This is a genomic window from Moritella sp., from assembly GCF_013215705.1.
Classification (GTDB): domain Bacteria; phylum Pseudomonadota; class Gammaproteobacteria; order Enterobacterales; family Moritellaceae; genus Moritella.
On the sequence record NZ_JABSQR010000015.1, the window covers coordinates 80,926 to 129,539 of the forward strand.

At 41.6% G+C, this 48,614-nt stretch carries 40 protein-coding genes and 1 tRNA gene; 36 read left to right on the forward strand and 5 right to left on the reverse strand.

Translation table 11 applies throughout. From position 1 onward, the window contains the following. The 3 genes from HRT96_RS11675 to HRT96_RS11685 all read left to right on the forward strand — a co-directional run bounded on the left by HRT96_RS11675 (window position 1) and on the right by HRT96_RS11685 (window position 2,375). Window positions 1–76, forward strand: a tRNA-Gly gene (locus tag HRT96_RS11675). Between the two features lie 244 nt (window positions 77–320). Beyond that, entirely contained in the window at window positions 321–812 is a 492-nt protein-coding gene (locus HRT96_RS11680; protein WP_293156591.1) for a DUF4442 domain-containing protein, read from the forward strand. A 231-nt stretch (window positions 813–1,043) separates the two neighbouring features. Next, the gene (locus HRT96_RS11685) at window positions 1,044–2,375 is read left to right on the forward strand and encodes a sodium:proton antiporter (protein WP_293156594.1); all 1,332 of its coding nucleotides are present in this window, start codon (window positions 1,044–1,046) and stop codon (window positions 2,373–2,375) included. A 113-nt stretch (window positions 2,376–2,488) separates the two neighbouring features. On the opposite strand, the gene queG is transcribed toward HRT96_RS11685, so the two are convergent. Then, a complete protein-coding gene (queG, locus tag HRT96_RS11690) occupies window positions 2,489–3,631 on the reverse strand; it encodes a tRNA epoxyqueuosine(34) reductase QueG (protein WP_293156597.1) in 1,143 nt (380 codons plus the stop codon). Window positions 3,632–3,796: 165 nt separating this feature from the next. Here queG and tsaE point away from each other — a divergent pair, with 165 nt between their 5' ends. From tsaE to hflC, 8 genes are all read left to right on the forward strand, one after another. Further along, a complete protein-coding gene (gene tsaE / locus HRT96_RS11695; RefSeq protein WP_293156600.1) occupies window positions 3,797–4,273 on the forward strand; it encodes a tRNA (adenosine(37)-N6)-threonylcarbamoyltransferase complex ATPase subunit type 1 TsaE in 477 nt (158 codons plus the stop codon). Between the two features lie 2 nt (window positions 4,274–4,275). Next, window positions 4,276–5,625, forward strand: a complete 1,350-nt coding sequence (locus tag HRT96_RS11700; RefSeq protein ID WP_293156603.1) for an N-acetylmuramoyl-L-alanine amidase — start codon at window positions 4,276–4,278, stop codon at window positions 5,623–5,625. Between the two features lie 7 nt (window positions 5,626–5,632). Next, window positions 5,633–7,666, forward strand: a complete 2,034-nt coding sequence (gene mutL / locus HRT96_RS11705) for a DNA mismatch repair endonuclease MutL (RefSeq protein WP_293156606.1) — start codon at window positions 5,633–5,635, stop codon at window positions 7,664–7,666. Next, window positions 7,647–8,582 (forward strand): tRNA (adenosine(37)-N6)-dimethylallyltransferase MiaA, encoded by a 936-nt coding sequence (gene miaA / locus HRT96_RS11710; protein ID WP_293156609.1) that lies wholly within the window; start codon window positions 7,647–7,649, stop codon window positions 8,580–8,582. Before mutL ends, miaA begins: the two co-directional genes overlap by 20 nt. Before the next feature lie 82 nt (window positions 8,583–8,664). After that, window positions 8,665–8,907, forward strand: coding sequence for an RNA chaperone Hfq (hfq, locus tag HRT96_RS11715; protein ID WP_006032513.1), 243 nt, complete (start codon window positions 8,665–8,667; stop codon window positions 8,905–8,907). A gap of 59 nt (window positions 8,908–8,966) precedes the next feature. Continuing rightward, entirely contained in the window at window positions 8,967–10,256 is a 1,290-nt protein-coding gene (hflX, locus tag HRT96_RS11720; protein WP_293156612.1) for a ribosome rescue GTPase HflX, read from the forward strand. 49 nt (window positions 10,257–10,305) lie between these two features. Beyond that, the gene (gene hflK / locus HRT96_RS11725) at window positions 10,306–11,466 is read left to right on the forward strand and encodes an FtsH protease activity modulator HflK (RefSeq protein WP_293156615.1); all 1,161 of its coding nucleotides are present in this window, start codon (window positions 10,306–10,308) and stop codon (window positions 11,464–11,466) included. Between the two features lie 3 nt (window positions 11,467–11,469). Beyond that, window positions 11,470–12,345 (forward strand): protease modulator HflC, encoded by an 876-nt coding sequence (gene hflC / locus HRT96_RS11730; protein ID WP_293129315.1) that lies wholly within the window; start codon window positions 11,470–11,472, stop codon window positions 12,343–12,345. A 135-nt stretch (window positions 12,346–12,480) separates the two neighbouring features. Here hflC and fldB read toward each other — a convergent pair whose 3' ends face one another. After that, complete coding sequence (fldB, locus tag HRT96_RS11735) at window positions 12,481–12,999, reverse strand: flavodoxin FldB (protein ID WP_293156618.1); 519 nt, start codon at window positions 12,997–12,999, stop codon at window positions 12,481–12,483. A 194-nt stretch (window positions 13,000–13,193) separates the two neighbouring features. On the opposite strand from fldB, the gene xerD reads away from it, so the two are divergent. The 6 genes from xerD to lysS all read left to right on the forward strand — a co-directional run bounded on the left by xerD (window position 13,194) and on the right by lysS (window position 20,197). Beyond that, on the forward strand, window positions 13,194–14,084 hold the full coding sequence (gene xerD, locus HRT96_RS11740; RefSeq protein WP_006032508.1) for a site-specific tyrosine recombinase XerD: 891 nt from the start codon (window positions 13,194–13,196) through the stop codon (window positions 14,082–14,084). A gap of 110 nt (window positions 14,085–14,194) precedes the next feature. Continuing rightward, window positions 14,195–14,995: a thioredoxin fold domain-containing protein gene (locus tag HRT96_RS11745; protein ID WP_293156621.1), complete on the forward strand. Its 801-nt coding sequence runs from the start codon at window positions 14,195–14,197 to the stop codon at window positions 14,993–14,995. Further along, window positions 14,992–16,722, forward strand: coding sequence for a single-stranded-DNA-specific exonuclease RecJ (gene recJ / locus HRT96_RS11750; RefSeq protein ID WP_293156624.1), 1,731 nt, complete (start codon window positions 14,992–14,994; stop codon window positions 16,720–16,722). The genes HRT96_RS11745 and recJ overlap by 4 nt, the downstream gene beginning before the upstream one ends. A gap of 116 nt (window positions 16,723–16,838) precedes the next feature. Next, a complete protein-coding gene (locus HRT96_RS11755; protein ID WP_293156626.1) occupies window positions 16,839–17,252 on the forward strand; it encodes a CBS domain-containing protein in 414 nt (137 codons plus the stop codon). A gap of 320 nt (window positions 17,253–17,572) precedes the next feature. Continuing rightward, window positions 17,573–18,671, forward strand: a protein-coding gene (gene prfB, locus HRT96_RS11760) for a peptide chain release factor 2 (protein WP_198138616.1) whose coding sequence is annotated in 2 segments (ribosomal slippage) — window positions 17,573–17,647 and window positions 17,649–18,671 — 1,098 coding nt in all. Because the reading frame shifts where the segments join, the coding sequence is not laid out codon by codon here. A 17-nt stretch (window positions 18,672–18,688) separates the two neighbouring features. Further along, on the forward strand, window positions 18,689–20,197 hold the full coding sequence (lysS, locus tag HRT96_RS11765) for a lysine--tRNA ligase (RefSeq protein ID WP_293156629.1): 1,509 nt from the start codon (window positions 18,689–18,691) through the stop codon (window positions 20,195–20,197). Between the two features lie 133 nt (window positions 20,198–20,330). Here the strand turns inward: lysS and ygfZ are convergent, their stop codons facing one another. Further along, window positions 20,331–21,317, reverse strand: coding sequence for a tRNA-modifying protein YgfZ (gene ygfZ, locus HRT96_RS11770; RefSeq protein ID WP_293156632.1), 987 nt, complete (start codon window positions 21,315–21,317; stop codon window positions 20,331–20,333). A gap of 120 nt (window positions 21,318–21,437) precedes the next feature. On the opposite strand from ygfZ, the gene HRT96_RS11775 reads away from it, so the two are divergent. Together HRT96_RS11775 and HRT96_RS11780 are read left to right on the forward strand one after the other, a co-directional pair. Then, window positions 21,438–21,689 carry a succinate dehydrogenase assembly factor 2 gene (locus HRT96_RS11775; RefSeq protein ID WP_293156635.1) on the forward strand — a complete coding sequence of 84 codons (252 nt, stop codon included), beginning with the start codon at window positions 21,438–21,440 and terminating at the stop codon, window positions 21,687–21,689. Then, the gene (locus HRT96_RS11780) at window positions 21,667–22,074 is read left to right on the forward strand and encodes a protein YgfX (protein WP_293156638.1); all 408 of its coding nucleotides are present in this window, start codon (window positions 21,667–21,669) and stop codon (window positions 22,072–22,074) included. Before HRT96_RS11775 ends, HRT96_RS11780 begins: the two co-directional genes overlap by 23 nt. A 77-nt stretch (window positions 22,075–22,151) precedes the next feature. Here the strand turns inward: HRT96_RS11780 and nadB are convergent, their stop codons facing one another. Then, window positions 22,152–23,756 carry an L-aspartate oxidase gene (gene nadB, locus HRT96_RS11785; protein ID WP_293156641.1) on the reverse strand — a complete coding sequence of 535 codons (1,605 nt, stop codon included), beginning with the start codon at window positions 23,754–23,756 and terminating at the stop codon, window positions 22,152–22,154. Window positions 23,757–24,014: 258 nt separating this feature from the next. Between nadB and rpoE the strand changes: the two genes are divergently transcribed. The 10 genes from rpoE to pdxJ all read left to right on the forward strand — a co-directional run bounded on the left by rpoE (window position 24,015) and on the right by pdxJ (window position 32,782). Then, entirely contained in the window at window positions 24,015–24,593 is a 579-nt protein-coding gene (rpoE, locus tag HRT96_RS11790) for an RNA polymerase sigma factor RpoE (protein WP_293129335.1), read from the forward strand. Between the two features lie 41 nt (window positions 24,594–24,634). Next, on the forward strand, window positions 24,635–25,183 hold the full coding sequence (locus HRT96_RS11795) for an RseA family anti-sigma factor (RefSeq protein WP_293156644.1): 549 nt from the start codon (window positions 24,635–24,637) through the stop codon (window positions 25,181–25,183). Between the two features lie 13 nt (window positions 25,184–25,196). Beyond that, window positions 25,197–26,240 (forward strand): MucB/RseB C-terminal domain-containing protein, encoded by a 1,044-nt coding sequence (locus tag HRT96_RS11800; protein ID WP_293156647.1) that lies wholly within the window; start codon window positions 25,197–25,199, stop codon window positions 26,238–26,240. A gap of 87 nt (window positions 26,241–26,327) precedes the next feature. Further along, window positions 26,328–26,807: a SoxR reducing system RseC family protein gene (locus HRT96_RS11805; RefSeq protein ID WP_293129341.1), complete on the forward strand. Its 480-nt coding sequence runs from the start codon at window positions 26,328–26,330 to the stop codon at window positions 26,805–26,807. Window positions 26,808–26,899: 92 nt separating this feature from the next. After that, window positions 26,900–28,696: a translation elongation factor 4 gene (gene lepA / locus HRT96_RS11810; protein ID WP_293156650.1), complete on the forward strand. Its 1,797-nt coding sequence runs from the start codon at window positions 26,900–26,902 to the stop codon at window positions 28,694–28,696. A gap of 4 nt (window positions 28,697–28,700) precedes the next feature. Continuing rightward, a complete protein-coding gene (gene lepB / locus HRT96_RS11815) occupies window positions 28,701–29,615 on the forward strand; it encodes a signal peptidase I (protein ID WP_293129345.1) in 915 nt (304 codons plus the stop codon). Between the two features lie 2 nt (window positions 29,616–29,617). Then, on the forward strand, window positions 29,618–30,289 hold the full coding sequence (gene rnc / locus HRT96_RS11820; RefSeq protein WP_293129347.1) for a ribonuclease III: 672 nt from the start codon (window positions 29,618–29,620) through the stop codon (window positions 30,287–30,289). Next, window positions 30,286–31,197 (forward strand): GTPase Era, encoded by a 912-nt coding sequence (gene era / locus HRT96_RS11825; protein WP_293156653.1) that lies wholly within the window; start codon window positions 30,286–30,288, stop codon window positions 31,195–31,197. Before rnc ends, era begins: the two co-directional genes overlap by 4 nt. 13 nt (window positions 31,198–31,210) lie before the next feature. Beyond that, window positions 31,211–31,942, forward strand: a complete 732-nt coding sequence (gene recO, locus HRT96_RS11830; RefSeq protein ID WP_293156656.1) for a DNA repair protein RecO — start codon at window positions 31,211–31,213, stop codon at window positions 31,940–31,942. Between the two features lie 102 nt (window positions 31,943–32,044). Continuing rightward, window positions 32,045–32,782 (forward strand): pyridoxine 5'-phosphate synthase, encoded by a 738-nt coding sequence (gene pdxJ, locus HRT96_RS11835; RefSeq protein ID WP_293156659.1) that lies wholly within the window; start codon window positions 32,045–32,047, stop codon window positions 32,780–32,782. A gap of 108 nt (window positions 32,783–32,890) precedes the next feature. Here pdxJ and barA read toward each other — a convergent pair whose 3' ends face one another. Further along, the gene (gene barA / locus HRT96_RS11840; RefSeq protein WP_293156662.1) at window positions 32,891–35,626 is read right to left on the reverse strand and encodes a two-component sensor histidine kinase BarA; all 2,736 of its coding nucleotides are present in this window, start codon (window positions 35,624–35,626) and stop codon (window positions 32,891–32,893) included. 118 nt (window positions 35,627–35,744) lie between these two features. On the opposite strand from barA, the gene rlmD reads away from it, so the two are divergent. The 7 genes from rlmD to eno all read left to right on the forward strand — a co-directional run bounded on the left by rlmD (window position 35,745) and on the right by eno (window position 48,569). Continuing rightward, a complete protein-coding gene (rlmD, locus tag HRT96_RS11845; RefSeq protein WP_293156665.1) occupies window positions 35,745–37,079 on the forward strand; it encodes a 23S rRNA (uracil(1939)-C(5))-methyltransferase RlmD in 1,335 nt (444 codons plus the stop codon). A gap of 38 nt (window positions 37,080–37,117) precedes the next feature. Next, a complete protein-coding gene (gene relA, locus HRT96_RS11850) occupies window positions 37,118–39,364 on the forward strand; it encodes a GTP diphosphokinase (RefSeq protein ID WP_293156668.1) in 2,247 nt (748 codons plus the stop codon). A gap of 122 nt (window positions 39,365–39,486) precedes the next feature. Then, window positions 39,487–41,040, forward strand: a complete 1,554-nt coding sequence (locus tag HRT96_RS11855; protein ID WP_293156671.1) for a phosphatidylserine/phosphatidylglycerophosphate/cardiolipin synthase family protein — start codon at window positions 39,487–39,489, stop codon at window positions 41,038–41,040. Window positions 41,041–41,209: 169 nt separating this feature from the next. After that, complete coding sequence (locus tag HRT96_RS11860) at window positions 41,210–44,416, forward strand: HD domain-containing phosphohydrolase (protein ID WP_293156674.1); 3,207 nt, start codon at window positions 41,210–41,212, stop codon at window positions 44,414–44,416. Between the two features lie 197 nt (window positions 44,417–44,613). Next, window positions 44,614–45,408 (forward strand): nucleoside triphosphate pyrophosphohydrolase, encoded by a 795-nt coding sequence (gene mazG, locus HRT96_RS11865; RefSeq protein ID WP_293156677.1) that lies wholly within the window; start codon window positions 44,614–44,616, stop codon window positions 45,406–45,408. Between the two features lie 152 nt (window positions 45,409–45,560). After that, window positions 45,561–47,198: a CTP synthase gene (locus tag HRT96_RS11870; protein WP_293156680.1), complete on the forward strand. Its 1,638-nt coding sequence runs from the start codon at window positions 45,561–45,563 to the stop codon at window positions 47,196–47,198. 69 nt (window positions 47,199–47,267) lie between these two features. Continuing rightward, window positions 47,268–48,569: a phosphopyruvate hydratase gene (eno, locus tag HRT96_RS11875; protein ID WP_006033769.1), complete on the forward strand. Its 1,302-nt coding sequence runs from the start codon at window positions 47,268–47,270 to the stop codon at window positions 48,567–48,569. Window positions 48,570–48,614 lie beyond the last annotated feature (45 nt).

A 48,614-nucleotide genomic window follows, 5' to 3' on the forward strand; every position in this document is an offset into this window, starting at 1 on the left:
GCGGTACTAGCTCAGTTGGTAGAGCGCAACCTTGCCAAGGTTGAGGTCAAGAGTTCGAGCCTCTTGTACCGCTCCAAATTTAATGTTTTTGAAAATAAAAAGCTTCCTTTATAATCCTCTGTTACTATTTCTCTTTATTTACTACTCCTATTATTTTAGAATCTACAAATCTACCACCGCTAATTTTACGCTCATGTCATTTAGACCAATTATACTTATTTAATCAATGTTATAGTTGTTAGTTGTTAGTTGCTTACTGCTTGCTACCTACATTAAGCTAAGTATTTGTTTTGGAAACTAATATAACTTCAAGGATTGATATGAAAGCCGAAAATAAACTCAGTAAAATCGTTAAGAAAGTAACGCTACTTCCAAAATCCTGGCATGCCTCTGCATTGTCGTTGGTATTTGGCAAAGTCATTAAATTTGCTGGTACGTCAAAAATACGTGTCGAAAAATTAGATTTTTCTGGTTCTAAACTTAGTTTAAAAAACCGTAAGCGTGTGCAAAATCATATTGGTGGTATCCATGCCGCTGCAATGGCGTTACTTGGCGAGTCTGCGACGGGTTTTTTAATTGGTATGCATGTACCCGACAACCGTATTCCATTATTAAAAAATATGAATATTGATTATGTTCGCCGTGCTGCGGGGAATTTAACTGCGGTTGCCACATTAAGTGACGAGCAGATCAAGCATATTCGTGATACTGAAAAAGGGGATATATCGGTACCTGTCGTGATCACGGACAGTGAAGGCAATGAGCCCATTAATGCTGAATTTATCTGGGCCTGGGTACCTAAAAAACGTTAAGCTTTTATTATTTTATACCGAAACGACGTTGACGTGCTTAGTTCAATATGAACACCGAGACGTTAACTATATAATTATAGGTACTAATTTAGACTTGGAATTCTATTCGTTATTGGTTACTCACCATATTGCTGAAAGAACTTGATTTTTAACCTTAACAAGAACATTGTGTAGCTCGTTAAAATAATCTTCAGTTAATCTAATCAAATTTACTTCCATCAGAGGTGTAGCATGTCGGTGTACAGTACCTTATGTTTTCTCGCTGCAATTGCCATTTTTATTGCATTTATTAATAGCAAAATTGGCAAAATGCAAACTACAGTTGCGATAACAGCGGGATCAATAATACTGTCTTTAGGTATTGTGATTGCAGGTCAAAGTGGCTGGTTTCATTTAGAGGCAATTGCTACAGAGCAATTAAATAATATCAATTTCGAAAGCTTTTTATTAAAAGGCATCCTGGGTTTCCTCTTGTTTGCCGGTGGCTTAGGCATTAAATTGGCACACATGAAAGACCAAAAGTGGGAAATCACGGTCTTGGCGCTGGTTGCCACCTTATTCTCAACTGCCTTTATTGGGTGGGTGTTATGGGGTTTTTGTCAGCTAGTCGGTATTCCATTAGACTTCATTTACTGTCTACTCTTTGGTTCGCTTATTTCACCCACGGATCCGATTGCTGTACTGGCGATTGTTAAGAACCTGGACGCCCCACAGCGTATCTCTACGCAAATCGAAGGTGAGTCATTATTTAATGATGGTTTTGGTTTAGTGATCTTCATGACTCTATTTTCGGTGGCATTTGGCAGTGACGCGCCAACCGTGAGCGGTGTAGCCCAACTATTCGTGCAGGAAGCGATTGGTGGCATCATCTATGGGCTTGTACTTGGTTTAGTATTCCATTATTTAATCAGTTCGACCAATGACCACTCAATGGAATTATTACTGACTATTGCCATCCCAACCGCGGGTTATGTATTTGCTGACGTGATCCATGTATCAGGCCCGTTAGCCATGGTGGTCGCCGGTATTATGATTGGTAACTGGACGCGTCAAAAAGGCTTCTCGCCAGAAAGTGAGTACCACTTGGATCACTTTTGGGAATTAGTCGATGAATTCTTAAATGGTATTCTATTCTTGCTGATCGGTATGGCTATGTTGTTGTTTAGCTTCCACAAAGAAGATTGGATCTTGATGGTATTTGCTATTCCATTGGTACTGGTTGCACGTTATTTAAGTGTGAAATTCTCTTATCTCTTCTTTAACCGTTTCCGCAGTTACAACCCATGGTCTGTGAAGATCCTGACTTGGGGGGGATTACGTGGCGGTTTAGCGCTGGCGATGGCGTTAGCAATTCCGGCAGGGGTATTTATTATTCCAGAAAAGAACATTGATGTTCGAGAAATTATTTTGGTGATGACTTACTCAGTGGTGGTGTTCTCAATTTTGGTACAAGGCTCAAGTATTACTGGCTTGATCCATAAAGCAAAAAAATGGGAAGCTGAGCAGCTGGAAAAAAACACGACTGCTGACGTTGTTACAACCAAAACGGATACTGATAAATAATCGTTAATGCATAGCTATGTTAACGCGCGCAGAGACTTGTCCTTTGTGCGCTTTTTGTTATTTACCTCGTCTCTGATATAGCATCTTGAAGTAACGTGGGTATAACAGCTGTGTTAGGCATCACGTGGCAGTGCTTTTTCAATCATGCGGATTAACTTATCTTTGGTTTTATCGATTTGTAATACTGGAATGATGTTGTCTGCTTTTGCCTGTTGCTGTTGTAGCGCCCAGGTAATATGCTCTTGTACCATTTCTGTTGTTTCAACAAATTTAGTTTCTAACGCTTCGACAATTTCTGCTGAATAAGCTGCATTACCCAGTGCCACGGAAATATTCCGCAACCAACGTTCATGACCAATACGACGGATCGGCGAGCCTTCTGTCTGTTTTAAGAAATAAGTTTCTTCCCATGCGTACAGTGCTAATAGATCGGGCGAATGCAAATTTGAGCGCGGGTGAAAGTCTTGTTCATCGGTAAGCGCTGCAAAACGGTTCCACGGACAGATCAACTGGCAATCATCACAACCGTAGATGCGATTACCGATTAAAGGTCGAAACTCTTCTGGAATAGCGCCAAATAGCTCAATAGTCAGATAAGAAATACAGCGATTAGCATCAACACTGTAGGGTTCAACAATGGCTTGTGTTGGACAAATCTGTAAACACGCTGTACATTTTCCACATTGATTTTCAATTGGTTTATCAACAGGTAGTGGTAGGTTTATTAATATTTCACCAAGAAAAAACCAGGAACCCGCTTCTTTGTTTAAAATGAGTGAGTGTTTACCTGTCCAGCCTAATCCGGCTTTTTCGGCTAACGGGCGCTCGAGTAAAGGGCCGGTATCAACAAACGGCCGGGCATCGAGCGTTTCACAATGCTCACTGATTTTTTCGCCTAAGTGTTTAAGGCGTTTGCGGATGATTTTATGGTAATCACGCCCTAGGGCATAACGGCTGATATAACCTTTGTCTTTCTGTTTTAAGGTGGTCGCCATTAATGCATCGGGTGGTAGATAATCCATGCGTACTGAAATAACGCGGATCGTGCCTGGATAAAGTTCTTCCGGGTGAGTTCGCATGGTGCCGTAACGCGACATATAATCCATATCGGCATGGTAACCATTATCTAACCAGGTTTGGAAATGTGGTTCGTAGGTCGATAAGTCTGTATCGGTAATACCGACTTGTTGGAAACCAAGTTCCGCCCCCCAGACTTTAATTTTCTGTGTAAGTTGTTGATAGTCTATCGGAGGCATGGTTTATTATCTGTCTATGAGTAAATTGAGGTAAAGTTTATCATATTGTGGTTTTCTTTGGGCTCGACAATTTGTAGAATCGACATACCTGTTCAATTTTATAAGTGAATGGTTAACAGAACTCAATATAGCGTTTTATTTTAATGTTTAAGGTAGTTAAATTAGATGACAAATACAGTAAAAGTTTTCTTAGCAGACGAATCAGAAACCGTTGCTTTTGGTGCAAGCCTTTCGCGTTTATGCGATAGTGCTACTACTATTTTTTTACACGGTGATTTGGGCGCGGGTAAAACGACACTCACCCGTGGTTTTGTACAAGCACTGGGTCATCAAGGGAATGTGAAAAGCCCAACTTATACATTAGTTGAACCGTATGAATTAGCCGATTGGAATGTCTATCATTTTGACCTTTACCGTCTGGCTGATCCAGAAGAATTAGAATTTATGGGGATTCGTGACTATTTTACCGATAATTGCCTGTGTTTAGTTGAATGGCCACAGCGTGGTGAAGGATTTTTACCTGTTGAAGATTTACAAGTTACCCTTACTTATGTCGGAGAACAACGTGAAGTTGTGGTGAAAGGCATTAGTGAATTAGGGGAAATAATGGTCAATAAATTAGCTAAGATAAATGTAGGATAACAATGTTTAAACGGATTTTACTATTAAGCATAATGTACTTGTGCTTTATGCCATTAAGTTATGCTGCCAATACGGTGAATGCGATACGCATTGTTGAGCATGCGGATAAAACAAGGATTGTTTTTGATCTGGCGAAAAAACCGTTATTCAACCTTTACGACCGTCACAAAAAGACCCAGATTGTGGTGGATTTTGCAGGTACACGTAATAAGGCTTATGTGAGTAAGCTCGCAAGGTTAAGCAGTAACATTACCCGTGTTGAACAAGTTAAATCCACTAAATCGAGCGATTTACGGATTATTTTTCATCTTGCTCAACCAATTAACTATCGATTTTTTGAATTAGCGGGTAGTAAAACTACAAAAAACAGGTTAGTGATTGATTTACCTGTCAAACCGATAAAATCGTTAAAAACAGTTATAAAGAAAAAGAACCCTGTAGCCGTTAAAAAAACCACGAAAAAGGCGCAGATTAAGCATCCTCAAAGGGATGTTGTGATCGCCATTGATGCCGGGCATGGTGGTAAAGATCCGGGTTCCATCGGTTTCAAAAAGTTTGTTGAAAAAGACATTAACTTAGCGATTGCTAAAAAAACGGTCGCTATTTTAAATCAGAAAAAAGGCATTAAAGCGGTGTTGATCCGTACCGATGACCGTTATATCTCACTGAATGAACGCTCTGCGATTGCGCGTAAGTATAAAGCTGAATTGTTAGTGTCTGTGCATGCCGACGGTTTTACCTCATCACAACCATCGGGTGCGTCAACGCTGATCTTGTCACAAGGTCGGGCGAACTATGAATTCAACAAAAATCTGCGTAACGACAATGTCAATGGACTGTTAGGTGGTGTGGGTGATGCAATTAAAAACAGTGATGGTACGGATGATTTGCAATATATGTTCCTCGATCTTGGTCGGCAATATTCACAAGGTGCGGGTTATAACATCGCGTCATTGATCCATAATGAATTAGCCAAAGTAACACATATGCATAAATCTAAGCCGTACGAGCAAAGCTTGGCGGTATTAAAGTCACTGGATATCCCTTCTTTGCTGGTTGAAGCAGGTTTTGTTACCAATTACCGAGAAGGTAAAAAGTTAACTTCGCGCAGTCACCAGCGTAAGATTGCTAACGCCATTGCCCAAGGGAGTTACTTGTATTTCCGTAACTCACCGCCAAAAGATACGTATTTGGCGTATATGCGCAATAGTATTCACGTAGTTAAAAAAGGTGACTCATTGTCGGTCATTGCTAACAGTTATGGTACATCGGTTACACGTATCAAACAGTTAAATAATTTAACTAAGAATACCGTGTATATTGGCCAAAAATTGAAAATACCAACGAGTTAGGTGTGTCATGACAATTAAAATATTACCACCTCGATTAGCGAACCAAATTGCGGCTGGTGAGGTGGTAGAACGCCCTTCATCGGTAGTTAAAGAACTGATTGAAAACAGTATCGATGCGGGCGCTACGCGTATTGATATTGATATTGAGAAGGGTGGCGCCAAGCTGATCCGTATTCGTGATAACGGTAGCGGTGTGGAGAAAGACCAACTGGGTCTGGCATTAAGCCGCCATGCCACCAGTAAGCTTGCTACCTTGGATGATCTGGAAGCGATTGATAGCTTAGGTTTTCGTGGTGAAGCATTAGCGAGTATCAGTTCGGTGTCTCGGCTTACATTTACCTCTCGCACTAAAGCACAAACCGAAGCATGGCAAGCCTATGCCGAAGGGCGAGATATGCAGGTGAAGATAAAACCTGCCGCACATCCGATTGGTACCACAGTTGAAGTTGTTGATTTATTTTTTAATACGCCCGCACGACGTAAGTTTTTGCGTACCGATAAAACCGAATTTAATCATATTGATGAATTGGTGAAACGTATTGCGTTAAGTCGCTTTGATTTACAGGTCACTTTAAAGCATAACGGTAAAGTGATCCGCAGTTATCGACCCGCGGGCACTGTCGAGCAACAAGAGCGCCGTGTCGCCAGTATTACTAGCACCAATTTTATGGCAAATTGCATGGCGTTGGACTGCGAACACAGTGATATAAAACTGTGGGGCTGGATCGGTTTACCACATGATAACGCGCCAATGGATGTGCAATACAGCTACGTTAATGGCCGTATGATGCGAGATAAGCTGATCAATCATGCATTACGTCAAGCTTATGAAGAAGCGACTGGTATCGCTGCGCCGCCTGCGTACGTATTGTTTATTGAAGTGTCGGTTCGTGAAGTTGATGTGAATGTGCATCCGGCTAAACATGAAGTGCGTTTTCATCAAGCGCGTCTGGTGCATGACTTTATTTTTCAAGGTGTATTTAAAGCGATTACTGAAGGTATTAGCCCATCAATGCCTGCGGCAGAGTTGCCTGTTCAGGAAGCGATTAGTTATCCTGGCCAAGCGCCTATCACCAGTCATGCCAATGCCAGCGTCAACGAGCAGACTGCTGAGCATGGTATGGCGCCTGCGGGGATTGCTGATAGCACGGACTACAATGTAAGTACAAGCATAAGTACAGCTGCATATGGCGATGTTATGCCGATGCAAAATAAGCATGGTTATGGCGTTACAGATAAGCGCCAGGGGAGTACAAGTGCAACGTCGTCGAGTTATGCTCAGCAGCGTCAATATATGCCTGATAAGCCCTCAGCAGGTGCTATCAAGCAATACCATCACTTGTTACAGCCCAGCAAGGCTGAAATAACTGAATTTCAGCAAGTCGCGCGGAACACTACGACCACCAGTGTTAATCAAGGGCGTCAAGTTGGGTCGAATAGTCAGTCGAACGAGCAACATACTGCGCGCGTTAAATTACTCAGTTTAGTCAGAGATAATTATTTATTAGTGCAAGATGATGATGCACTGTTGCTCGCTGATGTACTGGCAATGTGGCAGGTGAATTGTAAAATGCAATTACTGGCAACATGGGAACAAGGGGTTATATCCCAGCCGCTGTTATTGCCAATATCAATTAAACTAGACAAAAATTTTGTCGAAACAGCAAAAAATCAGAAAAATTTGCTTAATCGATTGGGTTTAGAGTTGAATTATAGTAATGCCGCCACCATTATCGTTAGAAAGGTGCCAGCACAATTACGCCAAGCGAATTTATCTGCTGTGTTACCAGAGTTATTGCAACAGATAGTTCATCTATCCGAACAGGCGACTGCCTCAGATGTTGCCCCCTTGTGTCATTGGCTTGCAATACAAGGTAGTCATGGATTGACCAAATTTACTTGGGAACAAGCGACTCAAATATATAGCCAATTTATCGAACAAGATAGCTGTGTACAACAGCAATATCGTTCTAAACTATTTGAGAAACTGGACTATATGTCTGTAATAGAGAGATTTAACTGTGACTCAACAGCAAACTAAACCATTACCAAAAGCTATCTTTTTAATGGGGCCAACGGCGTCAGGTAAAACTGATCTTGCTATTGAGTTAACAAAACAGCTGCCGTGTGAAATTATCAGTGTTGATTCGGCATTGATTTATAAAGACATGAATATTGGCAGTGCGAAACCAACGGCGGCAGAGTTAGCACAAGCGCCACACCGTTTGATTGATATTATTGATCCTGCCATGAGCTATTCAGCGGCTGATTTTCGTGAAGATGCATTAAAACATATGCAAGCGATCACAGAAGCAGGAAAAATACCGCTACTTGTTGGCGGCACTATGCTTTATTTTAAAGTATTACTGGAAGGTCTATCGCCGGTACCGACATCCGTGCCTGAAATTAGACAGGCCATTGAAGCGGAAGCAAAACTGCGTGGTTGGGAATCATTACATCAAGAATTGTCTTTGTATGATCCTGAGTCCGCAGCGCGTTTACATAAGAATGATGCTCAGCGTGTTTGCCGAGCGATTGAAGTTTATCGGCTAACGGGTAAATCATTAACTGAATTAACCCAACAAAAAGGTGAAGCATTGCCTTATGACGTAGCACAATTTGCCATTGCGCCAACCGATAAAGCTGTATTACATGAGCGTATCGAACGTCGTTTTAAGTTGATGATAGAGGCAGGATTTGAAGCTGAAGTGCAAGCCTTATATCAACGTGATGACCTGCACCTTGATTTACCATCGATGCGTTGTGTCGGTTATCGCCAGATGTGGGAATACCTTGATGGTAAAATGGATCATGATGAGATGGTATTTCGTGGTGTGGTAGCAACAAGACAATTAGCAAAGCGTCAAATGACGTGGTTAAAAAGTTGGAACGATCTAACGTGGTTAGACTCCAAAGCAGATAACAATTTAGAAAAAGTTTTATTATCAGTTGGCTAGTGCCTATTTTTAAGTAGTATACTGATAATTATCGGTTATATTTTCATTATAATAAAAATCTAATTTTAAAAGGAAACTATTGATGGCTAAGGGACAATCACTGCAGGACCCGTTTTTGAATGCATTACGTCGCGAACGGATTCCAGTTGCAATTTATTTAGTTAACGGCATTAAGTTACAAGGCCAAATTGAGTCATTTGACCAATTCGTTATCTTACTAAAAAATACCGTCAGCCAAATGGTATATAAACATGCCATTTCAACTGTGGTACCGGCGCGTCCGTTACAACATGGCCTTCAACCTGACGGTGAAAGCGATAAATAAATTTTTGAAATTTAACATAAAAAATCTTGTGAGTCATATACTCATAGGGAGTCGTGAAGTTGTTTGATCGTCATGAAGCAGGTGAACGTGCCATATTAGTGCATGTTAATTTTAGTGATGAAGGCAACCGAGAAGATCTGCATGAATTAGAAATGCTGGTTTCCTCTGCCGGTGTCAATGCGTTATCTGTGGTAACAGGTTCGCGTTCAAGACCCCATCCTAAATATTTTGTTGGTACAGGTAAAGCAGAAGAAATTGCTGAAGCAGTAAAGCTTTATCAAGCAGATATTGTTATCTTTAACCATGCCTTAGCGCCACGCCAAGAACGTAACTTAGAAGCGTTACTGGAATGTCGTGTTGTTGACCGGACAGGCCTGATTTTAGATATATTTTCGCAACGTGCTCGTACCCATGAAGGTAAGTTACAAGTTGAATTAGCGCAACTTCGCCATATGTCGACTCGATTAATTCGTGGTTGGACGCATTTAGAACGCCAGAAAGGCGGTATCGGCATGCGTGGTCCAGGTGAAACTCAACTGGAAACTGATCGTCGTTTATTGCGCGTGCGTATGGACAGTATTTTACGTCGTTTAGACAAAGTTGTTACCAAACGTGACCAAGGTCGTCGTTCACGTAAACGTCGTGAAATACCGACGATTTCGTTAGTCGGTTATACCAATGCGGGTAAGTCGACGCTGTTTAATCGTCTCACTGATGCTAAAGTGTATGCCGCGGATCAATTGTTTGCGACGTTAGATCCAACATTACGGCGTATTACGGTTGCCGATGTTGGTGAAGTGGTGTTAGCGGATACTGTTGGCTTTATTCGTCACTTACCGCATGATTTAGTCGCTGCTTTTAAAGCCACATTGACGGAAACGCGAGAAGCGGATCTACTTTTACATGTAATTGATTGTGCAGATGAAAACATGCGCGGTAATATCATCGAAGTAAATTCGGTATTAACCGAAATTGATGCGGGTGAAGTACCTGTTTTAATGGTATATAACAAAGTTGATAAGCTTGATGATGGTCGTTGTCGTATTGATTATGATGACGAAGGTAAGCCTGTTAATGTATGGCTATCGGCAATGTCAGGCGAAGGTACAGCGTTTTTATATCAAGCATTAACGGAGTTACTGGCCAGTACCATGCAAGTGGTCAAGTTACAGCTACCGGTAATGCAGGGTCATGTTGTCAGTCATCTGTATAATCTCGATTGTATTGAGCATGAAGCATTTGCTGAAAATGGTGACTGGCTACTCGACATTAGAATGACTATGATTGACTGGCAGCGTTTGAAAAAACACAAATGTAATAACATTGAAGATTTTATCCTTCAGCATTAGGCTGATATAATTAATATTTTCCCGAAACTATCTGGTAATGGAGATGCAAATGGCTTGGAATGAGCCCGGAAATGGCGGTAATAAAGATCGCGACCCTTGGGGACAAAAAGGTAAAGAGCAGGGACCCCCTGATCTTGACGAAATATTTAAGAAGCTAACCAGCAAGTTTGGTGGCGGTAAAGGCGGTAAGTTTACAGGTGGTGCTAACTTTAATAAAGTTGGTGTATCTCTGGTGCTTGGTGTACTTGCCGTGATCTGGGTGGTCAGTGGTTTCTATACTATCAAAGAAGCTGAACGTGGCGTGGTATTACGTTTTGGTCAGTATTCACAAACAGTTGAACCGGGTTTATCTTGGTTACCGACGTTTGTTGATCGTGTGATCCCTGTTGACGTTAGGAGCATTCGCTCTATGCCAGCTTCAGGTTCGATGTTAACTAGAGATGAAAACGTAGTTGACGTGAAAATGGATATTCAATATCGCGTTATTAATCCGCGTGAATATCTATTTAGCGTAACGAATCCGGATGATAGCTTACATCAAGCGATTGACAGTGCATTACGTTTCGTTATCGGTCATACGACAATGGATGATGTGATCACAACAGGTCGTGAAGTTGTACGTCAAAGTACCCGTGACAACATTGAAGCTATCATTAATGAATATCACATGGGTATTGAACTTGTTGATGTCAACTTCTTGTCTGCACGCCCACCGGAAGCAGTTAAAGATGCATTCGATGATGCGATTGCGGCACAAGAAGATGAACAGCGTTATATCCGTGAAGCCGAAGCTTATGCGCGTGCAATTGAACCGACAGCACGTGGTCAAGTGAAACGTATTGAACAAGAAGCACAAGCTTACCAACAGCAAATTGTGTTAAAAGCACAAGGTGAAGTAGCACGTTTTAATAGCTTACTGCCACAATACCAACTTGCACCGGAAGTTACGCGTCAACGTTTATACTTAGAAACAATGGAAACGGTTTATTCAAATACAACGAAAATTGTGGTTGATACTAAAGGTACTGGCAACATGCTATATCTACCATTAGATAAGATCATGAGCGCTAATGCGGATAGTAAACCGACTCGTTCGGCAAACACAGTTCAAGCACCGCAACAACCAGCGAAATCAAATAATCGTTATCAGTATCCAGATACGAATAGTAGTAATGTTCGTCCTGATCGTTTTAACACAGGGAGAAACTAAACTATGAATCAATTAAAAGCAGTTATTTTAGTACTTGTGCTATTACTTGGTTTTTCGTCTTTCTTTGTGATAAACGAAGGTGAACGTGCGCTAGTAGTGCGTTTTGGTAAAGTACTTAAATCAGGTGAGGAAGCGAAGATTTATCTTCCGGGTCTGAATTTTAAAGTACCTTTTATCGATTCAATTCGCGTATTAAGCTCGCGCTTACAAACGCTTGATGGTAATGCTGATCGTTTTGTTACTTCTGAAAAGAAAGATTTAATTATCGATTCTTACGTGAAATGGCGTATTGCAGACTTTGAGAAATTTTACCTCGCAACCAATGGCGGTAACTTCCTACAAGCAGAGTCTTTATTACAACGTAAAATTACCAATGGACTACGTAATGAAATTGGTAATCGTACAATTAAAGATATCGTTTCTGGCCAACGTGGCGAAGTAATGGAAACGGCATTGAAACGTATGGCACGTTCATCTGAGCTGGGTATCCTGGTTGAAGATGTACGAATCAAACAGATCAATCTACCGAAGGAAGTAAGTAACTCTATCTTCCAACGTATGAGTGCAGAGCGTCATGCTGTAGCGAAAGAACATCGTTCGCAAGGTTATGAACAAGCTGAGATTTTAAAAGCAGAAGTGGATGCGAAAGTAACCGTAATGCTTGCTGATGCCAACCGTCAAGCACGTCAAAAACGTGGTGAAGGTGATGCAGACGCAGCGAAGATTTATGCTGATACGTACAATAAAGATGTCGAGTTTTATGGCTTCTTACGTAGTCTAGAAGCTTATACTAAGAGTTTTAGTAATAAGTCTGATGTATTAGTAATCTCTCCAGATAGTGATTTCTTCAATTACATGAAGGGTGCTGCTGTAAAATAACCATTGCTGGTCAATGAATAACAAAAGGCCGTTGCTATCTTAGATCGCAACGGCCTTTTTTATGGCGTTAACTTGTTGTTATAACTTACGTAATTTATTATTTATTATTTATTATTTATTATGACTTATATGTTATTAATAATGCGCTGCAATTTCTTCGAGTACTTGTAAGGACCAAGTGGCAATCCGTTCATCTGTCTGATCGTACTGGCTGTCTTCATCGAGGGCGAGACCGAAAAACTGGCTTTCATCTGCCGTTAACGCTTTTGAAGCCACAAATTCATAACCTTGGTTTGGCCATTGGCCGATAAAGTGAATGCCTTTACCTTGCAACTCGTCAAATAGCATGCCCATCGCATCCAGATACCATTCGCTGTAGTTAACTTGATCACCAAGACCAAATAGCGCGACGGTTTTCCCTGCCAGGTTGATATCTGCAATATCAGACCACAGATCGCCCCAGTCTTCCTGAAGTTCGCCATAATCCCAAGTCGAAATACCGAATAGAACGACATCATAGGTTTCTATATCAGTAAACCCCGAGTCTTTTATGTCATGTAAGTCGACAAGTTCTGCGCCAATTTCAGCTTGGATCTTTTCCGCAGCTATGGTGGTATAAAAAGTAGTGGAGCCGTAATATAAACCGATTTTCATTATCTACATCCAAAGACAGTGTTGCTAATCATACTATGTGTTAATAAATACGATGTGTTGATTATGCTCTGAGCGATCAGTTGCTCATCGTTAACCATAGTAGCATGAGATAATTGTACTATAATTCATGTTTATTTATACAGTGTTGTTATACTGGTTGCATAATAATGAAAATAAAAGCATAGGGCACAGGCTTGGAAAAAATTGAAATAATAGAGCAGTTTTTAGATATTATGTGGCACGAGCGCGGGTTGTCAGACAATACCCTGAGCTCTTATCGTAATGATTTAAACCAATATCATCACTGGTTAGTGCAACACAAGCAGCAACTATTAACCGTTGATCGTCTTGAAATCCAGGCGTTTATGGCAAGCCGTTTTGATTTAGGCTACAAAGCCAGTAGTACCGCGCGCCAACTGAGTGCGATCCGTCGCTTTTATCAATATCTCTATCGTGAGCAGATGCGTGATGATGATCCGACCGCCTTACTCATTAGCCCGAAGCTACCGCAGCGTTTGCCGGACGATTTATCTGAAGCAGAAGTGAATGCATTATTAGCTGCACCAGAATTAGACGATCCGATCCAATTACGTGATAAGGCCATGATGGAGGTGTTATATGCCACAGGATTACGGGTATCAGAATTAGTTGGCTTAAGCATGGAATCAGTGAGCTTACGCCAAGGGTTAGTGCGCGTAACAGGTAAGGGCGGTAAGGAACGCTTAGTGCCTATGGGTGAAGAAGCTGTGTATTGGACTGAGCGCTTTATTGCCGAAGGTCGCGCGACGTTATTAAAAGGGTTAACGTCTGATGTGGTGTTTCCTTCCAGACGTGGCAACTTTATGACTCGACAAACGTTTTGGCATCGCCTTAAGCATTACTCACAAGTCGCAGGTATTACGACGCACTTATCTCCGCATACTTTGCGCCATGCGTTTGCCACCCATTTATTGAACTATGGCGCTGATCTACGTGTCGTACAAATGTTACTTGGCCACAGCGATTTATCCACGACACAAATTTATACCCATGTGGCAACAGCACGATTAGAGCAGCTGCATAGTGAACACCATCCTCGAGCGTAATGAGGGAATGTTGATGACACGCATTAGCAAGGATTAGGGCTAGTGATAAATAATGAATTCTGTTAATTTATCGGGCATAGATATCCATTAAGGATAAGAGCGGAGAACATATGTTAAAGAAATTAATGATTACAGCAATCGCTGCCGGTTTGGTGGCTAGTTTTGTATTTGGGGTCAATAGTGCACCGCAACAAGCAACACCGGCTGTGCCGACAATACTACACGCAACGTCAGTGACAGACGTTATCGTATCAGCGGAACAGCTAGATATCTCACGCTTATTAGCTGAAAAACTTAATTTTAAAGTAGTGAGTGTAAGCGACAGTGTTATCCCAGGTTTGTTTGAAGTTGCGACCGACCAAGGTATTTTTTATGTCAACGCGGATGTTTCTAATCTTATCCAAGGTTCACTTTATCAAGTTGATGATAATGGGGTCACGGATCTCACCGAACAAGCAATGGGCAAAGTACGCCAGCAAGCAATACAAGCATTCGCAAGTGATACCATTAATTACCCTGCCGAAAATGAAAAGTACAGCATTACGGTATTTACCGATATTAACTGCGGTTACTGTCGTAAGTTACATAACGAAGTCGCGCAACTGAATAAGCTTGGTATTAGCGTAAAATATTTAGCCTTTCCACGCGGTGGTCTTAACTCTACGACTTACCAAGATATGGTGTCAATTTGGTGCGCTGAAGACGGCGTGCAAGCGATGAATAATGCCAAACGTGGTGGCAAGGTCGTTCCTGAAAGTTGTACCAATACCGTTGCACAACAATATGAACTTGGTCGTCGTTTAGGCGTGACCGGTACGCCTGCTATTGTGTTTGAAAATGGAAAAATGCAACCGGGTTATGTGCCTGCTGCGCAGCTTCTTAGTATTCTAACCAGTGTGGATAAATCTTGAAAAAACAAATTAAACGTCGCGATAACGTCGATTGTGACGGTATATCAGCAGCGGTACCTGCATTATTACGTCAAATCTATGCTAGTCGTGGTGTTAAGTCGGATCAAGAATTAGAGAAAGGGGTTAAAAATTTATTACGTCCTAACCAGCTAAAAGGCATGACTGCCGCGTGTGAGTTATTAGTCAGCGCGTTAATGCAAAATCAGCGTATTATCATTATTGGTGATTTTGATGCGGATGGCGCAACGAGTACGGCATTGTCGATGCTTGCTTTTAAAATGCTCGGCTATCGTAATATTGATTTTTTAGTCCCTAATCGCTTTGAGTTTGGCTATGGTTTAAGTCCTGAGATTGTTGATCTTGCTGCCGAAAATGGCGCGCAACTGATCATGACTGTGGATAACGGTATTTCCAGTATTGCCGGTGTTGCTGCCGCGAAAGCGTTAGGCATTAAAGTGCTTGTGACCGATCACCATCTGCCGGGCAACGAAATTCCGGATGCAGATGCCATTGTTAATCCCAATCAACACGGTTGTACATTTCCAAGCAAAAATCTTGCTGGCGTAGGAGTGGCCTTCTATGTCATGTTGGCATTGCGCGGCGCATTGCGTGAACAAGGTTGGTTTGCCAAACAAGGTTTAACCGAGCCAAATTTAGCTTGCCTACTGGATATTGTGGCTCTGGGGACGGTTGCTGATGTGGTGCCGTTAGATGCTAATAACCGTATTTTAGTGTATCAAGGTCTACAGCGTATCCGCGCCGATAAATGTCGCCCCGGCATTAAAGCCTTGATCGAAATTGCCAATCGTAATCAAGCTCAGCTTTGCGCAAGTGATTTAGGTTTTGCATTAGGACCAAGATTGAACGCAGCAGGACGTCTAGATGACATGTCAGTTGGCGTTGCCACGCTGTTGTGTGAAGATCTCAATAACGCACGTCGTTTTGCTGGTGAGCTGGATAGCCTGAATGAAGAACGTAAAGAAATTGAAAGTTCGATGCAGCAAGAAGCCTTGGCTATTCTAAAAAGTGTCGATTTTGATGCTGGACAAGTACCTTACGGTATTTGTTTATTTCAAGATGACTGGCACCAAGGTGTAGTCGGCTTAGTTGCATCTCGGATTAAAGAGCGTTTCCACCGCCCTGTTATCGCTTTTGCTGATGCTGGTGAAGGAGAAATAAAAGGCTCAGCCCGTTCAATACCTGGCTTGCACTTACGTGATGTCTTGGAGTTACTCGATATCCGTAATCCGGGCATGATCTTGAAATTTGGTGGCCATGCGATGGCGGCAGGTTTGTCTTTACGGCTTGATTGTTATGATGAGTTTACCAAACAGTTTAACGACTTAGTGCAGGAATTATTAACAGAAGAGCAGTTAACTGGCGTGGTATTAAGTGATGGCGAACTGCCGAGTGAGCAACTGTCATTGCCGACAGCGGAACTAATCAAAGAAGCTGCGCCCTGGGGACAGATGTTCCCTGAGCCGATCTTTGATGGCATCTTTAAATTACGTGAACAACGTCTTGTGGGTAAAAAACATTTAAAAATGATGTTAGAGCCAGAGCAGGGTGGACCATTGGTGGATGCGATCGCTTTTAATGTTGATTTAGAAGTATGGCCTGATGCCTCCGTGCAGAAGATTGAGTTAGCCTACAAACTTGATGTTAATGAGTTTCGTGGTAAACGTAGTTTGCAGTTTATGGTTGAGCATTTACAGCCATTACGTTAAACGATAGCCTTTAGCGATTGAAGTGTTAGTTTTAATCGTCTTTAGCTATTCATGGTTTGCCGTTATAGTTATTACCTCTTCTACAGCAATCCTGCTTTAAGATAAGGATATAGACCATGACTATGCAACGCGTAATGAATGAAATGAAAATTAATGCTCCGAGTATTCCATGTGGTACGTCACTGGTCGCCGTGGTTGATTTGTTTGCTAAACACCAGATAAATGCGGTGCCAGTGGTGAATTCGACAAATGAAGTGATTGGCTTCGTCTCTGAATCTGATTGCCTACAAGCACTTATTAGTGGCAGTTACCATTGTGATAAACCTGCGATTGTGAACGATGTAATGAGTAAAAATGTTGTTAGCGTATCACCACAAGACAGTATTATTGATATTGCCATTCGCATGACGAAAGACAACTTGAGTGTCTACCCTGTGCTTGAAGGTGGTCAATTGGTTGGTATCATTCGTCGTGGTGATATACTGCAAGTATTGGCAGAAAATAATAATCAATGTAGTCAAGTCAGCTAACCTCGTTGGTTGCATTTTTTTCAAGCCATGCTCCAGTAGCGTGGCTTTTTGCTATTTTACTGCCGTCATATTCCCCCTCGTTTTTATTTATGGCCATTTATTCCTATTTATTTTCTTATATTATCGATTAATTTGCTGTTTTATTAATCTTCCTCTGTATATCCGCGAGCGAATTCGGTAAAATTTGCTGTTGTGTAAAATCCCATAGTTAGAATTATATACTTAGCAGAATGCTGATGAACATATCGATATTCGCCTGCATCATGCTAAGTACAATATCTTTAGCAAAATGCTGAATACAATTAAAATAGAGCAGAATCATGTTTGAAGTAAATCCAGTACTGAATAAATTAAAGGAGCTAGGCGAACGCGCTGAGCTGCTTCGGGGGTACCTTTGACTACGATGCGAGTAAAGAGCGTCTAGAAGAGGTATCTGCGGAATTAGAGTCATCGGAAGTATGGAATAACCCGAAATACGCCCAAGAATTAGGTAAAGAACGCGCGTCATTAGAATTGATCGTCAAAACGATTGATGATCTCGGCACGGGTTGTGATGATGTTGAAGGCTTGGTTGAACTGGCAGTTGAAGCCGAAGACGAAGAAACATTTGCTGAAGCACAACATGAAATTATCGGTTTAGAAGCACAGCTGGCTAAACTTGAGTTTCGTCGTATGTTCTCTGGTAAACATGATGCAAATGATTGTTATCTTGATATCCAATCTGGCTCTGGTGGTACCGAAGCACAAGATTGGGCAAACATGCTATTACGTATGTTCTTACGATGGGGTGAGGCACACAAATTTAAAGTTGAGCTGATCGAAGTATCATCTGGCGATGTAGCCGGGATCAAAGGTGCCACTATCCGGTTGGGTGGTGAATATGCTTATGGTTGGTTACGTACCGAAACTGGTGTTCACCGTTTAGTGCGTAAATCACCGTTTGATTCAAGTGGCCGTCGTCATACTTCATTTGCATCGATATTTGTATATCCAGAAATTGATGACAGCATCGAGATTGATTTGAATCCGTCAGATTTACGTATTGATGTTTACCGTGCTTCGGGCGCGGGTGGTCAGCACGTAAATACCACGGAATCTGCGGTACGTATTACTCACTTACCCACTAATCTTGTTGTACAATGTCAAAATGATCGCTCGCAGCATAAGAATAAAGATGCGGCGATGAAACAAATGCGGGCAAAATTGTTTGATCATGAAATGCAAAAACAAAACGCGGAAAAACAAATCGCCGAAGATGCGAAGTCAGATATCGGTTGGGGCAGTCAGATCCGTTCATACGTACTGGATGACTCACGCATAAAAGATTTACGTACTGGTGTTGAAACACGCAATACACAAGCCGTTTTAGACGGTGATTTAGACAAATTTATTGAAGCCAGCCTGAAATCAGGCCTGTAAAAAAATAGGGTTAAACAATGACTGAACAGTTACAAGATGAAAACAAACTGATTGCAGAACGTCGCGCGAAATTAGATCATATCCGCACCAACTGTAAAGCAAATGGCCACCCTAATGACTTCCGTGTAAAACATAAGTCGGCAGATTTACAGGCTGAATTTGGCGAGAAAAGCAAAGAAGAATTAGTTGAAATGCAACACATAGTAAGCATCGCGGGCCGTATTATGGCGAAACGTGGTCCTTTCCTTGCTATCCAAGATACAGCTGGTCGCATTCAAGCATACGCCTCGAAAGACGTGCAAAAAGCCCAAAAAGCGGACCTTGGCGGTCTAGATATTGGTGATATCGTTGGTATTACTGGTGCGCTAAACAAATCAGGTAAAGGTGACCTTTACGTTGAAATGACTGACTACGTGTTACTTACTAAAGCACTGCGTCCATTACCAGAAAAATTCCACGGTCTAACTGACCAAGAAATGCGTTACCGTCAACGTTATGTTGATCTTATCGTAAATGAAGAATCACGTAATGCCTTCATCATACGCTCTAAGCTGGTAACCGCTATCCGTAACTTCATGGTATCAAAAGATTACATGGAAGTTGAAACGCCAATGATGCATGTGATCCCGGGTGGTGCAACTGCGCGTCCATTTATCACTCATCATAACGCGCTTGATCAAGCAATGTATCTACGTGTGGCACCTGAGCTATACCTTAAGCGTTTAGTTGTTGGTGGTTTTGATCGTGTATTCGAAATTAACCGTAACTTCCGTAACGAAGGTCTATCGCCACGTCATAATCCTGAATTCACAATGATGGAATTCTACCAAGCTTACGCTGATTACAATGACCTTATGGATTTCACTGAAGAAATGCTAAGCACGGTAGCGGTTGAGGTGCTAGGCGCGACAGCTATGCCTTACGGCGACCACATGGTTGAGTTCGGTGGCAAATACACACGTATTAGCATGTTAGATGCAATCAAACAGTACAACCCAGAGCACGAAGTTATCCAAGCATTGACTAATGAAGGTGTTCAAGATCGTGAGTTAATGGTTTCTATTGCGAAATCACTGAACATGAAGATAGAGAAATTCTGGACTTGTGGTCAATTACTGGAAGAGATCTTTGGTGAAACAGCTGAACCACAACTGATTCAGCCAACATTCATTACTGGCTACCCAGCAGACATTTCGCCACTCGCACGTCGTAGCGATGATAACCCATTCTTCACTGACCGTTTTGAGTTTTTCATCGGTGGCCGTGAAGTTGCGAATGGTTTCTCTGAGCTTAATGATGCAGAAGACCAAGATGCACGTTTTAAAGCACAAGTTAACGCTAAAGATGCGGGTGATGATGAAGCAATGTACTACGATGCAGATTACATCACTGCACTAGAGCACGGCTTACCACCAACTGCGGGTCAAGGTATTGGTATCGACCGTTTAGCTATGTTGTTTACGAATACACATACTATTCGTGACGTGATCTTATTCCCGGCAATGCGTCCACAAGCAAATAGCTAATTAGTTATGTAGTTAAAGCTGAATGATAAAAAAGCCAGTCATGTTAGTGACTGGCTTTTTTGTTTTCTGGGTTTTATTTAATACGTTCTATTTTCGTACTTACGCTTTGTGATTTAGAGGCTTTAAGTATGAGTTAGTCTGCTTCTACCAATGAATACGGTAATGGCATGAAAGCTAATGTTGATTCGTTATCGGTAATTTTAAACACGCTATCTGCTTCAAGGTTATTTGGCATCACACTTGAAATCAATTGTACGCCGTCACTATAACGATAGCTTAAGTTGACTTTACCGCTGCTACGCCAGTTCTCACCCAGTTGTAATTCAATGCTATCACCACTGTTTACTTCGGTTGCAGTAGTACCGCTTAAGATGGCCATTGCACGTTTGTTGGTACCACGGTATTTAGCGCGGGCGACAGTTTCTTGGCCTGTGTAGCAACCTTTCTTAAAGCTAATGCCATCATAGGCTTGTAGGTTGAATGCTTGTGGGATCTGCACGCTGCTCATTGCTGCCCCTACAATCGGTGCTGCTGCGAGGATATCCAGTGCATCCCAGAATGAACCGTCATCGGTTGCTGCTTCGGCCAAATGTTGGCTAATCTGTTGCAGTGAGGCATCACTTTTTTGTAACAATATTAAGAAGCGTGGGGTATCGCCAATAAGTCGCATGACAAAACCATTCGGTAAATGAGTGACCGCTTCTTCGCCTAAGGTAATTGCGAAGGCCTTATTAAGCCACTGTTCTGCTTGTTCGCCTGCGATACCATAGAGGTTACAAAATGCAGAGGCATCGGTCAGTTCTATTTTTGAGAATACCGCGTATTTTTTTAGTTCCGGCAGGGTGATCGCCAGTGCGTCTTTACGCATGATGAAATAAAACGAATCGCCTTTTTTAGCGACTTGGAAGGTTGACCACAGTTTGCCTTTTGGATTGCAATGACCACCCCAAGTTGTTTGTTGATCTTCTAAGCCCACCAGATCACAAGTCAATTGGCCTTGTAAATAACTTAAACGCTGCTCACCTGTTGCAGTCATTAATCCCCAGTGCGATAGCTCGCTTACGATCACATTTGGTAATGCATCCGTTGATGCTAGGGTCAGTTTATTAAATTGGGTCATTGTATACTCTTCTCTGGCTAGTTTTCTCTATGGTAGAGTGAACGCAAGCATTTGTCTTTAGAAGATCTTGTTTATTTTTGTGATAGAATAATCCTATGGAAAGTAGGATAAGGGAAAAAAATGACTAAGTTAGATTCAAAGGCGCGTTTACGTTGGGCATGTCGCCGTGGCATGCTGGAATTAGATGTATTATTTCGTCCGTTTGTGGATGAAGCTTATGATGATTTATCCGATGCAGATAAATTTATTTTCCAACGCTTGTTAGCAGGCGAAGATCCCGAGTTATTTGCTTGGGCGATGGGTCATAAAAAGTGTGGCGACCCGGAGTTAGCCTATATGATGGATAAAATTGTCTCAAGAGTTAAAGTGTAGCGTCACGTTACGCCCATCTAAATACTGGTTGTTGCTGTGTATTGCAATGCATAGCGTGGTGCTTGGTTTGTTATTAAATTGGCTGACCCTTGTCGCATTACAATTGGTTTATACCGTAGTCATTATTGCCTTGTGTAGCTATCACTGTTGGCAACATTGGCTGCGCCGTCCCTGCTTTGTTTATTTCACCAATGGTTACATCCAGTTTGACGCGGGTGGTGAGTTATTTGCTTTGAGCAAAGATTCTCGCAGTGCCGATCTTTTTATTCAGTTAAGTTATAGCAGCCTAAACCAGAGACACTCTCAGTCGTTATACATTATGCGAGATGCCATCGACGATGCTGATTACCGTCGTTTAGTCCGCACCATCAAAATATTAAAGTAGCGGCATGATTAAAAAAAAGCAGCTGAGTAGCTGCTTTTTGGTGTCTGATTTGTGATTAACGGCGAATGATTAACAAACTATACCTTAGGTTGTAAGATGGTGGGCTGTGGTTCGTCAAACTGCTCAGGGTAGTCTAGCGTGTAGTGCAAGCCGCGACTTTCTTTCCGTTCGAGTGCGCAACGGATAATTAAATCAGCCACCGTCACCAGGTTTCTTAATTCTAATAAGTTGTTACTGACGCGGAAGTTACTGTAGTACTCATCAATCTCTTGTTGCAACAGGTTAACGCGGTGTTGGGCACGCTCTAGACGTTTTGTTGTTCTGACAATACCGACGTAATCCCACATGAATAACCGCAGTTCATGCCAGTTATGTTGGATTATCACTTCTTCATCTGAGTCTGTTACTTTGCTCTCATCCCATGCCGGAATACGATAATCTTTACGTTGTTTGTGTAACTTCGACAAGATATCTTCTGCCGCGGCGTGAGCAAATACAATACACTCTAATAATGAGTTACTGGCTAAACGATTAGCGCCGTGTAATCCGGTATAAGCCACTTCGCCTATCGCGTATAAACCGCGCATATCCGTTTGACCGGTTAAGTCAGTCATGACACCACCACAAGTATAATGTGCCGCGGGTACCGCAGGGATTGGATCTGTGGTGATATCGATACCCAACTTCAGGCAACGCTCATAAATAGTCGGGAAATGGCTAATAACAAACTCAGCGGGTTTATGGCTGATATCTAAATACACACAATCACTACCCAGACGTTTCATTTCAAAGTCGATAGCACGGGCTACAATATCACGCGGTGCTAATTCTGCACGTTCATCGAAGCTAGGCATAAAGCGGGTGCCATCGGCATGACGTAAATAAGCGCCTTCACCACGTAATGCTTCTGTTAATAAGAAGTTTTTCGCATCAGGGTGGAATAAACAGGTCGGGTGGAATTGATTGAATTCCATATTTGCTACGCGGCAACCCGCGCGCCACGCCATCGCGATACCGTCACCACTCGAGACATCAGGGTTAGTGGTATATTGATACACTTTACTGGCGCCACCTGTGGCTAAAATAACAAAGCGCGCCTTAATCACTTCAACTTTTTCGGCATCACGGTTCCAAACATAAGCACCGATAATACGGTTGGTGGCTTGATTAAGTTGTTTTGTTGAAATAAGGTCAACCGCGTTAAAGCGTTCCATTAGGGTAATATTCGGATGTTGACTGACATTATCGATTAACGTGGTTTGCACTACTTTGCCTGTGGCATCGGCTGCATGCAGAATGCGGCGGTGACTGTGACCGCCTTCTTTGGTGAGGTGATAGCGCTGTTCACCATTATCGTCAGCGACCTGATCAAACGGTGCGCCTTTGTCGATTAACCAGTTTAAGCTGGCAGCGGCGCTACTGGCCGTAAAGCTAACGGTATCTTCATCACATAATCCGGCACCGGCGATAAGCGTATCGGCGACATGACCTTCTACACTGTCCGCTTCATCAAAAACGGCAGCGATACCACCTTGGGCGTAGAGGGTTGAACCTTCAGTTAAGCTACTCTTACTGAGCACCATCACTTTAGCTTGGTCAGCGAGTTTTAGGGCCAATGAGAGTCCAGCGGCACCACTGCCGATAATCAGTACATCGCTTTGGTATTCCGCATTTGTTCTCATAGTTTCCACTCGATTTGTAGTATGCTGTTATGTCTATACCCAAGTTACTGCAAGATATAACTTTAAGTTGGGTATTATAAGCTTTAAATCTCGGGCAATAAAAAGGTATTTTGATTTATTTGACCTTATTTTGATTTAATTGACCCAATGGCGCACTTTATTTGGCGTTAAAACGAACTTTATTTATATAACGTAGTCTGAAAAATACGCATTAGTAATACTAGTGTCATCAGAATAATAAGAGGTTATGAGTTACTAATGAGTGCAAAAGAGACGGACTTGCAATTAGTCGAGCGAGTTCAAGGCGGTGACAAAGCCGCATTTAATTTATTGGTGACTAAATACCAACAGAAAGTTGCGAACCTGATCTCACGTTACGTTTCCGCCAGTGGCGACGTTGCCGATGTGACTCAGGAAGTGTTTATTAAAGCGTATCGCGCGTTGCCGAATTTTAGAGGAGATAGTGCGTTTTATACTTGGCTATACCGTATTGCCAGTAATACCGCTAAGAACTATTTAATTGCGCAAAGTAGGCGACCACCTGCTAACGATATTGATGCCGCAGATGCGGAGTTTTACGACGGTAATGATGGTATGCGTGAGTCATCAACACCAGAACGGATTATTTTAGCAGAAGAAATGAAAGCAGTTATTTTTTCAGTTATTGACGCGTTACCTGATGAATTACGTACCGCGATAACATTACGTGAAATGGAAGGCATGAGTTATGACGATATTAGTATTGTCATGAGCTGCCCAGTGGGTACTGTTCGCTCACGTATTTTTAGAGCGCGTGAAGCGATTGAAGTAAAATTAAAACCGTTACTTCAACAGTAAGTTAAACACAGATTACGGACGAGTAAATTTAGGTATTAATTATGATAGAAAAAGAACGTTTATCTTCCATTGTAGACAATGAATATATTGATGCAGCATTACTTGATGAACTCGGTAAGGATGAAGCATTAGCTTCGAGCTGGCAGCATTACCACATGATTGGTGATGTGATGCGTGGTGAAACACCTGCTACGGTTAATTTAGATCTAACCCGTGCTATCACCGCGGCTATCGCTGAAGAACCGGCACTGATAATGCCAAAAGAAAGTGCCAACGATAGCTCTTTCTATCAAAAATCAATTCAGCCTTGGCTAAAAACCGGTGGCCAATTCGCCATCGCGGCGTCAGTGGCATTAATGGTGATTACGGGTGTGCAATACAGTAATACCGAAGCACCGATAACGGGACTTGAACCTGCACTGAATGTGATGCCGTTTGCTGGTATTGCCTCGCCAGTGAGCTTGAGTATTGAGTCGCCTAATTCGCGTCAAGTACCGCCTGAATTTACCGATGAAGAAAAAGTAGAGCAAGTACGCCGCATTAATGCATTTGTGCTTGATCATCAATTACAAAAACGCATCCAGCAATAATAGTGAGCCAGTAATGTTCAAAAAAAGTGTTGGTTTGTGGATCTTATTGTCGGCGCTCTTTACCCCTGTCGCGTGGAGTGAAGTTACGGCTGGCGATAATAAGGTCGTAAAGAGTAATGCTGTGAATAACATTGCAGCAGCGCCGTCGCAATTATCTGCGGATGCCTTGTTAGACAACATGAAAACAGCGTTTAAACAGTTAAATTATGATTTGTCTTATGTCGAGATTGAACGCGGTAGAATTACCCCGATGCGCTACAGTCACGGGATGATTGATGATGTGTCTGTTGGCCATTTATTATCGTTAAATGGCAATCCTCGTGAATACTTACGTCGTGGTGACATCACTAGTTTTTTTGAATCCGAGCAGCCGGGTTATTCGTTATCATCCACGGCAATACCGGGACTGTTGTTCAATTTAATGGCGACTGAACTGACACTTGATGACAGCTTATATCAAGCGATTTATGTCGGTGGTAAATCCCGTGTCACCGGGCGTTTAAGCCAAATTGTGCGGGTGGTACCGAACGATAAATACCGCTTTGGTTATTTAATCTGGATAGATTTAACCACCAACCTGCCGCTGCGTATAGATATGATCAAAGATAGCGGTGAAGTGGTGTTCCAAGTGATGGCGATTTCGTTATATCAATTCCCTGATGTGACGCCTTGGTTAGAGCAACTGAATTCGGTAAAACTACCCCCCGTGTTATCTGCAGTACAAACGCAAGACTTGTTACCAGAACCGACTAAATCGGAATGGAAAGCCGCTTGGATGCCTGATGGGTTTAAACAGATTGTGAGTAATAAACACCAGATCGCAGGTATTGGTCAGATAATTGACTACATGCAGTTTTCTGATGGACTTGTCGATATCTCAATCTACGTCAACACCAATGCGCAAGCGGGTAGTTTAAGTCAAGGATTAGGTGTATCGGGACAAATTAGTTTACAATCTAAGATCACAGATGATATTGAGATAGTCGTTGTCGGCGAAGTGCCGAGTATGACAGCTAAAAAAATTGCTGACTCCGTCGTTCGAAATCTTGATAACTAATTTATGCTAACAATCATGGCGGGCTAACGATATAACATTGGTATCGTGTTCGTCGGTCACGATTGCTTAAAACAAGGTTATACCCGCATGATTATTGAAACAGCTATCGTTAAAAGTGTCATTGGTGATCAGGTTTCGGTACAGTGCGAAAGTCAATCTGCTTGTAACCATTGTCATGCCAGTGATAACTGCGGCACCGGCATGGTTGCCAAAGCATTCCCTCATCGGACTCACCGTTTTACCGTCACTAAAACAGCGGATGTTGTTGCCGGTGATAAGATCGAAATTGGTTTACGTGAAAAGAATTTAATCACCAGCGCCATGCTGGTTTACTTGCTGCCATTAGCTGCAATTTTACTGTCACTGGGTCTGGGTCAGTATTTATCCCAAGTTTTCCAATTTGAAGGTGAAGGCTTGGTTATTCTAGCGGCTTTTGTTGGTGGCTACATTGGTTTTAGTTGCACGCGAAAATTAAGCGTTATATTTGATCAACGCTTTGATTTTAAACCTAAAATGCTAGGTGTTGTGGCCCAATCGGAAGTGATAGGGCAATGGCGCGCTGATTAAAAGCAATTGAAAGATAGCAGTCATCCCTTAAATCCGTTAAAATCCGCCTCATTAAGTGTCATATCTACTAAGTATTGGATATTATCTAACTCATGAAACACATTCGTAACTTTTCAATTATTGCTCATATCGATCACGGTAAATCAACGTTATCAGATCGTTTGATCTCATTTTGTGGTGGTTTATCTGACCGTGAAATGGCTGCACAGGTTCTTGACTCAATGGATATTGAGCGCGAGCGTGGCATTACAATTAAAGCGCAAAGCGTGACCCTGAACTATAAAGCCAAAGATGGTGAAACTTACCAACTTAACTTTATTGATACACCTGGACACGTGGACTTCAGCTATGAGGTTTCTCGCTCATTAGCAGCTTGTGAGGGTGCTTTACTTGTTGTCGACGCTGGTCAAGGCGTAGAGGCACAAACACTCGCAAACTGCTATACCGCGATGGAAATGGATTTGGAAGTTGTGCCAATCCTCAATAAAATCGATTTACCCGCTGCTGATCCTGATCGCGTAGCAGAAGAAATCGAAGACATCATTGGTATTGATGCAATGGAAGCAACGCGTTGCTCTGCCAAGACGGGTGTAGGTATCGAAGACGTACTTGAAACTATTGTCAGAGAAATTCCGTGTCCATCAAAAGGTTCGGAAGACGCACCACTGCAAGCCCTGATCATCGATTCATGGTTTGATAACTACCAAGGTGTGGTATCGCTAGTACGTATTACCAATGGTGTATTACGCAAAGGCGATAAGCTCACGGTGATGTCTACAGGTCAATCGCACCTGATTGATAAAGTCGGTATCTTCACACCAAAACAGACTGATACTGACGTGCTTCACTGTGGTGAAGTAGGTTTTGTTATTTGTGGTATTAAAGATATTCTAGGGGCACCGGTTGGTGATACGCTAACACTGACTCGCAACCCTGCTGATGCGCCAGTACCGGGTTTTAGTAAAGTAAAACCTCAGGTTTATGCGGGCATGTTCCCAATTAGCTCTGACGATTATGAAGCGTTCCGTGATGCACTGGGTAAACTCAGTCTAAACGATGCGTCTTTATTCTATGAACCAGAGAGCTCAACCGCACTTGGTTTTGGTTTCCGTTGTGGTTTCTTAGGTTTATTACACATGGAAATCGTTCAAGAGCGTTTAGAGCGTGAATATGATCTTGAACTGATCACCACGGCACCCACGGTTGTTTACGAAGTAGAAACCAAAAAAGGTGAAGTTCTTTACGTTGATAGCCCAGCTAAATTACCGGCAATCAATGATATTGAAGAGATCCGCGAACCCATTGCAGAATGTAACATCCTCGTACCACAAGAATACCTAGGTAATGTAATTACCCTTTGTATTGCTAAGCGTGGTGTACAAACGAAGATGGATTATCACGGTAAGCAAGTGGCATTAACTTACGAGATCCCGATGGGTGAAGTAGTGATGGACTTCTTTGACCGTTTGAAATCGACAAGCCGTGGTTATGCGTCACTGGATTACTCGTTCATCCACTTCAATCCCGCTGACATGGTACGTGTTGATGTATTGATTAACACAGATCGTGTTGATGCATTAGCCATGATCACGCATCGTGAAAATTCGATGAATCGTGGTCGTTTACTGGTTGAAAAGATGAAGGAACTTATTCCTCGTCAAATGTTTAACATTGCGATTCAGGCCGTTATTGGTTCACAAGTGATTGCCCGTAGTACCGTTAAACAAATGCGTAAAAACGTGATCGCCAAGTGTTATGGCGGTGATATTAGCCGTAAGAAAAAACTGCTACAGAAGCAGAAAGACGGTAAGAAACGCATGAAGCAAATCGGTAATGTTGAAGTACCGCAAGAAGCCTTCTTAGCTGTGTTGCATATCGGAAAGGACTAGATAAATGGCAACCTATTTTTCACTGATATTGGTACTGGTTACTTTCGTTAGCGGTATTATTTGGGCGTTAGATAAACTGATTTGGGAAAAAGCCCGCGCTGAAAAAGTCGCGTTTGCTCAATCTCAAGCGGAATTACCAGCAGACGCTATTGCAAAATTAGGGCAAGAATCGTTTATTGTTGAAAATGCAAAATCGATCTTCCCTGTGATTGCGGCGGTAATGATTTTACGTTCATTTATATATGAACCATTTCAAATTCCATCCGGATCTATGATGCCAACACTACTGGTTGGCGACTTCATCTTGGTGGAAAAATTTAGTTATGGTGTTAAAGACCCTGTATTACGTTCTACACTTATCGAAACAGGTAAGCCTGAACGCGGTGATGTAGCGGTATTTAAATACCCACCACAACCGACGGTAGATTACATTAAACGTGTGGTCGGGTTACCGGGTGATCGTATTGCCTATCGTGGAAAGCAGGTTTTCATTCAACAAGCATGCAGCGGAACAAACTGCGCAGGGTTTAAAAAACTCGATCTTAGTTTAGTCGAAATTGGCAAATTTAAAGATCAAATGGTTGAATTACAGCAATATACAGAGCAACTAGGGGATGTTAAACACAACATTTTAATTAACCCTAGCCGTCCTGACTTAGCGCGTGATTTTTATCAGCAAGATAATCCGCCAACCCGTCAATATGAATGGGTGGTACCGGATGGTCATTATTTCATGATGGGTGATAACCGTGATAATAGTGCTGATAGCCGTTTTTGGGGTTTTGTTCCGGAAGCAAATTTAGTTGGTAAGGCTGTGTTCATTTGGACTAGTTTCGAATTTGAACGCGACCCAGATTCTTTATTACCTGGTTGGATCCCAACAGGTATACGCTTTAGTCGTATTGGCAAGTTAAAATAATTATGACAATTATATTAGAAAGATTACAAACTGTATTAGGTTATCAGTACCAAGACGCTGGCCTATTGCAACAAGCACTGACGCATCGTAGTGCTTATTTTAAGCATAACGAACGTCTTGAGTTTTTAGGTGATTCAGTACTTGGTTTTATTATCTCGGACGCATTGTTTTGCCAGTTTCCTGAGGTACCTGAAGGTGATTTAAGCCGGATGCGTGCAACCTTAGTGAAAGGGCTAACGCTCGCTGAGATCGCGCGTGAGTTTGAACTAAGTGAATGTTTGATCTTAGGTCCTGGTGAATTAAAAAGCGGCGGCTTCCGTCGTGAATCTATTCTCGCTGATACAGTTGAAGCCCTGATTGGTGCGATGTATCTGGATAGTGATATGGAGAAAACGCGTGAACGTGTGCTGGCTTGGTATGCATCACGTTTAGCCACGATCGAACCTGGTATCGGTCAGAAAGACGCGAAAACACAATTACAAGAATGGCTGCAAGGACGTAAGCAACCACTTCCACTTTATCAAGTGGTGGAAGTTAGAGGTGAAGCTCATAATCAAGAGTTCACTATTCATTGCGTTATTGAAGGCCTAGATCACCCTGTTGAAGGTAAAGGTACTAGTCGTCGTAAAGCAGAACAAGAAGCAGCTCAAAAAGCATTGGAGCAAATACAATGAGTGATATGACTTATAGCGGCTTTATTGCTATCGTTGGTCGTCCTAACGTCGGTAAATCAACGTTACTAAACCGTATTTTGGGACAAAAGGTAAGTATTACCTCGCGTAAACCCCAAACGACTCGTCACCGTATTCTCGGTATTGATACTGAAGACAATCGTCAGACTGTGTATATTGATACACCGGGCCTACACATAGATGAAAAACGTGCAATCAACCGTTTAATGAACCGTGCGGCAAGCAGTTCATTAAAAGATATGAATGTTGATGCGGTAATCTTTGTTGTTGATGGTACCCGTTGGACCGACGATGATGAGATGGTACTCAATAAGCTACGTGATATTAACTGCCCAATTTACTTGGCCATTAATAAAACCGATGCGATCAAAGATAAAGATCGAGAACTAATGCCGCATCTGCAGGTATTGGCGGCGAAGTTTAACTTTACCGAAATTATTCCTATCTCTGCAACGAAAGGTACCAATGTAGAAATGCTACGTGGTATTTGTTCGAAGCAGTTACAAGAAGGTGATTTTTACTTCCCTGAAGATTATGTTACCGATCGTTCTTCACGTTTCATGGCGTCTGAAATCATTCGTGAAAAACTGATGCGTTTCACTGGTCAAGAATTGCCTTACTCAACCACCGTTGAGATCGAGCAGTTTAAAGTCAGTGAAAATGGTACGTACCATATCAATGCGTTAATTTTAGTTGAGCGTGATACTCAAAAACGTATGGTTATTGGTAACAAAGGCTCGAAGTTAAAAACCATTGGTACAGAAGCACGACGTGATATGGAAACTTTGTTTGATAATAAAGTATTCCTAGAATGTTGGGTTAAAGTGAAATCTGGTTGGGCAGATGATGAACGTGCACTTCGTAGCTTAGGTTACGGAGATGAAGTTTAAATAGCGTTATTGCATGGACTTACAAAACGCTTTTGTACTGCACCGTCGACCTTTTAAGGAGTCGAGTTTACTCATCGACTTCTTTACCATTAACGATGGTAAAATTTCGTTAGTGGGACGAGCAGGGCGAGGGCGTAAAAACAGTCAAAGTGCAATTTTACAGCCGTTTACCTTACTCAATATCGCCTATGCCGGCAAAGGTGGATTAAAATCCATGCGTCAGGTCGAGGCGGTATCTAATTCATTACCGCTCTCCGGTCGGCATCTCTATGCTAGCTTTTATCTCAATGAATTACTCTATCGCTTACTCGCCAGTGAACAAGCGAATCCCGAACTATTCTCCCATTATCAAAATGCATTATTAGCGTTAGCCAAACAACAACCGCTTGAACCGTTATTGCGTGAATTTGAATTTAATTTAATGCAATGTTTAGGTTACATTGGTACGTTAAGCTATTGTGCTGATACCATGGATGCTGTATTCCCCGACCGTATGTATAAATACGTACCACATGTTGGGATTGTGCCATCCATTTATAAAGTTGCAGTGGATAGCTCATTTTTAGGTAAAGACTTGCTCGCCTTTGAGCAAAGACAATTTAACCAAGAGAATTTAGCCGCGGCAAAACGCTTTTGTCGGCAAATGTTGTTACCTTATTTGGGTAACAAGCCGCTGAAAAGCAGAGAACTGTTTATTAATAAGCCGCTGATTAAAAGAAGAGAACTATTCATTAATAAGCAATGAAAAGCGGATCACTATGTATTAAATAAACCATGAAAAGCAGATAGCCATTTATTAACAAGCCGCTGAAAAGCAGAGAACTATTTATCAATAAGGGAATGAAACGTGAATAAGATCTTTTTAGGTGTCAACATTGACCATATCGCAACCCTACGCCAAGCTCGCGGCACGACTTACCCAGATCCTGTACATGCAGCAGCGGTCGCTGAACTAAATGGCGCAGACGGTATTACGGTGCATTTACGTGAAGATCGTCGTCATATTCAAGATCGTGATGTGAGAGTGCTAAAAGAAACCATTCAAACTCGCATGAATCTAGAAATGGCGGTGACGGCTGAAATGCTCGATATTGCTTGTGAGATAAAACCTGAATTTGTTTGTTTAGTGCCTGAAAAACGTGAAGAGTTGACGACTGAAGGTGGTTTAGATGTACTTGGTCAACAAGATAAGATCACCCAAGCGGTTAAACGTTTAAGCGACGCCGGTATTTTAGTATCGTTATTTATTGATGCCGATAAAGAACAAATTGATGCTGCGGTTGCCAGTGGCGCGCCATACATTGAAGTGCATACCGGTGCCTATGCCGATGCAGAGTCTGAAGGCGAACAACAAGCTGAATTGAAGAAGATCGCAGCTGGCGTGAGCTATGCGCATAACGCAGGATTGAAAGTAAACGCGGGTCATGGTTTGCATTACCATAACGTGCAACCGATTGCGGCTATTCCAGAAATTTATGAATTGAATATCGGCCATGCCATTATTGCCCGTGCGGCATTTGATGGTTTAGGTAAAGCGGTAAAAGACATGCAAGTTATCATGCAAGAAGCGCGTAATAATAGCTAAACCTATCATTCGCTAGGATTGTTGTACGGTATTAGTATGACATGCCATCAGCATAAAAAAGGAGCCGATGGCTCCTTTTTTGTTTAGACTGACTAGTGAATCAATACACTAATTCGGTAAGTACGGTTGAGCTTCCTTGATCACGGTTTCAATGGCTTCTTGCAGTTCAAAGATCTCAGGTTCTACTTCTTCAATCTCTGCACCCTTGCGTAATCCGCGTTCAATCTGATCGGCTAAATTCTGAATTGGCAATACCCCACAACATGCCGCCCCCCCATGGAATTTATGGATTATCTGCTTAAATTCTGAGCGTGATAAACGACGTGTGAGTGCCAGTTCAAGGTGCTCGCTGATGTCAGGGAGACTATTGATAAACATTTCTAACATGTCTACTGCAAGGTCTTCTTTACCCATAGATCGTTGCAAGGTCAGTGGCCAATTTAAAATATGATTTTGCACTGTGGTGTTATCATGTGACAAGCTGCTCCATTGTTGTAAGATACGTTTTAGAATGGATTCATCAAGCGGTTTGGTTAAGTAATCATCCATGCCTTTACTGAGTAGGCGATCTCGTTCACCACTCATCGCATGCGCTGTCACGGCAATGATTGGCGTTGATTGATTACGCGTGCCCGAACGAATGGCTTTGCAGGCACTGATACCATCCATTATTGGCATTTGGATATCCATAAAGATAATATCAAAATCCATTTCATTGGCTTTCGCCACGGCTTTGGCACCATTGCTACATACTTCAATCTTAGTCACCGAATCGGCTAGCATCGCGCTAATCAGTTTTAGGTTAGCTGGATTATCATCAACTGCCAAAATAGACAGATCAACTTTGGCTTTCGGTTTCTCAATCTTCAGTTGTGGTATTGGCTGTTCATCTGGTTTGTTTAAATAAGCTAATGCATTCACTAATTTACGATGATTACACGGTTTAGTTAGGCAATGCCTTGCCCCCACGCGAATGATCTCTTCTTGTAAGCAAGGATCCGATGAATTAATTAATACCACGACCGCGGCATTAATATCATGACATTTACTCATCTTGTCATACATAGGGGTTAAGTTGCTTTCATCATTTTGCGCAATAACAACACAGTAGTAAGGTTGATTAATATAGTGCTGCCACTCAGCCTCATTGGCACAATGTAATACGTCCAGATCCCAGCTATTAAGCAAGGATATTAACGAGCGTGCTGAGTAGTTATCGGCTTCATACAATAATACCTGTTTACCTTTAAAATTACTTATCGGCAGTGGTTCTGACAATGAGTTAGCGGTGACATCGAATTTTAGCGAAAATTTAAAGTTAGACCCTTGGCCTAAATCAGAATCGAGCGAGATCTCACCGCCCATAAATTCAACCAAACGTTGGGTAATAACCAGACCTAAACCGGTACCGCCATAACGCCGTGAAATGCTGGTGTCAGCTTGGTTAAAGGCTTGAAATAATTGTGCTTGTTGTTGTTCTGAAATACCAATGCCGGTATCTCGGATATTGGTCTGAATGGAGACGCTATTACCTGTCCATGCCAGTAATTCGATATGAATATCAATATTACCGTTTTCAGTAAACTTGATCGCATTGCCGAGCAGGTTGGTGATCACTTGCTGGAAACGGAATGGGTCACCAATAATACCATCGGGTACATTCTTATCAACATGGAGTGATAACTCAAGGCCCTTATCATGCACGGTTGGTGCTAATAAGATCGCAGCCTCTTCAATGGTGTCACGCAGGTTGAACGGGATCTGCTCTAACGTTAGTTTACCCGCTTCAAGTTTAGAGAAATCAAGAATATCATTAATAATATTGAGTAAGTTCTTGGCTGATTTTTCAATGGTCTGCAAGTAATCGGTTTGATTCGGGCTCAGCGATGTTTTTAATAACTGGCGAGAGAAACCTATCACCCCGTTAAGCGGGGTTCTTAACTCATGACTCATATTGGCCAAGAATTCAGATTTTACCCGTGCCGCTGCTTGTGCGCGTTTTTTTGCCATATCCAATTCAATATTTTGGATTTCAATCTGTTCTAAGGTTTCCCGTAAATCAGAGGTAGCTTGATCAATATTTTGCTGCATCTCTTCATGATAAGCCGATAGCGATTTGGCCATCGAATTAATACCATTCTTGAGCAGTGCTAATTCACCTGTGTGATCGCCTGTGACTCGGGCATCGAGTCGACCTTCTCTGATCCGATCGACCACCGTCACCATATCAGTAATGGGCTGGGTTACATTTTTAACCAGTCGCCAAGAGAAAATTAACGCGGTAAAGAAACCCAGCAACACAATAAATATCGAGACCGTAGTATCACGGTATTGCAGTAATATCGCTTTGTCACGTATTAGCTGGATCGATAAATAACCGAGGATCTGCTCCGGATATTCTAAGTTTAACGGGAAGCTATTATTGTCAAGTTCGGCAATAATGGGGGAACGCAGGATAATGTAATCATCAAGTACCTCGACTTGGGTGGTTTCCGGTAATTTTCTGTTGTCGGGATTCTTGAGCACGGAAAAATTACGGTGATAATTACTGGTTACAAACAGCTTATTATTGCTATCAAAAATGGCGATACTTTTAATCGTTGGCGCAAACTTGCGGTGGGTTAAACCGAGCAGTTTTTTCAGTGATTCTCGGCTGTTTTGTAACATGCCGTACTCACTCGCGATGGCCAATGGTTCAATGATATTGATGCCCTGTTCAATAAGCACTGTTTCTAACTGCTGATAGCGGTTAAAGGTGAAATAGCTGGCTAATAATGTACCGATCAAAACTGTCGGTAAAATCGTCAGCGCCATTACTCTGGCACGAAGTCCGTATTTAGTCATAAAGTCATCTTATTGGTATCGGGTTTAATGCCATCTACGAAGTTATTTAAAGTATAAAACGGGAAAGCAGGTTAGAATAATACTCTAATAATGACATAGGCAATAGTTGTATATCAATATGGCGCAAATTTATAAAGCAAAAAAAGTACAAAAAATTACGAGTAAAGCGGTCGAGATCACTATTGAGAAGTTAGATCACCAAGGTCTAGGTTTGGGTCGTCTTGATGGCAAAGCGGTATTTGTTGCTGGTGCACTACCGGGTGAACGAGTATCTGTGAATATTATTGAGCAAAAAAAGCAATACGCAAAAGCGACTTTAAGAAAAGTATTAACCCCATCAGTACAACGAATTGAACCAGCGTGTCCGCATTATACAACGTGTGGCGGCTGTAGTTTACAAATACTCGATAGCGATGTGCAGGCTGATTATAAACAAACTGCGTTGTTTAGCTTGCTGCAACACTTCAGTAAAAACGATGATATTAATTTTGCCGAGCCGATTTTATCGCAACCTTGGCAATATCGTCGTACTGCACGTTTAAGTGTGATGTTTGACCGCAAAGCCAAGCAATTAGTCTTTGGTTTCCGCGAACGAAACAGTAAATCTCTGGTTGCGATTAACGAGTGCCCAGTATTAGAGCCAGCCTTGTCAGTATTGATCCAACCACTACGCCAATTACTTGCTACGCTTACAGTACGTCGTGATTTAGGCCATATCGAGTTGTTTGCGGTTGATTCGGGCGTTATTTGCTTATTCCGTATCTTGAAACCGTTAAAAGACAAAGACCAAGATTTACTGCAAGCCTTTGCCAGTGAACATCAGTTGAGTATTTATCTGCAACCTGAACCTGAATCAGTGGTTAAATTAACCCCTGATTCACCCGCGGCATGGTATCAATTGGCGGATGGTGAATTTAAGCTCAGTTTTACCCCAGGTAACTTCATTCAGGTTAATCCTGTTGTGAATAACAAGATGGTAAAACAAGCGATAGATTGGTTGGAATTAACCCCTGAAGATAGAGTATTAGATCTGTTCTGTGGTGGTGGTAACTTTAGCTTACCGTTGGCAGGTTTATGCCATTCGGTTGTTGGTGTTGAAGGTGTTGATGGGATGGTGCGTCAGGCGCAAGCGAATGCGATAGCCAATAATGTTGCTAATGCGCAATTCTTTCAAGCAGACTTATCCGCTGATTTTTCTAAACTACCTTGGGCAAAAACCAGTTTCGATAAAGTATTATTAGATCCTGCTCGAGCAGGTGCTGCTGAAACAGTGCAATATTTACATAAACTTAAAGTGAAGAAAATTGTCTATGTATCTTGCAATCCAGCAACATTAGCGCGAGACTCGAAGTTGTTGATGGAAAAGCATTATAAATTAACACGCCTTGGTATGATTGATATGTTCCCACAGACAGGACACGTTGAATCAATGGCGTTATTTGAACGCGTCTAGTGCGTGTATTTTAGCTTTATTTTGTTAGGAATTAAGACATGGTTGCGGTACGTGATTCTCATTTGACCAACCCAGAAGATTTTGATGCGAAGACTTGGACGTCTTCGCTAGCACTCACCTCGACAGAGCAAGATGAATTATTTGAGTTATATTCTCAATTAGCATTAAAAGAAGCCGCCGAATCCCGCGAGGATGAAGCGGATCTCCGTTTCCCGTTGCTTGCTTACGGGGTGGAAATGATCGAAATATTAATGACCATGGATATGGACATGGAGACCTTGAAGGTGGCCATGTTATATCCATTTTTTGATGCCAAATTATATAATAATGACGACATTGAAGCGTTATTTGGTAGCAAGTTATTACCCCTATTAGTTGCGGTTGTAGAAATGGATGCGATCCGTACACTGCAAGCTAAAGCACAAAAACCATCAGAAGCCCAAATCGATAATTTACGCCGCATGTTAATGGCGATTGTGGACGATGTACGTGCGATTGTGATCAAATTAGCAGAGCGTATTTGTCATCTTCGTCAGGTAAAAAATGCATCTGAAGAAGAACGCGTACTGGCAGCAAAAGAAATCGCAGATATCTATTCGCCTTTGGCCAACCGTTTAGGTATCGGTCAGCTTAAGTGGGAGCTGGAAGATCTGTCATTCCGTTATTCTCACCCTGATACCTACAAACAAATTGCCAAGCTGTTACTTGAGCGTCGACTCGATCGAGAAGAATTTATCGACCGCTTTGTTGCGCAAGTTAAAACGGGTGTTGAAGCGGCTGGCGGTAAAGTAGAAGTCTATGGTCGTCCCAAGCATATCTATAGTATCTGGAAAAAGATGCAGAAGAAAAACTTGGATTTCGCTGGTCTTTATGACGTGCGCGCAGTGCGCGTGATCGCGGACGAATTACAGGATTGTTATGCCGCGTTGGGTGTTATCCATAATTTATTCCGTCCTATTCCCAGTGAATTTGATGATTATGTAGCAAATCCAAAAGCCAATGGTTATCAGTCGATCCATACTGTTGTCGCAGTAGGCGATGAAAGTAAAGCGGTTGAAGTACAGATCCGTACCAAACAAATGCACGACGATGCTGAATTAGGCGTTGCTGCACATTGGCGTTACAAAGAAGGCGCTGATACCACCAAAAAAGGCAGCTACGAAGAGAAAATTGCTTGGTTACGTAAATTACTAGCATGGCAAGATGATATGGCGGAAAGCGGTAGCTTAGTCGATGAGCTACGCAGTCAGGTATTCGATGATCGTGTCTATGTGTTCACCCCAAAAGGGGATGTGGTTGATATGCCTCAGGGTTCAACGCCGCTTGATTTTGCTTATTATGTACATAGCATGGTGGGACATCGTTGCATCGGAGCTAAGATAAGCGGTCGTATTGTGCCGTTCACATATGAACTGCAAACCGGCGATCAGATTGAGATCATCACCCAGAAAAATCCCAACCCAAGCCGTGATTGGTTATTACCAAACTTAGGTTATGTAAAATCTGCGCGTGCTCGCGCTAAGATCAATACTTACTTTAAGCGTCTTGACCGCGATAAGAATGTCGCGGCAGGCAAAGATATGCTCGACGGTGAGTTACACAAACTGGGTTTACACTTGTCCGATGCGAGTTGTGCGTTTGAACGTTTTAATGCCAATACTATCGATGATTTATTAGCCCAGGTGGGTAGTGGTGACGCACGTCTTAACCAAGTTATTAATCATATTAAAGTGTTGTTATTACAACCCAGTGCCGAAGAGGAAGATAAACTTGCACTCGAGCTTGTTGACCAACAAGTACTAAAATCGCAAAATCAGCCAAAGAAAAAACACAGCAAAGACCATATCGTGGTGGAAGGCATGGGTAACTTGATGACCCATATTGCTAACTGTTGTCAGCCTATCCCTGGTGATGACATTGTCGGTTATATCACCCAAGGCCGTGGTATTTCGATCCATCGCCATGGTTGTTTACAGTATGCTGATTTAAGTAATCGCCAACCAGAACGTACTATCGATGCGGTTTGGGGGGATGATTTTAGTGGTGGTTACGGTGTTACACTGGTGGTGCATGCCAGTGATCGCAGTGGCCTGCTACGTGATTTAACGACTATTTTTGCCAATGATCGTATTCACGTTGTGGGTATGAATACCCGTACTGATTCTAAGCAACAAACGGCGACACTAGAGATTAATATCGAGTTATATAATATTGATACTTTAAGTCATTTAATTAATCGTATGAGCCAAGTGAAAGGCGTGATTTATGCGAAGCGTTTAAAATAAATAAATATTTTTGATTATAGAAAGGGAGGGAATGCAAAAATTTGTTTGTATTACCCTCTTTTTATTTATCTAAGATACATATTAAATATGGAAGTCAGTAGACTTGATAAGGGATGTTAATGATGTCTAATTCAATTTATTACTCATACAAACGGATAATTAATCCAGTCTTATTTTCTCTTTTATTATCTGCTTGTAGCGCTAAGCCTATACTGTTTCCCGAATCTAAACATGACTATTGCGCTGATATAGAAAAAAAAAGCAGTCCAATGCTTTCTACGTACCTAACTCCAGTTACAGATAAAATGGCAAACCAGACTGGCGTATATGTATTAGAGCAAGGGATAGAGGCTATGTTGTCTCGAGCTTGGCTGACTAAACATGCTGAAGAAACCATTGATGTACAATACTTCATTTTTTCCACTGATAACATAGGCCTTATAGCCACTGATTATTTGGTTAAAGCTGCTGATCGCGGTATTAAGGTTCGAGTCTTAGTCGATGATATTATGGTTGAGGCCAATGGCGAAGACTTGTTAACTTTATCTAAACATAAGAACTTATCAATAAAGATATATAATCCTATGGTGAATATAGGTAAAAATGTTTTTGATAAAGTTATTAACCTAACAACTAATTTCCATCAATTAAACCAGCGTATGCATAATAAAACCTTCACAGTTGATGGGCAAGTATCGATCACGGGTGGACGGAATGTTGCGGATGAATATTTTGGTTATGATCACGAGTATAACTTCCGCGATCGGGATGTGTTATTAGTTGGTGGTGCTGCTAATGATATTCAGACTTCATTTGATCAATTTTGGGAGAGTGACTTAAGTGTTGATGTGAAAGAATTAATTAAAGATCATGAACAATCAACAGCAGTGCCTAATTTTACGGCATTACATGAATATGCCTGTAACCCTGAAAATTTTGTACCTAGTGTCCGAAAAAAGATTAAGAACATACCATTCGCTATCGACGAAATTCAAAAAAATCAGGAACTACAATGGGTAACTGGTGTGGAGTATGTTTCCGATATACCGGGTAAAAATGATCAAACTGATTTTTTAGCTGGTAGTGGTATTTCGACAGAACGTTTAGTGGAATTATTGCGAAGCGCGAAGACGTCTGTAGTTATCCAAACACCATATTTGATCACCACAAAATATACTCGTAGTCATTTCAAGGCGTTGGTAGACAAAGGCGTTGAAGTGAAAATATTAACTAATAGCCTGGCTTCTAACGATAATTTAGAAGCGTTTAGTGGTTACCAAAGAAACCGAAAAGATTTGTTAAAAACAGGCGTACAAATTTATGAATTTAAACCAGATGCGCAAATTCGACGTAAGATTATGTCCGAAGTCATGCAAAAACAGCTGGAGCATGCACCTATATTTGGCTTACATGCAAAAACGATGGTTATTGATGATAATATTGCTGTGATTGGTACTTTTAACCTTGACCCACGTAGCACACATTTAAATACTGAAAATTTTGTGGTTATTCCATCTAAAAAAATGGCTGAAGAAGTGAAATTTGGCATGTTGGAAGAAATGCAACCTGAGAATGCGTGGCGAGTCACTCTCGATTGGAACCCTGATGGTGAAGTGAGTAAGCTTAAACAATTGGGTGTTAAACTAAGAAGGGTTGTACCAAAAAACATACTTTAATCCACATGTTAGAAACTCCTATTACCTAATTACTTGATGTACATCCCATTCCCTTTATTTTTCTCGAATACTTATTCTAATTAGACAGAGTGTTTTGTTTATTTGCGGTAGCGTATAAAAAGCATGCTTTAAAGTTGTATAAAGTAATTAAATTCAAGGAAGAATATTAATGAAACGAAAGACATTTTCAGTTCGCTTTACTGTCGGTACCATGTTTGTAATTGCGACCCTCATTACTGGATTAGTAGCTGTGTCTTTGCAATACCATTTTAGCAAAAACATGGCAGTGGAACACACGGTGCAAAATTTATCGAAGGCATCTTCTGATTTATCCGAATATATACAAACCTTAGAACGCGATGCTTCTAATGCAGCGCACTTATTGGTTTCTATTAGCCATATTCTTGATATTCAATCGAATGAGCAAGACCTGCGTAATATTTTCGCCGAAATGATGACCGAAAATAAATTATTTTACAGTATCTATATTGGCTCTGAAAATGAGGATTTTTACCAAGTGATCAACCTTGAATCATCGCCAATTGTACGAGATAAAATTGCAGCGCAGAGCGATGATCGCTGGGTTGTGATCAAGATAGTCGGTGATCGGCAGAATCGAATACGTGAAACTTATTATTACGATAGTGAATTTGTATTACGAGAGATGAATACGAGCAAAAGTAACTATTTCCCAACCGAAAGACCTTGGTATGAGGCTGCTAATACCGATTCGGTATTTAAAACTAAACCCTATTTATTTCAACATTTAAAAATAACGGGTCAAACTTATTCACTTAAATTTAAAGATAATCATAATCAAGCGCATCGCAGTATCCTAGGTATTGATATTGTGTTGTCTTCTATCGCAGAAAAATTGTCGAATAATTCATTCGATTTTGATGATAATCGCGAAATTGAGTCTTATTTATACACAAGTTCGGGTGAAGTGATATCGTCAAGTCGTCAAGCGGCTAAGCACATTGTCATCCCCGAATCGGCAATGTTGGCGTTAACTGCGCTACAGCGTCGCACTATCAGTAACACCGCTAAAATCAAGATTTCAAATCAAAATGACTGGGCGCCGCTGGACTTTTCTTTATCCGGAAAACCGCAAGGGTATGCTATCGATATATTGTTGTTGATTGAGGAAATGACGGGCATTGATTTTGAGTTTATCAATGGTTTTTCTTGGCTCGAGTTGATCGACAAGTATAACAATGGTTCCCTCGGTGGCTTGCATTCGTTGCAGCTGAATCAGAATAATAAATACTCAGGTGTATATAGTGATGCTATGTATGATTTTAATTTTTCTTTAGTGACGCGTACGAGTAGTGCGGATATTCATAATTTTGCCGAATTGGCAGGCCTGAAAGTGGCTATCTTATCGGGTAGGTCTATTGCAGCAAAATTACGACAAGGTTTTCCTGACATTGAGTTGGTTGAATTTGCGGATCGAAATGCGGCATTTAAGTCTGTTTCGCAGGGACAAACAGACGCATTACTGGATGTTAAACCGGTGCTCATTTCGGGATTATCGCAATACTTCTATAAAAACCTCAAATTGCATAATGATATTACCGATCTGGCCGAGCAATTTCCTTCCGCGTTTTACATCTTGTTGAAAGCAGAGAATGACGACCTTATTCCCATCATTAATGCTGCAATCGCAAATATTAGTGATACCCAACGCGCTGCACTGGCGAGTAAATGGCTTGGGGAGAACGTTATATACGACAATATGATGGTGCCTTATCAAGCCTTGGTATCGTTAACTGGATCACAAGGTAATCATGATCAAATTCTTGAGCGTGTTATCGATGGTCAGGAAAGCTTAGTTTATATCAGTGCTGTTAAGGCGGGCTCTCGATCGGAAGAGTTCTTTGCGGTTGTCATCCCCAAAAAAGTGATCTATAAGAAGGTCAATGAGCAGCTAAAAATAGCTATTTTAGTGACCGTTATTTTCATTTTATTGATGTTGCCTTTCGCTTGGTGGTTTGGCGCGCCCATTGTAAGACCAATCCGACAGTTGCGAGTTGAAACGAAAAAAGTACAAGAGCGGCAGTATGGTGAAGTGCAATTAGTGGATACGCCGATAAAAGAGATCTGGGAGTTATCTGAAGCGATGCTGGAAATGTCAAAAGACTTACAACAATATGAAACCGCACAAGATGAATTTTTAGAAGCGTTTATTAAGCTTATTGCACAAGCGATTGATGATAAATCGAAGTACACGGCTGGTCATTGTAATCGTGTGCCAGAGCTTGGCATGATGTTGGCGGATGTTGTTGAGCAATGTGATTCCGCGTTATTTAAAGATTTTAAATTTGCCAACGCGGATGAGAAACGTGAATTTAGAATTGCCGCTTGGCTGCATGACTGTGGCAAGATCACGACCCCTGAATATATTGTCGATAAGGGCACCAAGTTAGAGGCAAATTACAACCGTATTCACGAAGTTCGAACGCGGTTTGAAGTGTTGTGGCGTGATGACGAAATCGCCGCGTTACAAAAACAAATCGTCTTACCAGCGCATAAAAGTACGATCGAGGCTGAGCTTAAGGCCAAGCAGCAAAAACTGACCGATGATTTTGCGTTTATTGCGGCATCGAATGTTGGCGGCGAGTTTATGAGTGAGGATAAAATTGCCCGTGTGAAGGTTTTATCAGAACAAACATGGCTACGTCATTTCGATGATAGTTTAGGCCTTTCTTCGGTTGAAGAACTGGTGAAAAAAGAGTCGTTGAATGTCCAGTTGCCTGTGATTGAAAAATTACTGTCAGATAAAACTGAGCATATTGTTAAGCGAGATCGCAAAGTGGAATTTGATCCTAAGTTTGGTATTAAAATGGACGTTCCCGAGCATCAATATAACCTAGGTGAAGTCTATAATTTAACCATTAGTCGCGGTACGTTAACGGCGGAAGACAGATATAAGATCAACGAACACATGATCAGTACGATTAAGATGTTGGAGAATCTCCCGTTTCCACCTGAACTAAGTCGTGTCCCACGTTATGCTTCAACCCACCATGAAACATTAAACGGTACGGGTTACCCGCGTAAACTGACTGGAGATGATCTTTCTATTCCAGAGCGTATCTTAGTGATCGCCGATATATTCGAAGCCCTGACGGCATCTGACCGTCCTTATAAGAAAGCCAAACCTGTCAGCGTTGCCGTGGATATCATGTATAAGATGGCTTTGGATCAACATTTTGATATCGAGTTATTTAGGTTATTTTTACAAAGCGGTACACATATTAAATATGCCAAAAAATATCTGCCGCCTGAACAACTCGATGAGATTGATTTAAGTAAATACCTGCAACCACAACCGTTCGATGAGGTCGATTTAAGTAAAAAACTGACGGCTTAATTGTCATCCTAACGCGCTATAAGTTCTTATAGCGTGTTATTAATCCAACTCTGTTCATTTAGTGCTACCCCTCCAAACGTAATTAATTTCATTATATACTCACTGACAAATAATTTAGTCTCAGTTTATGGCTGCATTTTAGCTAATGGGTCAAGATCTCGGGATTTTATTGAAAAATTGAATTTATAGGATTTATTTTGAAAGAAAAGTACACAATTAATGATTTACGCCATATGGTTGAAAAATTACGTAATCCAGATACAGGATGCCCTTGGAACCTGCAGCAAAACTTTGCCTCGATAGCTAAATTTACGTTAGAGGAAGCATATGAAGTTGTTGATAGTATTGAAAGTAATGATTTTAAAGGCTTAGAAGGTGAAATCGGCGATCTGCTTTATCACGTACTCTATTATACCCAATTAGGACAGGAACAAGCACTATTCAGCTTTGATGACGTTATTCAACAGCTTGCAGCAAAGTTAACTCGGCGTCACCCGTATGTTTTTGGTGAAATAAAACTACAATCAAAATCTGAAATTATTGTTGCATGGGAAAAACAAAAATCCCAAGAACGCTTAGAAAATCATAAAAACACAGTTCCACACAGTGCATTAGACAACATTCCTAATGCCTTTCCAGCTCTGGTTCGTGCTGCGAAAATACAGCAGCGCGCCGCCACCGTGAACTTTGATTTCAATGGGTATAAGCAAGCGTTATCAAAGGTTTATGAGGAGATTGATGAGGTCGTTGCTGAAGCCGATGCCGCGGTCATTGATGATGATAAACTCGAAGAAGAGTTAGGTGATTTATTGTTCTCTGTGGTGAATGTTACACGCCACTTAAAACACGATCCTGAGCAAGCACTTCGTAAGGCAAATGAAAAGTTTGAAAAAAGATTTAGACAGGTAGAAGTACTTGCATTACAGAATGGTAAGTCACTAAGTGATTGTTCTGTAAGTGAAATGGAGTTGCTTTGGCAAAAAGTGAAATAAAATTACAACATATGATCTACCGCACAGTTATACAAAAAGGGCAATGCTATACTTGTCAACATTGTGGGATGAGGGGGATTTGTTTATAATGTCGTCCCTTCTGGTATATATTCAATAATACACATTTAATCCCTAACAACTTCAGGTTATGTATGACAACTAAGTACGTTTTTGTTACTGGTGGGGTAGTATCCTCATTAGGTAAAGGTATTGCGGCAGCATCATTAGCAGCTATTTTAGAAGCACGTGGCTTAAAAGTCACAATGATGAAACTAGACCCTTACATTAACATTGATCCGGGCACAATGAGCCCGATTCAACATGGTGAAGTATTCGTAACGGACGATGGTGCTGAGACCGATCTAGATCTAGGTCATTATGAGCGCTTTATTCGTACTCACATGACTAAACGTAATAACTTTACGACGGGTAAAGTATATTCATCAGTGCTGGCCAAAGAACGCCGTGGTGATTACTTAGGTGCAACCATTCAGGTTATTCCACATATTACTAACGAGATCAAAGAACGCGTTATTGCGGGCTGTGAAGGCTTTGATATTGCAGTAGTAGAAGTGGGCGGTACGGTAGGTGATATTGAATCACAACCTTTCCTAGAAGCATTACGTCAAATGGGTGTGCAACTGGGCCGTGATCACACCATGTTTATGCATCTAACATTAGTACCTTATTTAGCGGCTGCTGGTGAAGTTAAAACAAAACCAACACAGCACTCAGTGAAAGAGTTACGTTCAATTGGTATTCAGCCTGACATCCTAATTTGTCGTTCTGATCGTAATGTACCAGCGAACGAACGCGCTAAAATCTCGTTATTCTGTAACGTAGAAGAAAAAGCCGTGATCTCACTGAAAGATGTGGACAGTATTTATAAAATTCCTGCGCTATTAAAAGCACAAGGTTTAGATGAACTTGTGGTTAACCGTTTCGGTATCACTGCACCTGAAGCGGATCTCGCTGAATGGGAACAGGTTATTTTTGAAGAAGCGAATCCAACTGACGAGATCGTGATTGGTATGGTCGGTAAATATATCGAACTACCAGATGCTTATAAATCAGTAAATGAAGCACTTAAGCACGGTGGTCTGAAAAACCGTCTAAGTGTGAAGATCAAATACATCGACTCGCAAGATCTTGAAGTTCGAGGCACCGATATACTGAAAACAGTAGACGGTATTTTAGTACCGGGCGGTTTTGGTGAACGTGGTATTGAAGGCAAGATCCTTGCTGCACAATATGCACGTGAGAATAACGTTCCTTACTTCGGTATCTGTCTTGGTATGCAAGTCGCGTTAATCGAATTTGCACGTAATGTTGTAGGTTTAGAAGGCGCTCATTCAACAGAATTTAACCCTGAGACTAAATTCCCTGTAGTTGGCTTAATTACAGAGTGGATTGATGAGACTGGTAAGGTTGAAGAACGTACTGGTAGCTCAGATCTGGGTGGTACTATGCGTTTAGGTGCACAACTGTGTCATCTGAAAGCGGGTAGTAAAGTAAGAGAAATGTACGGTAGTGCGACGATTAAAGAACGTCATCGTCACCGTTATGAAGTTAACAACAATCTTCTCACTAAAATCGAAAAAGCAGGCCTAAAAGTAACGGGTTTATCTGCAGATAAGAAATTAGTCGAAATTATTGAGAATCCGAATCATCCTTGGTTTGTTGCTGCGCAATTCCACCCGGAATTCACCTCAACACCACGAGATGGTCACGCATTATTTGAAGGATTCATTAAGGCTGCTGGTGAAAATAAAAAATCATCAACTAGCTAATCAGAGATTTTAATATTAGTGCCGTGGTAACGCGGCATACTTAAATTTTTAATAGTTAAGGAAATAAAAATGTCTAAGATCGTTAAAATTATTGGTCGCGAAATCATGGATTCACGTGGTAACCCTACTGTTGAAGCTGAAGTTCACCTAGACGGTGGTTTCATCGGTATGGCACCTGCTCCATCTGGTGCTTCTACTGGTTCACGCGAAGCACTTGAATTACGTGATGGCGACAAAACGCGCTTTTTAGGTAAAGGTGTGCTTAAAGCTGTAGCTGCAATCAATGGCCCTATCGCTGAAGCGCTAATGGGTAAAGATGCAACTGATCAAGCTGCAATCGACCAAATTATGATCGACTTAGACGGCACTGAAAACAAAGCTCAATTCGGTGCTAACGCTATCCTTGCTGTGTCTCTGGCTAACGCTAAAGCGGCTGCATCTGCAAAAGGTTTACCACTATACGCTCACATCGCTGAGTTAAACGGTACGCCTGGTCAATACTCTATGCCTTTACCTATGATGAACATCATCAACGGTGGCGAGCACGCTGATAACAACGTCGACATTCAAGAGTTCATGATCCAACCTGTTGGCGCTAAAACTTTTAGAGAAGCTGTACGTATCGGTGCTGAAGTATTCCACAACCTAGCTAAAGTACTTAAGTCTAAAGGCCTAAGCACTGCAGTTGGTGACGAAGGTGGTTTCGCTCCTAACCTAGAATCAAATGCTGCTGCACTAGCTGCAATTGAAGAAGCTGTTAAAGCCGCTGGTTATGAAATGGGTAAAGACGTTACACTTGCTATGGATTGTGCTGCTTCTGAGTTCTATAACAAAGAAGAAGGTATCTACGATCTTAAAGGCGAAGGTAAGAAATTTACTGCTGAAGAGTTTAACCACTATCTTGCTGGTCTTGTTGACCAATACCCAATCGTATCAATTGAAGATGGTCTAGATGAATCTGATTGGGCTGGTTTCAAACACCAGACTGAACTACTGGGTGACAAGATCCAATTAGTTGGTGATGATTTATTCGTTACTAATACTAAGATTTTGGCACGTGGTATTAGAGAAGGTATTACTAACTCAATCTTAATCAAATTCAACCAAATTGGTACACTAACAGAAACGTTAGCGGCAATTAAAATGGCGAAAGACGCAGGCTTTACCGCTGTAATCTCTCACCGTTCTGGTGAAACTGAAGATGCAACAATTGCTGACCTTGCTGTTGGTACATGTGCTGGCCAAATCAAAACAGGTTCTATGAGCCGTTCTGATCGTGTTGCTAAGTACAACCAACTAATCCGTATCGAAGAAGCGCTAGGTGATGCTGCTCCTTTCCACGGTCTTAAAGAGGTTAAGGGTCAAGCTTAATTTGCTTAACTGTTAATTCTGAATAGAATAAAAACCCGCTTTTAA

Excerpts from the sequence above, each read along its gene's own strand:
- HRT96_RS11800 (WP_293156647.1), top strand. The coding sequence starts at position 25,197 with ATGTTCAAAAAAAGTGTTGGTTTGTGGATCTTATTGTCGGCGCTCTTT.
- relA (WP_293156668.1), top strand. The coding sequence starts at position 37,118 with ATGGTTGCGGTACGTGATTCTCATTTGACCAACCCAGAAGATTTTGAT.
- lysS (WP_293156629.1), top strand. The coding sequence starts at position 18,689 with ATGACTGAACAGTTACAAGATGAAAACAAACTGATTGCAGAACGTCGC.
- mutL (WP_293156606.1), top strand. The coding sequence starts at position 5,633 with ATGACAATTAAAATATTACCACCTCGATTAGCGAACCAAATTGCGGCT.
- HRT96_RS11700 (WP_293156603.1), top strand. The coding sequence starts at position 4,276 with ATGTTTAAACGGATTTTACTATTAAGCATAATGTACTTGTGCTTTATG.
- HRT96_RS11860 (WP_293156674.1), top strand. The coding sequence starts at position 41,210 with ATGAAACGAAAGACATTTTCAGTTCGCTTTACTGTCGGTACCATGTTT.
- HRT96_RS11795 (WP_293156644.1), top strand. The coding sequence starts at position 24,635 with ATGATAGAAAAAGAACGTTTATCTTCCATTGTAGACAATGAATATATT.
- lepA (WP_293156650.1), top strand. The coding sequence starts at position 26,900 with ATGAAACACATTCGTAACTTTTCAATTATTGCTCATATCGATCACGGT.
- hfq (WP_006032513.1), top strand. The coding sequence starts at position 8,665 with ATGGCTAAGGGACAATCACTGCAGGACCCGTTTTTGAATGCATTACGT.
- HRT96_RS11755 (WP_293156626.1), top strand. The coding sequence starts at position 16,839 with ATGACTATGCAACGCGTAATGAATGAAATGAAAATTAATGCTCCGAGT.
- ygfZ (WP_293156632.1), bottom strand. The coding sequence starts at position 21,317 with ATGACCCAATTTAATAAACTGACCCTAGCATCAACGGATGCATTACCA.
- queG (WP_293156597.1), bottom strand. The coding sequence starts at position 3,631 with ATGCCTCCGATAGACTATCAACAACTTACACAGAAAATTAAAGTCTGG.
- recO (WP_293156656.1), top strand. The coding sequence starts at position 31,211 with ATGGACTTACAAAACGCTTTTGTACTGCACCGTCGACCTTTTAAGGAG.
- HRT96_RS11680 (WP_293156591.1), top strand. The coding sequence starts at position 321 with ATGAAAGCCGAAAATAAACTCAGTAAAATCGTTAAGAAAGTAACGCTA.
- tsaE (WP_293156600.1), top strand. The coding sequence starts at position 3,797 with ATGACAAATACAGTAAAAGTTTTCTTAGCAGACGAATCAGAAACCGTT.
- rnc (WP_293129347.1), top strand. The coding sequence starts at position 29,618 with ATGACAATTATATTAGAAAGATTACAAACTGTATTAGGTTATCAGTAC.
- rpoE (WP_293129335.1), top strand. The coding sequence starts at position 24,015 with ATGAGTGCAAAAGAGACGGACTTGCAATTAGTCGAGCGAGTTCAAGGC.
- HRT96_RS11745 (WP_293156621.1), top strand. The coding sequence starts at position 14,195 with ATGTTAAAGAAATTAATGATTACAGCAATCGCTGCCGGTTTGGTGGCT.
- barA (WP_293156662.1), bottom strand. The coding sequence starts at position 35,626 with ATGACTAAATACGGACTTCGTGCCAGAGTAATGGCGCTGACGATTTTA.
- fldB (WP_293156618.1), bottom strand. The coding sequence starts at position 12,999 with ATGAAAATCGGTTTATATTACGGCTCCACTACTTTTTATACCACCATA.
- era (WP_293156653.1), top strand. The coding sequence starts at position 30,286 with ATGAGTGATATGACTTATAGCGGCTTTATTGCTATCGTTGGTCGTCCT.
- nadB (WP_293156641.1), bottom strand. The coding sequence starts at position 23,756 with ATGAGAACAAATGCGGAATACCAAAGCGATGTACTGATTATCGGCAGT.
- lepB (WP_293129345.1), top strand. The coding sequence starts at position 28,701 with ATGGCAACCTATTTTTCACTGATATTGGTACTGGTTACTTTCGTTAGC.
- HRT96_RS11870 (WP_293156680.1), top strand. The coding sequence starts at position 45,561 with ATGACAACTAAGTACGTTTTTGTTACTGGTGGGGTAGTATCCTCATTA.
- HRT96_RS11685 (WP_293156594.1), top strand. The coding sequence starts at position 1,044 with ATGTCGGTGTACAGTACCTTATGTTTTCTCGCTGCAATTGCCATTTTT.
- HRT96_RS11855 (WP_293156671.1), top strand. The coding sequence starts at position 39,487 with ATGTCTAATTCAATTTATTACTCATACAAACGGATAATTAATCCAGTC.
- eno (WP_006033769.1), top strand. The coding sequence starts at position 47,268 with ATGTCTAAGATCGTTAAAATTATTGGTCGCGAAATCATGGATTCACGT.
- HRT96_RS11775 (WP_293156635.1), top strand. The coding sequence starts at position 21,438 with ATGACTAAGTTAGATTCAAAGGCGCGTTTACGTTGGGCATGTCGCCGT.
- hflC (WP_293129315.1), top strand. The coding sequence starts at position 11,470 with ATGAATCAATTAAAAGCAGTTATTTTAGTACTTGTGCTATTACTTGGT.
- hflK (WP_293156615.1), top strand. The coding sequence starts at position 10,306 with ATGGCTTGGAATGAGCCCGGAAATGGCGGTAATAAAGATCGCGACCCT.
- HRT96_RS11805 (WP_293129341.1), top strand. The coding sequence starts at position 26,328 with ATGATTATTGAAACAGCTATCGTTAAAAGTGTCATTGGTGATCAGGTT.
- rlmD (WP_293156665.1), top strand. The coding sequence starts at position 35,745 with ATGGCGCAAATTTATAAAGCAAAAAAAGTACAAAAAATTACGAGTAAA.